Raw genomic sequence first — 46,088 nt, 5'->3', positions numbered from 1 at the left:
CCCCCGGCAGCCGCGGCCGCGCCGGCCACCAGCCTGACGGTCGAGGCGGTGCAACCGCGTCGCGAAGACTGGCCGCAGGAGCGTGTGGCCAGCGGTGCGCTCGCACCGTGGCAGGAAGCCGTGATCAGTGCCGAGACCGGAAGCTTGCGTATCGCCAGCCTGAAAGCTGATATCGGCGATCAGGTGAAGAAGGGCCAGGTTTTGGCGACCCTGGCCGATGACAGCGTGCTGGCCGAGGAAAACAAGCAGAAGTCGGCGGCCGCCCAGGCCTCTGCGCAACTGCAGGAAGCCCGCTCCAATGCCAGACGGGCGGCCTCGGTAGGGCAGAGCGGCGCCCTGTCCGAGCAGAAACTGGAAGAGTACCGGGTCAAGGTGCAGACCGCCGAAGCTGACCTGGCCTCGGCGAATGCCGATCTGCGCAGCATCCGGATCAAACTCACGCAGACGCGCATCGTCGCAGTGGATGACGGAATCATTTCCGGGCGCAAGGCCTTGCTTGGCGATGTGGTGTCGGCGGGCAGCGAAATGTTCAGAATGATCCGGGAGGGCCGCATCGAGTGGCAGGCGGAACTGGATGCCCAGCAACTGCCAGGCGTCAAGGCCGGGCAGCTCGCCCGTGTGAAGCTGCCCGGCGGTAATGAGGTCGAAGGGCACGTGCGGCTGGTCTCGCCAGTGCTTGACGGCAAGACCAGCAGGGCGCTGGTCTACGTATCCCTGCCGACAGGGTCGATGGCCCGCTCCGGCATGTACGCCAGCGGTCGCATCGAACTGCCGTCCAGCCCGGCGCTGACGGTTCCGGACACCAGCGTGATCCTGCGCGACGGGCGCTCCTATGTGTTTGTACTGGGCAAGGACATGCGCGTCAGCCAGCAAGTGGTAGAGATCGGACGACGTCGTGGGTCGGCGCTGGAAATCCTCGGCGGCCTGGCAGAGCAGGCACAGATCGTCCGCAGCGGTGGGGCCTTTCTCAATGACGGGGCCAGCGTGACGCTGGTCAACGCCGAGGCCCGCGCGCAATGAATATCTCCGCGTTGTCGATTCGTTACCCGGTTCCGGCGGTCATGCTGTTTTTATTGCTGACCCTGTTTGGTTTCCTCGGATTCGAGCGTCTCGGCATCCAGGACTTTCCCGACACCGATCTGCCTGCTGTGGTCATCAGTGCCTCGCTGGAAGGGGCCGCCCCCGAGCAACTGGAAACCGAAGTCGCGCGCAAGCTCGAAGACAAGCTGACCTCGCTGCGCCTGCTCAAGCATGTCACCACGCAAATTACCGAAGGCAGTGTCCTCATCAATGTGATCTTCGACATCGACAAGGATGGCAACGAAGCCCTCAACGAAGTGCGCAATGCGGTGGACAGCGCTGCGGCTGAATTGCCAGCCAACCTCGACACGCCATCGGTAACCCGCCTGACCACCAACACTACGGCGTTGCTGACCTATGTGGTCGATGCGCCACGCATGGACGAAGAAGCGTTGTCATGGTTTGTCGACAACGAGCTGAGTAAACAGCTGCTGACCGTGCGTGGGGTCGCGAAGATCAGCCGGGTGGGCGGCGTGGACCGCGAAGTCCAGGTTGACCTTGATCCGGCGCTGATGGCCGGTCTGGGTCTGAGTGTGACGGATATTGCAGATCGTTTGCGGGCGATGCAAAAAGACAATTCCGGAGGGCAGGGCGATCTGGGCAGCGGTCAACAGGCGCTGCGTGTCCTCGGCGGTATTGACGACCCCGCAGCGCTGGGCGCTATCCGCATTCCCGTCAGCGATGGACGGATGCTCGCTGTGCAGCAGTTGGCCACCGTGCGCGATACCCATGCCGAGCGTACTACGCTGGCGTATCGCGATGGCAAACCGGTGATTGGCTTTCAGGTCATCCGCTCCCTGGGCTTTTCCGACGTCGGCGTGACCAGGGATTTGCGCCAGGCAGTCAGTGAGTTCGCCAGGCTGCACCCTGATGTGCGTATTGAAGAGGCGAGTAATGCCGTCGAGCCGGTGATGGAAAACTATCGTGGCTCCATGGCGCTGCTCTACGAAGGGATGTTACTGGCTGTGCTGGTGGTCTGGTGGTTCCTGCGTGACTGGCGGGCGACCGTTATCGTGGCCACGGCGCTGCCCTTGTCGATCATCCCGACCTTCGGCGTGATGTATTTTGCCGGTTTTAGCCTCAATACCGTATCGCTGCTGGCGCTGGCGCTGGTGATCGGCATTCTGGTCGACGATGCCATCGTTGAGGTCGAAAACATTGCGCGACACCTGCGCATGGGCAAAACCCCACGGCAGGCGGCAATCGAAGCGTCCGACGAGATCGGCCTTGCGGTATTGGCAACCACCGTGACCCTGGTTGCGGTATTCCTGCCGACCGCTTTCATGGGCGGGATTTCCGGCAAACTGTTTCGCCAGTTCGGTGTGACCGCCAGCGCTGCGTTGATGTTTTCGTTACTGGTCGCCCGTCTTCTGACGCCGATGATGGCTGCGCACTTTCTCAAGGCGCGATCGCATGGCGAACACGACGGCGGTTTGATGAGGCGTTACCTGGGCTGGATTCATACCAGCCTGAGCCGCCGCAAGACCACCATGTCCATTGTGGGCGCTCTATTCATCGGCTCGCTGGCGCTTATACCCTTGCTGCCGACCAGCTTTCTGCCTGCACAGGATATTGCCAGCAGCATCGTCAGCCTGGAATTGCCGCCCGGCAGCAGTCTGGCGCAGACCGGCGAGATTACCTTGCAGGCTGAGAAGCGTTTGCGTGCGATCCCTGAAGTGGCCCACGTGTTCATCGCAGCGGGCAGCGGCGATGCCGGCAGTGCAGGTAATCGCAACGCGATACTGACCGTCGATCTGCTGCCGCGAGACCAGCGCGCCCTGAGACAATCCCAGGTGGAAGCGAGCATGCGTGAAAGTCTGCGCAGTTTGCCTGGTGTGCGGGTGACGGTCGGTGGTGACGCCAGCGGCGAACGGCTGGACATCGTCCTCGCTAGCGATGATGGCGATTTACTGGAGCGTACAGCCGCCGCGCTTGAACCGCAGTTGCGCCAGATAAAGGGCATCGGCAACGTCACCTCAAGTGCTGCGGTGCAACGACCGGAAATCCAGATGCGCCCGGATGTTGTCCGCGCGGCAGAGCAGGGTGTCAGCAGTCAAGACATCGCCGACACCCTGCGCATGGCCACCTATGGTGAATACAGTTCGTCTCTGGGCAAGATCAATCTGTCCCAGCGCCAGGTCAATGTACGGGTGCGCATGCAGCCGCAAGTACGTACCGACCTGCAGAGCCTCGCTCAGTTACGGGTCACGGGGCGTGATGGCCAGATCGCACTGGCGTCGCTGGGAGAGCTCAGCATGGGCAGCGGCCCCGCGCAGATTGATCGTATCGATCGCTTACGCAATATCACCCTGTCCATCGAACTCAATGGCAGCAATCTGGGCGAAGTGATGGAACAGGCCAGGCAAACGCCGGTCATGCAGAACCTGCCAGCGCAAGTAAAACTGGTGGAGCAGGGCGAGTTGCAGTTGATGAGCGAGTTGTTTGGCAACTTCAGTCTGGCGATGGCCGTTGGCGTATTCTGTATCTACGCGGTGCTGGTGTTGCTGTTCCATGACTTCATGCAGCCGCTGACCATCCTGTCGGCGCTCCCGCTATCGCTTGGTGGCGCACTGTTGGCACTGTTGATCGGCGGGATGAGTTTTTCCATGGCGTCAGTCATCGGTCTGCTGATGCTGATGGGGATCGTCACCAAGAACTCGATCCTGCTGGTGGAGTACGCAATCATGGCTCGCCGTGCGCCGACCGTAAGCCGCTACGAAGCGTTGATCGACGCCTGCCACAAACGCGCCCGGCCAATTCTCATGACCACCATTGCAATGGGCGCGGGCATGCTGCCGACCGCACTGGGATGGGGCGGCGAATCCGGTTTCCGTCAACCGATGGCGGTGGTCGTTATCGGCGGACTGTTGGCCTCGACCGTACTAAGCCTGTTGGTAGTGCCCGTTATCTTTACTTATATCGATGATGGCCATGAGACACTTATAAAGTGGTTTCGCAGGCCTGGGTAAACAGTGTAATGCTGCCTCGGGGCTGGCTCCCTGACCGGAATAAGCACCAGAGAATACTTCGCATTCCGACATACTTCCTCCCTGGGTTCCAGTGAGCGCACCCAGCGCATCAGTACCCGTTTTCATGCAGTCCTCCCTTTTTATCCAGTAACACCCCCGTGGCTATTCATAAAATCCGCTTCATGCCGATAAAGACAGGGAGCGCGAAAAGTCAAAGTGTCGTGAACAGCACTTTCCACCTCTCGCGGCCCGTAAAACTAACGGTCTTGGGCCAGATATCTACTAGGCTACGGCACGGTTAGTTTGTTGTTGGAAGCAGGTTCTGCCCTGGCACAGAGAGGGGATGGCTATTTCTGTAGTCCAACGAACCGCTTACAACAAAAGTACAAAACCACGCGTAACTACTTGCCTCTAGTGCAGTAGGGCTCTCGGACAGAAGTGACCCCTTACTTAACGATGATGGATAATCAATGAACCTGATAAATCGCACCAGTTTCGCTAAAAAACTCATGGCCGCGTTCATCGTTTGCGCCATGATCACCTTGGCTGTGGGTGGTTTGGGCATGCTCGGTATCAACCGGCTTTCCGATGCCCTTGAGCTGACGTTCTCGAATAATCTGGTTTCAGTGGCCAACACCAACGAGACGATGACCGCCCTGACCACTCATAACCGCGGGCTTTACCGTTTGCTCGATGCCAAGGACAAGGCCACGGCGGAGAAAATGCGCCAAAGTATCAATGCCGAGCTGGAGCGTGCGCAGAAAGTCTATGCCATCTACCGCGCCACCCCATTGGAGGACGATGAACGCGCAGCGGGCGACCAGTACGACGCCTTGATGTCAGCCTACATCTCTGCTTCCCAGAACATCTTTGACCTGCAGCAGGCGGGCAAACTGGAAGACGCGCGCAATCGCCTCAACGCGCTGGCGGACGGGGAGTTCAACAAGGCTCGCGGCTACCTGCAGATCATGATCGACTCCAACAAGCGCCAGATCAAAGAAGGTGCAGAGGCCGCTGACAGGCTGCAAAGCAACTCGGTATTCATGTTGACGGCGGGTATCGTCATCGCGTTTGTGGTGGCGATCATGTTGGGTATTCTGATCACTCGCATGATTACAGGACCACTGAGAAGCGCTATCGAAGTTGCACAACGTATTGCATCGGGCGACTTGACCCAGAGCGTTTCCAGCACCCGAGGCGATGAAGCGGGGCACCTGCTCAATGCGATCGGCACGATGCAGGGCAACTTGAAACGCACGATTCAGGAGATTTCCAGCGCGTCCGATCAGCTTGCCTCCGCAGCCGAAGAGCTTGGCGCGGTCACCGAAGAAAGCACACGCGGCCTTACTCGACAAAATGACGAGATTCAACAGGCTGCAACGGCGGTAAACGAAATGACGGCTGCTGTTGAAGAGGTAGCCCGCAATGCAGTGTCTACCTCGGAGGAGTCCAAAGCACTGGCAACCGACGCCGCGAACGGTCGTGGCCAGGTTGATAACACCGTCAAGGGCATCGGCACGATGGTCAGGGAGATTACCGAGTCGACGGGGTCAGTGACCACGCTTGCCGGCCACGTCCGGGATATCAGCAAAGTGCTTGAGGTCATCCGCAGCATTGCGGAACAGACCAACCTGCTTGCGCTGAACGCCGCCATCGAGGCTGCACGCGCCGGTGAACAAGGCAGAGGGTTTGCTGTGGTAGCCGACGAAGTGCGCGCTCTGGCGCACCGCACCCAGGCTTCAACGGTGGAAATCGAAGGCATGATCGGTACCGTGCAGTCCGGTGCCGACGGTGCGGTCGCTGCAATGAGCAAAAGCCTGGCGACGGCCACTAACACCCAGGAACTCGCTCAGCGTGCCGGCAGCGCCCTGGAAAAAATCACCAGCGGCGTAGGCACCATCAACGAGCGCAACATGGTGATTGCCTCGGCGTCCGAAGAACAGGCCCAGGTCGCACGCGAAGTGGATCGCAACCTGGTCAACATTCAGGAGCTGAGCGCACAGTCTGCAGCGGGCGCTAATCAGACGAGTGCATCCAGTCAGGAACTGTCACGGCTGGCGATTTCGTTCAACACGATGGTTGCGCAGTTCAAGCTTTAACGGGCTTGTGCAGGTGTATTTCCGGTCTGATCGTCTGGACCGCTTTGACCGGGAATACACACTGCTTTCTCTTGTTCTTTTCTTGTTGACGGTCGACCTTGCCAGTTTGCGGTGGGCAAAGCGCTTGAAACAGTTTGAATCCGGCTGGGACGCTGAAATAAACAGCGATCAGATATGAAATATCTTGAAACATTCGTGTCACATGAAGAGTCAATGGAATAACCCTCTTCAAGGCTTTCCGATGAAAACGCCTCGCCCGAACACACGTTTCAAATCCCTCATCAATCTGCGCAATCTAAAAATGGCGCGGTCTGCGCACGCGTTCGTTCGAGGCAATACCGCCCAGTTCTATGAGTGGCTTCACAGCCAGTCGGGTAGGCGTCTGCCCAGCGGTCCGCCGGTCTGGATCTGTGGCGATTGTCACGCCGGCAATCTGGGGCCCACAGGGGATTCGAGAGGGCGCATCGACATGCATATCCGCGATCTCGATCAGGCCGTCATCGGTAATCCTGCCCATGACCTGGTGAGGCTGGGGTTGTCGTTGGCGACGGCTGCTCGTGGCTCGGACTTGCCCGGCGTTACCACGGCAAGAATGCTGGAAGAGATGATGCAGGGCTACGAAGAAGCTTTTTTGGGCGACGACGATGAAGAGCCTGATCGCCCTGCGCAAGTGAAAGCCGGAATGCGTAGCGCGGTACAACGCACGTGGAAGCACCTTGCCAAGGAGCGCTTCGAAGGTACGCAGCCGACCATTCCGTTGGGTAAGCATTTCTGGCAACTGTCACGCGCGGAACGCGATGCAATCAAGGAGCTTTGTGAAACGCCGGAGATTCATGCGCTGGTGACATCGCTCAAAGGCAGGTCGCAGGATGACCGTGTGCGCTTACTCGACTCCGCCTATTGGGTAAAAGGATGCAGCTCGCTGGGGCTGCTTCGCTATGCGGTGCTGATGGGTGTTGGCGATGAAGAGGATGAAGAGTTCTGCCTGCTCGACGTCAAGGAAGCCGTCGCAGCGGCGGCCCCCCGTACGGCAAGGGCTCGCATGCCCAGAGACAATGGCAAACGGGTAGTGGAGGGCGCCCGGAATCTTTCGCCCGGCCTGGGCAGCCGAATGGTTGCCGTGCGAATGCTGGATCATTCGTTCTTCATACGTGAGCTGCTTCCTCAGGACATGAAGCTGGAACTGGATGAGCTCACCGAGCAAGAGGCCATGCAGGCCGCAGCGTATCTCGCAAAAGTGGTTGGTAACGCCCACGCCAGACAGATGGATCTGGCCACACGTGCGGCGTGGATCAGAGATCTGCAAAGCAATCGCTCCGAGACCCTGGACGCTCCCTCCTGGCTATGGTCAAGCGTCGTTCAACTGGTCGGCAGTCACGAGCAAGGCTACCTTGAGCACTGTCGGCGCTACGCGCTGTAGCGCCTTGTGAATTGAGCGGAACAGATTAACTGCCGATGCTGGCCGTCCTTGGCTTACATGAATCAGTTAATCAATATTCTGCTCAAACTCGCCGGGGAAGCATAAGGAAGTCAGCGCCAGGCACTTATCGGTTGTGGCGCAGAATGGAGAAGTTCAACGCCGCTGCCACCGAGAGCCAGACCAGGTAGGGAAACAAAATCAGCCCGGTGATGATGTCCAGTTGCAAGGCCATCACGATCATCGCGGCAACCACGACCCACAGCAGAACCAGAATCACCATCGCAGCAACCAGACGGTTCGCGCCAAAAAACACCGGCGTCCACAACGTGTTAAGCGCTATTTGAGCGGCCCACAAGGCCAGTACGATCTCGCTGCCGGGGATCAGCGTCAAGCGATAGCCCGCCCAGGCGAGAAGCAGATAAATCGTCGTCCACGCCACCGGAAACGCCCAGTCAGGCGGGGTAAAGCTCGGTTTCTTAAGAGATTCGTACCATGCTCCTGGCTTGAAGATGATGCCGGTTGCTCCGGCGGCGCAGCAGGCTAAAAGGAAAATGAAGAAGGTCATGGGTTGTCCTGGGTCGAGGGCTTATGAGGCTGATCGGTGGTAGCGATACCCAGGTTGGACGCCTTTGTGTTGAAAAGGTCCGTTTTTTTGATGTGAGGGTCAGAGCGAAGAAGAGAGGCGTGCCCTCTGCTTGACGCCTTGGAAAGCGCTGTTGCCGAATTGTAAAGCCTACCTCGGCGCCTCGATAAAGTCTGCCGAAGCGTGCCGCTTAAACGGTGGTTTCTACCAGGTAGCCCCGCGTTTAAGCGCTTATTGACGGCCTTATGGTGGTGTAATAAACCCTTGATGGCCAGATGCCCGTCAGACAACGGTGGTCTGCGCTTTATCGGAGGACTGGCTGGACGGGTCGGGCTTTAGCAACAGGTCACTCTTCTGAACTCACGTGGATAACCAGAACATGCCAGCACCTTTAACTCCCGTGCATACCTCTGCAGATCTGCCGGCGGAGGCCGATGTGGTTGTGATCGGCGGCGGTATCATCGGCGCGTTTACCGCCTATTACCTTGCCAAGCGCGGCATGAAGGTCGCGCTTGTTGAAAAGGGCCGCATAGGCGCCGAGCAGTCAAGCCGTAACTGGGGATGGTGCCGTCAGCAGAATCGCGATGCGCGTGAATTACCGATGGCCACCAAAAGCCTGGAACTGTGGGAGCAATTCGCCGAGCAATCCGGTGAACAGACCGGCTTTACGCGCTGCGGCTTGCTCTACCTGAGCAACAACGACCAGGAGCTGGAAGGGTGGGCGCGCTGGGGCGAGTTTGCGCGCACTGTCAACGTGCAGACCCAGATGCTCACCGCCGAGCAGGCTGCCGAACGGGGCAGGGCGACTGGCAAGCTATGGAAAGGTGGGGTGTTTGCGCCCACCGATGGCATTGCCGACCCTTCCCGCGCAGCCCCCGCAGTCGCGCGCGCGATCATGGCACTGGGCAGTAGCGTGCATCAGGACTGCGCCGTGCGGGGCGTCGAGACCGAAGGCGGTCGCTTGTCGGCAGTCGTCACCGAAAAAGGCACCATCCGCACCCGGCTCGCGGTGCTTGCCGCAGGCGCTTGGGCATCTTCGTTCTGCCGCCAGTATGGTATTCGCTTCCCGCAAGCGACGATTCGTCAGACCGTGCTTTCGGTCACCGCCCCGAGCCAGGAAATTCCCAGTGCGCTGCATACCACCGGCGCGTCCATGACCCGCCGCTTTGATGGCAGTTACACGCTGGCGATCAGTGGCCGGGGTCGAGTCGATATCACGCCGCAGTTGCTGAGGTTCTCTACGCAATTCCTGCCAATGTTTCAGCGTCGCTGGCGCAACCTTGCACCTGGGGGGCTGGAAGGCTGGCAGGCTGGCCACGAAAGCTTGAAGCGCTGGCGCCTGGACCAGCCCACGCCGATGGAGAGAATGCGCATTCTCGATCCAAGCGCTGACGCCTCCGCAGTTGCGCTGACTTACAAGCGCGCGGTGGAATTGGTGCCGGCACTGCAGGGTACGTCGATCAAGGCGTCCTGGGCCGGTTACGTGGACAGTACGCCGGACGGCGTTCCCGGTATCGGCGAAATGTCCAGCCTGCCGGGGCTGGTGATCGCGGCCGGCTTCAGCGGGCATGGCTTTGGTATTGGCCCCGGCGCGGGTCATCTTATTGCCGATATTGTCAGCGGTGTGAGCCCCATTGTAGACCCGCGTCCTTATCACCCTGACCGTTTTCAAACGTCCGCCTGGGGCAAGGTGGCGGACTTTTGAGCTGAAGCCGTTTTGTTGAAAACGTTTGGCACGGGTGAGCGGGTGGTCTATTTCGCCTTTTCAGTCTCAAGCATGAACTGCCCGAGCTCCTTGCTATAAAACTTTGCCATGCTCGTGGTGCCGTGACCACGGGTGTCGGCACTGGCGGGGATAAGTAATAGCCGTGCGTGCTTGAGTTCTTTCATCGACGCCTGCATCAGGCCTGTTTCCGGCGGGATGCGCTCATCGTCCGCTGAATTGATGGCCAGCACCGGAGCTTGAATTTTTTTCAGACCGGGGGCTGCGTTGAAGTCGGCGGAAGATTGCCATTGGTAGATGAAGTCATTGGCATCGGCGGTTTGTGCAGCGCTGAGGCGTTCATCCACCAGCTTATCGGCCTGAGCGCGGGTCGGGGCAGCCGCCTGATACGCCAGAGTACCGCCGCTGGTACCGATGCTGAACATCGCGTTGGCCAAGCGTAGGGACGGCGGTTGCGCGCTGTAGTTGCCGTTGTTCCAGGCCGGATCCTGCTTGATTGACTCGACCAGCAAGCGGCGCATCATCCAGTTGCGGGATGACATTTCGGTGGGTTGGGAAGCCATGGGCACCAGTGCGTCCATCATCTGCGGCCAGTTCTGGCCCCACATCCAGGTTTGCATGCCGCCCATGGAGTTACCGATGATCAGCCTCAGGTGCTTGATACCCAGACCTTCGGTGACCAACCGATACTGGGCTTGAACCATGTCGTTGTAGTTGTACGCCGGAAACCGAGTACGCAAGCCGTCCGATGGTTTGCTGGACTGGCCCACGCCGATGCCATCGGTGGAAATGATGTAGTACTTGCTGGCGTCCAGCGGTTGACCAGGGCCAAACAGCTCCCCGCCAAAATCCTTGCTCAGCATATCGCTGCCTGGCCGATAGGTGCCGTGCAGAAAGAGGATGGCGGGATTTTTGGGATTGCCAAGGGTGATGTAGTGCAGTTTGAGGTTGGCGAGTTTTTCACCGGTATGGAAGGTGAACTGCGGTGCAACCCAGTCGCCCTCGGTCGCAGCGGGTAACGGCGCGGCACTGACGGCAGAGCCGAGTAAGGCCATAGAAAACAACAGCCCGATCGTGGGACGTGAAATGAGTCTATGCATGGGTATGTCCTATTATTTTTGTTTTAGGAGGTCCTGCGCTTCAATGCTTGCAGGAGATTGATCAGTTGGCTAATCCTCAGAGCGAGGGCAGCATGGCGCAACGTCGCCGGATCTCAATACGGGGATCTTCGTTCCCGTCCTGCATTGTATTTTTGTCATGGCGCCATGGGTGTTGGAGAGATGATCTGCCAACGATCAGATAATGTTAAGTTAATTTTTATATAACATTATTTAACATAGCAATAGGCTGCGCGCTTTCGGAAGGCCTCAGCCGGGCAGGGGGCCGATGCAGGATCTCGTTCAATTTGCCCAACGGCTCACTGCTCTCGGCTCAATCACGATATGGGGTTACCCTGAAGACCGGGTAAAAAGGCGGGGATTTAAAACAGCTCAGGTCTTAGGTCATGCGGCCCAACTGCCATCAATATCTCGCTCAAGCATGGCTTTTGGGCCTACAGTCTTGAGTGTCGCTCACTGCAAGGAATACAAATGAACGCATTGCCTTCAAACTCTCTGCCAAAGCACGTCAGCCTGCTGGGTTATGGCGGTCTTTTGCCGTTTATTTCCTTGGCGCTGCTGATCCCGTTCTCTATCGACTATCGGCCGCTGTTTGCGATTGCCCTTGTCAACTATGGAGCTGTCATCCTGAGCTTCGTCGGCGCCTTGCACTGGGGCTTCGCCATGACCGCCCAAGACATGAAAGCCGAGCAGCGCAACGGCCGGTTCATCTGGAGTGTCATTCCTGCACTTATTGCCTGGATTGCCACGTTACTGCCAATGCCATTGGGTTGCTTGCTGCTGGTCATCGGCTTTGTTGTCCACTTTTGGCAGGACAGACTGCTCTTGCGGGTTATAAGCTTGCCCGGCTGGTACCTTCCTATGCGATTACGGCTTACCGCTGTGGTTAGCATCTGCCTGCTGCTTGCAGCGATGGTTGAGGCGCTTCATTTATGAAGCCTCTCACAATCAAATGTTGGCCGTGGAAGGTTCGCCGATGCAGCGTCAGCAAGCACAGAGGGAGGTCGAGGCATCGGGGTTCATGAAAGGGAGGTAAGGATTGGTGAAAGCGGCTACACATATACAGACATAGAAACACACATAATTTAACATAATATACATTATGCGTAACAAGATGTTACGCGATCTTGGCAGTGCCGAGCGCATTTCCGCAGGAAAAGGCTCCTGTCGACACATGCCAATTGATCTATCACGAAGCTAAAAACACTGAAGAGCGCGCTCGCTGAGCGAGCCCGGCGCTGTATCGAGTTGCTTTATCCGTGATGGCTACGCAGCGCTGTCGCGATACCTCGATGACTCGGTTGTACCCATTAACAACAATGGGGTCGAGAACCAGATCCAATCATGGGCTCCTGGACTCAAGAACTGGCTCTTCGCCGGGTCGTTCGTGCGGCTATGTGGACACTATCCTGCGATGTATTTAGGGTTACCTTTCCCACGGAACCCGACCGACGAGCGCTTTATGCCCAATACACTGAGTTTTCACCAGGTTGATGTATTCGCCAGTAAGCCCCTGGAAGGCAATGCCCTGGCAGTCGTAAGCGACGCTGATGATCTGACCACCGAACAAATGGCCGCGTTCGCACGTTGGACAAACCTTAGCGAGACGACATTTCTCATGCGTCCTACCCATCCTGATGCGGATTATCGTGTACGTATCTTTACTCCAATCCGTGAACTTCCTTTCGCTGGCCACCCTACTTTAGGCAGCTGTTACGTGTGGTTGGGGGATCATGGTTTTTCGCAAAGTAAAGAAGTCGTTCAGGAGTGTGATGCAGGTTTAGTTCACATCCGCCGCGACGGCCCTCGTTTGTCTTTCGCGGCACCACCGTTGCTACGTGGAGGCGCGGTTGAAGACGATGTTTTGCACAGCATCATCGATGGATTGGGTGTTGCACCTGACCGTATTATTGCGAGCCAATGGGCAGACAACGGCCCGGGTTGGGTTGTGGTAATGCTGCGCACGCGTGAAGAATTGTTGGCAATACATCCAGACTATGCAGCACTGAATGGGTTAAACGTAGGGGCCTTTGCGCCTTGGGTCGGGCGAGATGCAGAAGCTGATGTCGAAGTTCGAGCCTTCATTAGTAACAGGTCTGCAGAAGACCCTGTTACTGGCAGTCTTAATGCCAGCCTTGCCCAATGGCTAATACCCGCCGGGCTAATGCCAAAACGATATACCGTCAGCCAAGGTACGGCGTTGGGACGTCGCGGACGAATTCAGGTAGAACAGATCGGTGAAGGCATCTGGGTTGGTGGTGAGGTTCAAAAATGCATTACCGGCCAAGTCTATTTTTAGCAGATGATTAAAAATCAGGTTGAGTCAGCGAGCTTTTGATGACGATCTACCAATTAACGTGAGACTCATATTCGCCTGCAGAACAACCGCCCTCGCCCAACCTTAAAGTCCCTGAGATTAATAACTCAACTAAACAGTCATTTAGTTGAGTTATTAATCACCCTCCACAAGCGCCCCTCCTGCACTTGACCCGGACATAAAATAATCACCGGTTGGCGACCAACTCCGAGGCGACTTTTCTCAGCATTAAGGTCTCGCGTTGTATGGACTGCCCCATCGAAGACTCCTGACGCTGCATAACAGCCTCATTATGAGCGATGGCTTCAGTTACGCTGATCCAGGCGGGCCGCATGCCATTGGCTATTTCATGGCTTTCCATTCTAACGGGCTCTAATTGGTGCGCGACTTCGCACAGATAAAAATGTGAGGTCATGTGCATCAGATCATACTGGGGCTTCCAATAGGGCCGGTATTCTTCGATATAACCATAATGCTGGAGCACCTGAATTTCGCGAGCGCCCGTCTCTTCTTCAAGTTCACGCTTCAACCCTGTAACAACGTCCTCGTCTGCATTAAGGCCGCCTCCAGGAAAGCTGAAGTCGTTATAGCGTTCAGTGAACAGTAAAAGTATTTTCTCATCCCTCAATACGATGCCGCGTGCCGCATGGCGTCTGAATATTCTGCCCTGTGTGGACTTCAGTTCGGGATGAATGATTTCGGTAATGAGCTGCATGGGGTATTCATTTCAAGTGAGCTGGAGAATTCGAAGCAGTTGTCAGCCTAGTCGTAGCAACCTTTATCGCTCTTCAAAGCGAACCTATACGATCAAGTTCGGCCTTGAGCTGGTCGGTGCTGATGGCCTCCAGTGGCAACGCAAGAAACGCTGTCACACGCTCGCGAATTTTGGCGAGTGTGCTTTCAAACGCTGCGGTGATCTGCGCTTCCGACCCGGAGACTTCGGAAGGATCAGCCAGCCCCCAATGCGCCTTCAGGGCAGGCCCGAAGAAGATCGGGCAAGTTTCACCTGCAGCCCTGTCACAGACGGTGATCACGATATCTGGAGGCGAGCCTTCAAAAACGTCCGAAGCCTTGCTGCTAAGGCCTGCGGTGGAAATACCTGCTGCTTCCAGGGTTCGCAAAGCCTGTTGATTTACCTGGCCACTGGGAAAACTGCCCGAGCTGACTGCCTCCAGACCTGGATGCGCCAGATGGTTGAAAAGCGCCTCAGACAGAATGCTGCGGCAGCTGTTGTGGGTGCACATGAACAATACTTTCATCGTTGCATACCTTGAGTCAGAAACCGGGACGCAATGCCGAGACACCCGTCTTTCTTCTATCCCATCCTATTCCATTCGTATAACAGGAAATCAATGGCTGGGATCGCCGAGCGTGCGCAGATCCTCCAGCAACCGAACAAATTCGACAACAGCTGGGGCCATTGTGTGCTCCGTACGGGTAATGAGCCCGATTTGCCGAACAACACCCGGATGATCAACTGGCACCTTGCTCAGGTCTCCCCGCCCATCGTCCGCTGACTCCGGAAGAAGCGTAACGCCCTGCCCCTGCCTGACCAACGCCAGCACGGTAGACATGTAATTGGCTTCCAGCCCCGCAGATAAAGGCAGTTGCTCGTCAGCAAACACTCGCTCGACCAAATCGCGAACGCTGCTTTCCCTGCCGGTAAGAACGATCGGAAAAACAGCTATCTCGTCCAGTCTCACTGTCGGACACTTTGCCAGTGGATGGTCTTTTGGGGCGAACAGGCACAACCGGTCTTCCAATATCGCGTTGAACTCCAGCCCACGAGTGGGCCGAGCCTGTACGCCTAATCCGAAATCCACTTCGCGCTCCATGACAAGCGTGTCGATGCGTTGCGCGACGACATCTCGCAGTCTGACCTCGACACCGGGAAACCGCTCGCGGAACGTCTTCAACACGACAGGCAGTACACCGGAACACAGCGATGGCAAGGCGGCGATGGTGATCAAGCCGCGTCGTGAGGCTGCAATATCCCGCGCAGCAGTAACGATGTTGTCCAGATCCAACAGCAGTTTTTCCATGGGTAAACGCGCATTTTGCCCGGCGCCGGTCAAGCAGACATGACGCGGGCTTCGTTCCAGCAAGGCAACGCCAAGCCAATCTTCCAGTTGCTGGATTTGTACGGTCAGTGCAGACGGCGACAAGTTGAGAGCAGCTGCGGCCTTGGAAAAACTGCCGGTCTGAGCGACTGACAGAAAGGCGCGGATGTGCTGGATCGAATTCTTCATTTTGTTTTTCCGAACAAGACCCACTGAATATTTCAATTCACAGAGCATAGCGTCGTTGTTATTACTCTTGCAAAACAACAAGAGGGTGTCTCGTCGCTGCCGCGCACAGGGATGCCAAAGAGGATCTGCCCATGCTCGCCACACTCGGTGTGATAACCATCCTTGCCATGCTCGTCAGTATTATGAGCAAACGCATATCTCCCCTGGTTGCATTGATCGCCCTCCCGATCATCGCCGCCCTCCTCGCTGGTTTTGGTCTGCAAACCAGTGGTTTCATCATCACAGGCATCAAGAACGTTGCGCCTGTAGTCGGGATGTTTGTATTCGCCATCCTCTTCTTCGGCATCATGACGGATGCCGGCATGCTCGATCCGATCATCGATCGCATCCTCAAACGGGTCGGTACACGGCCGACCCGCATCGTCATGGGCACCGCACTGCTGGCGCTGTTGGTGCATCTGGACGGCTCCGGCGCGGTGACCTTTCTCGTGACCATTCCGGCAATGCTGCCGTTGTATACGCGGCTGGGCATGGATAAACGCATACTGGCCTGCGTCACGGCGATGGCTGCGGGTGTCAACTTCCTGCCCTGGACGGGTCCGGTGTTGCGCTCCTCCGCAGCCCTTCACGTGCCGGTTTCGGATCTGTTTCAGCCGCTCATTCCGGTGCAGATCGTCGGACTGATCTTCGTCTTCACCTGCGCGTTCTTCCTGGGACGGCGTGAAGAGCGACGCCTGGGCCTGGGTCCTGACAATCTCGATGTAAAACCCCACCAACGCGTGCTCAGTGATGCCGAGCGTGAACTGCGCAAGCCTCGGTTGTTCTGGGTCAACCTGCTGCTGACGCTGGTGGTGATGGGCGTAATGATCGCGGGGGTTGTCGATCCGGTGGTGATGTTCATGCTCGGCACGGTGATTGCCTTGTGCATCAACTATCCTGCCGTGGACGCACAACGGGCACGCATCGACGCACACGCCAAAACGGCCCTGACCATGGCCAGTATTCTGCTTGCTGCCGGGGTATTCACAGGCATCATGCAGGGCACCGGGATGCTGAAGGCCATGGCAGAAGTGGCCGTAGGCCAGATCCCGGCCGGGCACGGCAAGCTGATCCCGGTCGTCGTAGGCTTTCTATCCATGCCCTTGAGCCTGCTCTTCGATCCGGACTCCTTCTACTTTGGCATCATGCCCGTGGTCGCCGAGGTCGGCAAAGCGCTCGGCGTTGACCCGATGCAGGTCGCGCAGGCGTCGCTGCTTGGCGTGCATACCACCGGCTTCCCGGTCAGCCCGTTGACGCCAGCGACCTTTCTGCTGGTCGGCCTGTGCAAGATCGAACTGGCTGACCACCAGCGTTTCACTATCCCTTTCCTGTTTGCGGCCTCGGTCATCATGACCCTGACCGCTATGGTCATAGGGGTTTTCTGAATGAAAACAATACGGATTGGTTCAGGAGCTGGTTATTCCGGCGACCGCATCGAGCCGGCGATCGAGCTGGCCGAGCATGGGCAACTGGATTACCTGGTATTTGAATGCCTCGCAGAACGTACCATTGCACTGGCACAGCAGTCGCGTCTGGCAGACCCATCAGCAGGCTACGATCCATTGCTGAGCGAGCGCATGCGCCGGGTCTTGCCTTTTGTGGGCAACGGCGTTGACGGTACGCGCCGCCGCTTGCGAATCATCACCAACATGGGCGCTGCAAATCCGCTTGGCGCCGCTAGTGAAATACGCCGGATAGCGGCAGAACTGGGCTTGAACGGCTTGAAAGTCGCAGCCCTGACAGGCGATGACGTGCTCACAGCCCTGCTGCAACAGCCCGATCAAACCCTCGACAACGGCAGGTCTCTGCGATCCCTCGGCGACAGGCTCATCTCGGCCAATGCCTATCTGGGCGCGGAAGGAATCATCCAGGCCTTGCGCGCCGATGCTGACGTGATCGTTACCGGAAGGGTCGCTGATCCCTCACTGTTTCTCGCACCGCAAATGTTCGAGTTCGGCTGGGCCGAGGACGCATGGGCATTGCTGGGCCGCGGAACCCTGGTCGGGCATTTGCTCGAATGTGCCGGCCAGGTCAGCGGCGGCTATTTCGCGGATCCTGGTGTTAAAGACGTCCCAGACCTCGACCGTCTGGGCTTCCCGCTGGCCGAGATAGATGCGGCAGGCAACGCCGTCATCAGCAAAGTGGCAGGCTCCGGTGGCCGCATTGATACCGCCACCTGCACCGAGCAAATGTTGTACGAAGTGCATGACCCTGCCGCCTATCTGACGCCGGATGTCAGCGCGGATTTTACCGATGCGGCCTTCGAATCCGTCGCCAGAGACGAAGTGCGCGTTCAGGGGGCGGACGGACACGCACGTCCCGCGACGCTGAAGGTGTCAGTAGGTTTTCTGGATGGCTGGATCGGCGAAGGACAAATGTCCTACGGCGGCCCCGGCGCGCTGGCTCGCGGACAATTGGCGAAGGACATCGTACTCAAACGCCTGGCCCTGACAGGCGTGGTATGTGAGGACATTCGAGCCGAACTGATCGGCGTTAACGCCTTGCATGGAAGTCACCTGGGAGCGCGCGCCGAGGGCGAGCCCTGGGAAGTACGCCTCCGGGTGGCCGCGCGTTGCGTGGACAAAAACGATGCAATACGCGTCGGCAATGAGGTGGAAACCCTCTACACCAACGGCCCGTACGGCGGCGGCGGTGCGAGCAAGTCAGTCCGCCAGGTAGTCGCGGTGGCGTCTTTGTTTGTGCCGAGAGACCAGGTCAACCTGCACGTGCATCTGGAGGATCTGGCATGAACACCACCAAATTGCGGGACATCGCTCATACACGTACCGGTGACAAGGGTGACGTCTCCAATATCTCCATCGTTGCCTTTCGCATCGACGATTATCCACGTCTGGCTGAGCTGCTGACGGTGGAACGGGTCACTGAACACTTTGCCGAACTGCTGGATGCAAATGGACCACCCGTACGGCGCTACGAACTGCCACGTGTTGGTGCGCTCAACTTCGTCCTGCCCGGCATCCTGCGTGGCGGGGTCACGCGGTCACTGGCGCTCGATGCCCACGGCAAGGCTCTGGGGGCCGCACTGCTCGATCTGGCCCTGGAATGACGAGCGGCTTAGCGCGAGGCGGCACATCGGTCGCGCACCTAGCGGTGCACTTTGGCGCACCCTGCACGCATTGATGCAGCAAATCCGTACCCGCTGAAAAATTGGTTCACTCAACGGCGAACCAATCCCCTTGCCATGCCGCGGACCAACCCGGCGGACCTTTGAACATTGGCCCGCCAGGCTTGATCCGCGATAGTGGCTGGCCATCTTGCCCGGCAAAATTGACCGAACCAATTTTCATTGGCATCGCTCTTGCACCAGCCCTTATGCCTGGAACCCCTGCCTGCGGGCAGCTCAGGGCATCTTTTTTCGGTCTGGCGCGAGTACCACGATGCAAAGGTTCGACCCTGACATCCCCATCGACAACTCTTCGAAACTGGCGCTGGACGCGTTGCGCCAGATCGTTGCCCAGCATGCGGCCTTCCCCCAGCGGGCATTGCCTACCGAGCGGGATCTGGCGGCCGATTTCGGGGTCAGCCGACGCGCAGTTCGTCGCGCCCTGTCGGTGCTGGAAGCCGAAGGCCAGGTCTGGCGCCGGCAAGGTAAAGGGACATTTGTCGGACCGACGCCACCCAGTGCCGCCATGAGCTTCGCGCGGCTTTCCGGCCGGACCAATTTCACCGAGGTCATGGAAGCGCGCCTGCACCTGGAGCCAGCGCTTGCCTCACTGGCGGCGGTACGGGCCAATGGTGAACAGATGGCGATTCTGCGCCGCCTTGCCGAGCGCACCACTCGCCAGCAGGTCGCCGAGCAGACCGATGCCGAAGGCATCGAGCTGTGGGACAGCGCCCTGCACCGTGCCATTGCCGAAGCCGCGGGTAATCGGCTGATGCTGGACATCTTCGAAATGCTCGATGCGATTCGTCTGGACCCCGCCTGGCGAGACTTGCGTCACCGGGCGCGCAATGCCGACCGCCTCGACACTTACAGCCACGATCACGACGACATTGTCAGCGCCATTGAAAGCCGCGATCCGATCAAAGCCGCCACCGCCATGCGCGGCCATTTACGTGCGCTGCAACAGGCCCTGAACACAGTCATCAACCAAGACCTGGAGGCCAGCCTATGAGCGCCACTGCCCACCTCACAGAAAACGGCGACGGCACGGTGCTCAGCATCAGCGACCTGACCGTCCGCTTTGCCGGTGCGCCCGCCAATGTTGTCGACGGCGTGTCGTTTTCCGTCAAGCGCGGCAAGACCCTGGCCATCGTCGGCGAGTCCGGCTGCGGCAAGAGCGTGACCTCAATGGGCCTGATGGGCCTGTTGCCGACGACGGCCAAGGTAGACGCCAGCGACTCGCTGCTGATCGATGAAGCCTTGTTGGGCATGTCCGAAGAGCGCCTGCTGGACGTGCGCGGCAACCGCATGGCGATGATCTTCCAGGAGCCGATGACCTCCCTCAATCCGGTCTTCACCATCGGTGAGCAGATCGCTGAAAGCGTGATGCGTCATCAGGGCCTTTCAGACAAGGCTGCCCGCCAGCGGGCTCTGGACATGCTGGAAAAGGTCCGCGTGCCGGACGCTCGCCAGCGGCTGGACGCCTACCCACATGAACTCTCGGGTGGCATGCGGCAGCGGGCCATGATTGCCATGGCGCTGGCCAATGACCCGGCGCTGATCATCGCGGATGAACCGACGACTGCGCTGGACGTGACCATTCAAGCACAAATCCTCTCGCTGATCGCCAACCTGCAGACCGAGACCGGCACAGCGATGATTCTGATCACCCACGATCTGGGTGTAGTCGCCGAAGTCGCCGATGACGTCATGGTCATGTACGCCGGGCGTGTCGTGGAAAGCGGCCCGGTGAAAACCCTGTTCGACGATCCGCAGCATCCGTACACCATCGGCCTGATGGGCTCGATGCCCTCGATCGGCCCTCGTGAAGGTCGTTTGGCGACCATTAACGGCCGGGTGCCGACGCCGGCAGAAATGCCGGGCGGTTGCCGTTTCGCCGGGCGTTGCCCGTTCGTGATCCAGCGATGCCGAGACGAACGCCCGCCGCTGCTTGAGTTGTCTCCCGGACACTTCGCCGCGTGCATCCGTGCGCCTTTGGAACAGCATGTGGGAGTCAGTGCGTGAACCTTTCCAGACCAGACATCGCCGGGCGCGTCAGCCCCGACAGCAACGCGCAGAAACCCATTCTGGAAGGCATCGGCCTGAGCAAGCACTTTACCGTGCAAAGCGGCCTTTTGCAGCCGAAGAAGCCGCCGGTACAGGCTGTCAATGAGGTCAACCTGTCAGTCCGCAAGGGCGAGACGCTGGCATTGGTAGGCGAGTCCGGCTCGGGTAAATCCACCCTTGGCCGCTTGCTGCTCAACCTGCTGCAACCGACTGCGGGCGACGTGATTTACGAGGGCCGCAACCTGGCCAACCTGACGCCGGAAAAACTGCGTCAGGTACGCCGTGACTTACAGATCATCTTTCAGGACCCGTTCGCCTCGCTGAATCCACGCATGACCGTGGAATCCATCGTTGGCGAACCGATCTGGCTGCACAGCCAGGCCAGCCGTAGCGACCGTCAGGCTAAAGTCGCCGAGTTGTTGCGCACGGTAGGTCTGGCTCCGGAACACGGCGGTCGGCATCCCCATGAATTCTCCGGCGGTCAGCGCCAGCGCATCGGCATTGCCCGCGCCCTGGCTTCCGAGCCGCGCTTGATCCTCGGTGACGAGCCGGTCTCGGCGCTGGACGTTTCAGTGCAGGCGCAAGTGGTCAACCTGCTCGAAGACCTCAAGCATCAATTCGGCCTGACCCTGGTGATTGTTGCCCATGGCCTGGCCGTGATTCGCCATATGAGCGACCGCGTGGCGGTGATGTACCTGGGTGAAATCGTCGAACTGGCGCCGGTCGACGCGCTGTTCGAAAACCCTTTGCACCCTTATACCCAGGCGCTGATGGCCGCTGTGCCGGTCAGCCACCCTGACCTGCGCCAGCCGCGTCCGCTCCTCGGCGGCGATATGCCCAGCCCCAGCCGCCCGCCTTCGGGTTGCCGCTTTCATACCCGTTGCCCGCACGCCCGTGCGCTGTGCAAGGACGCTGCGCCGGTCATGGAAACAGTCGAGGCCGAACGCCAGGTCGCCTGCCACTTCTGGCGTGAAATCGCCAACGCAGGCAGCGCCACGCTGATCCTTCCGACACCCAGCGCTGCCTACACCCAGCGCCTGAATCTGTTCAAGCATCATCAATCCCTTGCAGTGGAGAGCCAGCCATGAAAATCGCACGCGTCGTGACAGGAACATTGTTATTGCTGGCCGCCAACGCTGCCTTTGCCGAATCGACGTTGCGCATCGGCATTCAGGACGATCCCGATGTGCTTGATCCGCATCGTTCGCGCACCTACTCCGGCCGCCTGGTCTACACCGCGCTGTGCGACAAACTGGTGGACGTCAACCCGGACCTGACCTACTCGCCGCAACTGGCCACCGCCTGGAACTGGAGCGAAGACGGTAAAACCCTGACCATGACGTTGCGCGAAGGCGTGACGTACCACGATGGCGAACCTTTTGATGCCGCCTCGGTGAAGTTCAACCTCGACCGCGCCCGCACCCTCCCCGACTCGCTGCGCAAAAGCGAGCTGGCCTCGGTGGACAGCGTCGAGGTGATAGACGCAAAAACCGTCGCCATCAAGCTCAAGCAGGCCGATGCCACGCTGGTTTCACAGCTGTCTGACCGCGCCGGAATGATGCTCGCGCCGAAAGCTGCGCAAGGCGAATTCGCCGCCAACCCGGTCTGCTCCGGCCCTTACAAATTCGTGCAGCGCGTGCAGCAGGATCGAATCGTGCTGGAGCGTTTTGACAAGTACTGGAATAAACAGGCTTATCACTTCGACAAAGTGGTGTTCCTGCCGATTCCGGATACATCGGTGCGCCTGGCCAACCTGCGCTCCGGCGACCTGGACATCATCGAGCGTGTTGCACCAACCGATGTGAAAACGGTCAAGGGTGACAGCAAGCTGGCGATCTACAACACACCCGGCCTGGGCTACATGCAACTGATGTTCAACATCGGCAACGGTGAAAAAGCCAACTCGCCGATGGGTAAGGACAAGCGCGTACGCAAAGCCTTTGAGCTGTCCATCGACCGCGATGCTATCAACCAGGTGGTGTTCGAGGGTCTGTACGCGCCAAGCGCTCAGCCGTTCCCGAAAAACAGCCCGTATTACGACAAGGACCTGCCGATCCCGGCTCGCGATATCGAGAAAAGCAAGGCGCTGCTGGCTCAGGCCGGTGTGAAGCTACCATTGGCGGTGGACCTGAAAGTGGCCAACAACCCCATCGCACAGCAGGTCGGGCAGATCATTCAGGCCATGGCTGAAGAAGCAGGCTTCAAGGTCAACCTGATTGCCACTGAATACGCGACGATGCTCAGCGAACAGGCGAGCGGCAACTTCCAGATCGGCATGAGCGCCTGGTCAGGCCGCCCCGATCCGGACGGCGATATCCATCAGTTCGTGACCTGCAAAGGCGGCCAGAACGACGGTAAATACTGTAACGCCAGGCTCGACGAACTGCTCAACAAGGCGCGCACCGTGAACGACGTTGCACAACGCCAGGCGCTGTACAACGAAGCGCTGCGTTTGTTGACCGATGAAGTACCGACCGTCTACCTGTATTTCGACCCGCGAATCATTGCCATGCGTAACAACGTGACCGGTTTCGTCCCTAACCCGGACGGTCTGATTCGTCTGAACAATGTCGCGTTCAAGCCATGACTGACGGGCGCACCTGCGAGGTTCCGGTATGCTGATGTTCATCCTGCGACGCCTGCTCAGCTCGATACCGACGCTGATTCTGGTTTCGCTGTTCGTCTTCACCCTGCAGAAGCTGCTGCCGGGTGACCCGGTGCTGGCCATGGCCGGGGAAGAACGCGATCCAGCGGTCATGGAATACCTGCGCGACAAATACCGGCTCGATGACCCGATCCCGTTGCAGTACCTCAACTGGGTCGGCAACGTGCTGACCGGCGACCTGGGAACATCGCTGCGCACCGAGCAACCGGTGACCACGCTGCTGGCGTCGAAACTGCCGGTGACTATCGAACTGGCCGTGCTGGCCCTGCTGATTGCGCTGTTTATCGGCATTCCCACCGGAATCATTTCGGCGGTGCGCAAAGGCACTGCGGTGGATTACGGGGCCAACGTGGTGGCGCTGTCGGGGATTTCCATCCCGCACTTCTGGCTGGGCATTCTGCTGATCATGATCTTTGCAGTGAAACTGCAGTGGCTACCCGCCTCCGGCTTTGTGCCGATGGGTGAGGACTTCGGGCAAAACCTGAAGACCCTGATCCTGCCAGCGTTCGTACTGGGTGCCGGGCTTTCCGGGATTCTCATGCGCCACACCCGCAGCGCCATGCTGGAAGTCCTGCGTGCTGACTACGTCCGCACCGCACGGGCCAAGGGATTGTTCCCGCGCACGGTGATTCTCAAGCATGCGTTGCGCAACGCATTGATGCCGATCATCACCCTCACGACACTGCTGTTCGGTGAGTTGCTCGGCGGTGCGGTGTTGACCGAGCAGGTATTCAGCATTCCGGGGTTCGGCAAGATGATTGTCGACGCCGTATTCAACCGTGACTACGCCGTGGTGCAAGGCGTGGTGTTATGTGTCGCGATTGGCTTCCTGATGTTGAACTTGCTGGCAGACGTGCTTTATCGCCTGATCAACCCACGCCTGAGGACTGCCTGATGACCGCTATCGCCAGCCTGTCGCACAGCGCGATCCTGCCCCGCAGTCGCTCGCCTTTTCTGAAAAAATTCCTGGCCAACAAAGGCGCAGTGATTGGCGCGGCAGTGTTGTTGCTGTTTGTCCTGGCCGCCGTTCTGGCGCCCTGGATTGCGCCTCATGACCCGCTCAAAGCCAACTTCCTCGCGGTACGCAAGGCACCTTCATTGATCTACTGGATGGGCACCGACGAACTGGGGCGCGATTTATTCTCGCGTTTGCTGTATGGCGCACGCAGTTCGCTGCTGGCCGGTGGTGTTTCGGTGGCCATCGCCATGGTCATCGGCGTGCCGCTGGGCCTGCTGGCTGGGTACTTCGGTGGCAAGCTGGACATGATCATCTCGCAGGTCATGGAAGCGCTGTTGTCCTGTCCGTTTCTGGTGCTGGCCATCGCTTTGGGCGCCTTTCTCGGCCCCAGCCTGACCAACGCGATGATCGCCATCGGCCTGTCCGCGATGCCGATCTTTGCCCGCCTGACCCGTGGCCAGGTGCTGTCGATCAAACACGAGGATTACCTCGAAGGTGCCCGCGCCATCGGTCTGCCGGATCGCTGGATCATCCTGCGTTACGTGCTGCCCAACGTGATGTCGCCGCTGGTGGTACAGGCCACATTGACCATCGCCTCGGCGATTCTGGCCGAAGCCAGCCTGTCGTTTCTCGGCCTGGGCCAGCAACCGCCGTCGCCGTCCTGGGGCTCGATGCTCAATACTGCGAAAAATTTCATGGAGCAGGCTCCGTGGATGTCGATTGCGCCAGGTGTGGCGATCTACATCACGGTCCTGTGTTTCAACCTGCTGGGTGACGGCCTGCGCGATGCGCTGGACCCCAAGGGCTAAACCTTTCGTCTTCTGCCAAAGAGAAACGCTTATGTTCGATGATCTGGATTACAACCAACCGTACGCGTCGGCCCGCTCGCCGGTGATGGGCAACAATATGGTCGCCTGCTCTCAACCATTGGCCGCTCAGGCCGGGCTGGACATGCTGCGCCGTGGCGGCAATGCGGTCGACGCCGCCATCGCCGCGGCCATGGTGCTGACTGTGGTAGAGCCCACCGGCTGCGGCATCGGCAGCGATGCCTTTGCCATCGTCTGGGACGGCAGCAAGCTGCAAGGCTTGAACGCTTCCGGCCGCGCGCCACAGGCCTGGACACCGGAATACTTCGAAGGCCAGAGCCAGATGCCGCAACGCGGCTGGCCTGCGGTCAGCGTGCCGGGTGCAGTGTCGGCCTGGGTGGAGCTTTCGGCACGCTACGGCAAACTGCCCTTCGCGACCCTGGCCGAACCGGCGATCGGCTACGCCCGCGATGGCTATCAGGTCACACCGATTATCGCCGAGCTGTGGAAACGCGGCGCGCATCTGCTCAAGGACCAACCGGGCTTTGCCGAGTGTTTCATGCCGGATGGCAAGGCCCCCATGGCCGGAGAGAAAATCCGGCTCAAGGACCATGCCCGCACGCTGGAACTGATCGCGCAGACCAAAGGCGAAGCGTTCTATCGCGGCGAACTGGCGCAAACAATCATCGCCCATGCCAACGCCAATGGCAGCGTGATGAGTCTCGACGACCTGGCGACGCACACTGTGGACTGGATCGACACCCTGTCAGTGCCATACGCAGGCGCTGTGGTGCATGAACTGCCGCCCAATGGCCAGGGCATTGCCACCCTTGCCGGCCTGACCATGCTCGAAGCACTGGGCGTCGGTAAACACCCGGTGGACAGCCTCGAGACGGTTCATCCGGTGCTGGAAGCAATGAAACTGGCCCTGGCCGACCTCGACGAACATGTCGCCGACAGCGAGCACATGCGCGTGCCCTCAGCCGATTTGCTGGGCCAGGCTTACCTGACGGAACGCGCACGGCTGATCACCGATCAGGCCGCCAATCCCGGGCACGGCTCGCCAAAACCGGGTGGCACGGTGTACCTGTCGGCAGCGGATGAAAGCGGCATGATGATCTCGTTCATCCAGTCCAACTATATGGGCTTCGGTTCGGGTGTGGTGGTACCCGGTACGGGCATCAGCATGCAGAACCGCGGCGCGGGCTTCTCGCTGGACCCGCAGCACGTCAATTACGTCGCGCCGCGCAAACGCCCGTTCCACACCATCATCCCCGGTTTTGTCATGAATGCCGACGGCACGCCGCTGATGTCCTTCGGTTTGATGGGCGGCCCGATGCAGGCGCAGGGTCACTTGCAGATGATGATGCGCATCCTGCGCTACAAACAGAACCCGCAAGCCGCTGCCGACGCACCGCGCTGGAGGATCGAATCCGGCCTGAAAGTCGCCGTGGAGCGTGCGTTTGACCCCGAGGTGGTGAAAGCACTGCGCGCCAAGGGTCACGACATCGATGTCGAAGAGCCGAGCGGCGTGTTTGCCTTCGGCGGTGCGCAGATTATCCAGCGCACCGCGCATGGATACGTGGGCGGGACCGATCCGAGGAAGGACGGAACGGTCGCAGCGTATTGAGCGACCGCGATATCCGCTACTGACAAGCCATCGAGCAGACGGCCCTGGTCGGGAAACAGTTGCTCGATGCGCTTGGTAATCCGCGCAACTAAGGGTTACACCTTGCCGTCGACCAAGGGTCTTGCGGCTCGCCGGTAGCCCAGCAGCGCGTCCAGGACGATAAAGCCCAGCAGACTCACGCCCAATACGGGCAGGGCAAAGCCAGTCAACACTGCGACCAGGATCAACGCCCATTGCGCGCCCGGATTCAATGAGCGCCAGAGACTCAAGAGCGTTGCCTGCTGATTGCGTGGTTGAGAAAGCGTTGGACGACGTCGCCACCACATCACATAACCCATGACGACCATGGCCGCCAGGCCACTGGCGAACACCACCAGCACCAATTGATTGGCCAGACCGAACAACACGCCCATGTGCGCATCAATGCCCCAGCGGGTCAGCTTGGCGGGCAGCGAATAGTCTGCAAACCTGACGTGATCGACCACTTCCAGTGTTTGCGGGTTGATCGACACGGCATCCACTTGCGTCGGCCAACTGCGATCTATCTCGCTGACCACCCACGCCTTGTCGCTGCTCGCGGATGGCCTGATCTCAACTTTGGCTGCATCGATATGCTCGGCACGCGCGCTGGCCAGAACGCTGTCAAACAAGGCAGGGTCCAACACGGATGCCTGTGTCGTCGGCGCCATGTGCATATGGTGCTCGGCGTGCTCGTCCATGGGCATAGACATTGGCATCGCCGCCGACTTGCCCAGTGCGGTGGCCACACTGGGCGTTGACCAGCCATAGTAGGCACGCAGTACGCCAATGTTATCGCCAGCGTACTGTGACCACGTCAAACCGGTGGCCGAGAAGAACAGCAGCCCCAGCAACAGCCATACGCCCGTGGTTGCATGCCAGCGGCGCATGTTGCCGCGTTCACGACTCTGCCGACGACGGCGAACCGTCCACAGCACCAGACCGCCGAGCGCAGCCACCCACAGCCATGAGGCGGCCAGCTCGCTGTAGATCCTGCCGACATCGCCCAGTAGAAGGCCCCGATGAAACTGATCGATCCAGGTGCGTAGGGGTAGTACGCCACTGGTACCGTAGACCTTCATGTCGCCGCGAATTTCGCCACTCACCGGGTCCACGAACAGCGCTCGATGCTCTGATGGGCCAAAGCCCGGATCGCTGAACATGACCCGAGTGGTATCCCCTTCCCGGGGTGCCGGGCGCACTGCGGCAACGCTCAGGCCTGGACCTGCCGATGCCTGCGCGCGCTGGATCTGCGCCTGCAAGCTCATGGCAGGACCACGGCTGTCTGTGTGCAGCGCACGCGCATAGAGCGAATCTTCGATCTGCGGGGTCAGCGCATAGACGATGCCACTCAAGGCCGCGACCAGCATGAACGGACCGACGAATACGCCGATGTAAAAATGGAGCCTTTTCAGAAAGGCGACAAACGCCCCGGAAGGCCGTAGCTCCGGGCTTGAACAGGATGCAGACATAAGGACTCACCAACGTATAAACGCGCCCCGCCGGAATGACCTTCCGGCAGGCTGTAAAGACAATATCGGTTGTTCGTGCGAGCGATAATCACACGTCCACGATGGGCGCTACGGGGCCTGTGGATTGAGTCGCGGGAGGGAGTACCTTGGCAGGTTGCCGAGCCAGAGGTCGGGCAACACGAAACGAGAACGGCGGATACGGGTCAGCCAGCCCAGCGCCACGAAGAAAATCATCGCCAGCGTCAGCGTGCCGGCAAACGAACAGTCTCCCGACTGCGCCTTCATGCCGCCTGACATGTCCGTCTTTTTGGACGAGCCGTCCATGGACATGTGCATCGTGTGATGCCCACCGTGCATATCCGACATCCCATGGTCTGCATGGGAGACCGACGCCACTGCAGTGCCTGCAAAGGCGGCCATCATCTGGCCGTGACCGATGCTGCACGCAAGACCATTGAACAGGACAACTGCGTACAGTATCCAGGCAATGGGCGAGCAATGGGTTCGGAAGAAGTTCATGGCGGCTAATTTAACATCTCCAGCCGGAACTAGACAGAATGGGGTGTACAGATCGGCAGCCTTCGCAGGAGCGATAATCGCGGTGAAGCGGGTTATACGAGCCCGCCATGTGCTGGTGGACGCCAGGGCGCACCGCGTGGTTTCTTGCTTCGCTGCATCGAATGAACCTGGCAATTGCAGTCGAGCAGACAGTCGTTTTTAAATCCGTCGTTAAATACTTCGCCTGTACCCGCCACCTACAGGATCGTGCCAATGGACATAAGAGAACATGAAGTAAACCTTGAACACCTTGCAACAACCAGCACGCGTGCACTGAACCGTCTCGAACTTATAACGCCCACAATCACACCTCGATGATGACCCGTACCAACCTGGCCCTTATACACGTACTTTTCCATACCACACTGCCCGACTCTATCGCTTGGTTATATATATCACTTGATGGCGACACTGTTTTCTACACCCGAGCGAATTCCTCTTGACCCGGGTTTATCCGGACGCGCAGTCTGCTTTTCAAAAAACCGAGAAAAAAGCTGCCTCCCCCCCAATGAAACCGGGCCAATAGCAACCTGTTCGATTCAGGTTCGACCCTGTTAAAAAACGCGAAACCCATTTCGCGGTCATGAAACCTTCATTAAAAAATCCTGCAACTGCAACACACTTCATCCGCTTTAACTTTCCATGATTATCATGAACAAGCTGAACTAAAGCTGTCTGTTCATGACGAGCTCGATGAAACCTGAACGCCAGATTAATAATTCTACATGGACGCATAACGACATTGTCGGCCGTTTGAGTTTCCCCCTACTCTATGCTTCGAAAGCCTGCCAGGCGATACAAAAAAGCAACGGCATCTGGACATTATTTTTACAATTGAACGCCTAAGTTCACGGCACTCACGCACCCTGTATTTGCGCACTCGTCGTGTGACTTTTTTATGTTCGGCCCTGCTGCGTCAATCGGAGAGTCTCTGTAAATGAGTCAAACTTTTCTTGCCTTTTCACGGCCGTCCATTGGCGATGAAGAAATTGCTGCGGTAACGCGCGTGCTGCGTTCCGGATGGATCACCACCGGCCCGGAATGTCAGAAGCTGGAGGAAGAGTTCGCCGAACGGGTCGGCGCGCAACATGCAGTTGCACTGTCTTCGGCCACCGGAGCGATGCACATTGCGCTGCTGGCGCTGGGTGTAGGGCCTGGCGATGAAGTGATTACACCATCGCAAACCTGGGTGTCGACAGCCAACATGATCTGCCTGCTGGGGGCCACTCCGGTGTTTGTCGATGTTGACCGTGACACCCTGATGACCAGCGCCGCGCTGATAGAGCAAGCCATCACCCCCCGGACCAAAGCGATCGTGCCGGTGCATTACGCAGGCGCCGCATTCGATCTCGATCCGCTGTATGCGCTCGCCGAACGGCACGGCATCACCGTGATCGAGGATGCTGCACATGCCGTTGGCACCGGTTACCAGGGACGTCCGGTCGGCCAGCAAGGCACTGCGATCTTCTCTTTTCACGCAATCAAGAACATGACCTGTGCCGAAGGCGCGATGCTGGTCACCGACAATGCACGGCTGGCTGATCGGGTGCGTCAGCTTAAATTCCATGGTCTGGGTGTCGATGCCTACGACCGCCTGACCCTGGGTCGCAAGCCTCAGGCCGAGGTCATGGAGCCTGGCTTCAAATACAACCTGGCCGACATGAATGCGAGCATTGCGCGGGTGCAGTTGCAGCGTCTTGACGCCATCAATGCACAGCGCCAGACACTCGCCAGCCATTACCTCGATCGACTGGCCAACAGCCCCGTTCTGCCTCTCGCCCTGCCCCGGCATGCCCAGCAACATGCCTGGCACCTGTTCATTCTGCGCATCGACCCCGAGCGCTGCGGGCTGAATCGCGACGCCTTCATGAAGGCCTTGCAAGCGCAAAACATCGGCACCGGCATCCACTTCATCGCGACTCACCTGCACAGCTATTACCGCAAGCGTTTCCCGAACGTCCGTCTGCCGGACACTGAATGGAATTCATCAAGGCTGTGCTCCATCCCCCTGTTCCCCGACATGACCCTCGATGATGTCGAGCGGGTGGTCGGTGCCATTGAATCGACCGTGGAATCCAGCCATTGAAACCGTATCCCATCAAGTTCGTGTCGATCGTCATCCCGGTCTACAACGAACAACAAAGCCTGCCAGAGTTGTTGCGCCGTACTGAAGCGGCCTGCGAACAGCTCAACCACCGATTCGAAATCGTGCTGGTCGACGATGGCAGCCGCGACGACTCGACAGACATCCTCCAGCGGGCTGCCGGACGCGCCGACAGCCCGTTCGTCGCGGTGATCCTGAATCGAAACTACGGTCAGCACGCCGCCATTATGGCCGGATTCGAGCAGTGCCAGGGCGACGTGGTCATCACCCTCGATGCCGATCTGCAGAATCCTCCCGAGGAAATCCCTCGCCTGGTGAAGCTCGCTGAACAAGGGTACGACGTAGTCGGCACGGTGCGTGGCAATCGTCAGGACTCCGCCTGGCGACGCTGGCCATCGAAACTCATCAACCTGGCCGTGCAGCGTTCCACCGGCGTGGCCATGAACGATTACGGCTGCATGCTGCGCGCATACCGACGCACGATTGTCGATGCCATGCTCGCCTGCCGGGAGCGCAGCACGTTCATTCCTATTCTGGCGAACAGCTTCGCGCGACACACCACCGAGGTGCTGGTCGACCACGCCGAACGCGAGCACGGCGACTCCAAATACAGCCCGATGCGCCTGATCAACCTCATGTTCGACCTGATCACCTGCATGACCACCACGCCCCTGCGCCTGCTCAGCATCATCGGTTTCAGCATGGCGTTGCTCGGTGTCTTGTTCGCGGCGCTGCTGATCGTTCTGCGCCTGATCTTCGGCGCGTCATGGGCCGGGGACGGCATGTTCGTCCTGTTTGCCGTGTTGTTCGTGTTCACCGGAGGGCAGTTCATCGGTATGGGACTGCTGGGTGAGTACCTGGGCCGGATGTACAGCGACGTGCGTGCGCGTCCGCGCTTCTTCATCGAGAAAGTCGTGCGCAGCTCGTCCCGAGTGGCCACCGACAGCGTTGATTCCCCTGTAACTCCCTATATGAACAAGGTCGCGCCATGAGCATTAAAGCTGTCGTTTTCGCGTATCACGATATTGGCTGTGTCGGTCTGCAAGCGTTGCTGGATGCAGGCTATGAGATTGCCGCAGTGTTCACCCATGCCGACGACCCCAGGGAAAAAACCTTTTTTGGTTCTGTGGCCCAGATGTGCGCCCGGCACGGCATTACGGTGCATGCCCCCGAGGACCCGAATCACCCGCTGTGGGTGGAGCGCATCGGCAAACTGGCCCCGGACTTCATTTTCTCCTTTTACTATCGCCAGCTCCTCGGCGATTCGTTGCTGGCCTGCGCGAAAAAGGCCGCGCTGAACCTGCACGGCTCGCTGCTCCCGCGTTATCGCGGCCGCGCGCCGGCCAACTGGGTGCTGGTCAACGGCGAAAGTGAAACCGGCGTGACCCTGCATCAGATGGTCAAACGCGCGGATGCCGGGCCGATAGTCGCCCAGCAGCGGGTTTCGATCAGTGCCACCGATACCGCCTTGACGCTGCATGGCAAATTGCGTGATGCCGCCGCTGACCTGCTTTGCGAAACACTGCCCCTGCTGGCGGCAGAAGGGCAACTGCCAGCTACGCCTCAGGATGAATCCCGTGCAACGTATTTCGGTCGGCGTACCCCGGCTGACGGTTTGATCGACTGGTCGCTGCCAGCCACCCAGCTCTACAACCTGATCCGCGCAGTCACGCAGCCCTACCCTGGCGCATTCTGCCCGGTAGGCGAGAACAAGTTGATTGTCTGGGCTGCCAATGCCGAGGCAGGCAATAACGCCGAAGCACCCGGCACGGTCATCAGCCACGACCCGTTACGTATTGCCTGTGGCGAGGGTTCGCTGGTCATCACCGCAGGGCAGCGCGGCGACAGCGGCTTGTACCTCAGTGGTGCACAACTGGCGCGCGAATTCGGGCTTGTAGCAGGCTCGCAACTGCTCGATAAGGCACAGCGCCGGTCGATCCGTCGTACCCGTGTGCTGATCCTCGGCGTCAACGGTTTCATCGGCAACCACCTGTCCGAGCGTCTGCTGCAGGATGACCGTTACGAAATCTACGGCATGGATATCGGCTCGGACGCCATCGAGCGCCTGCGCGCCAAGCCGAACTTTCATTTCATCGAAGGTGACATCAGCATCCACACCGAGTGGATCGAATACCACATCAAGAAATGCGACGTTGTGCTGCCACTGGTGGCCATCGCCACGCCGATTGAATACACGCGCAATCCACTGCGGGTTTTCGAGCTGGATTTCGAAGAGAACCTGAAGATCGTCCGCTACTGCGTGAAGTACAACAAGCGCGTGATTTTTCCGTCCACCTCCGAAGTCTATGGCATGTGCCAGGACGCAAACTTCAACGAAGACACTTCCAACCTGATCGTTGGCCCGATCAACAAGCAGCGCTGGATCTACTCGGTGTCCAAGCAGCTACTGGACCGGGTGATCTGGGCCTATGGCCAGAAAGGCCTGCAATTCACTCTGTTTCGTCCGTTCAACTGGATGGGACCGCGTCTGGACCGCCTGGATTCGGCGCGCATCGGCAGCTCGCGGGCCATCACTCAGTTGATCCTGCACCTGGTCGAAGGCACGCCCATTCGCCTGGTGGACGGCGGCGCCCAGAAGCGCTGCTTCACGGATGTCGTCGACGGCATCGAGGCGCTGGCGCGGATCATCGAAAACCGCGATGAGCGCTGTAACGGACAAATCATCAACATCGGCAACCCCGATAACGAAGCCAGCATCCGTCAGTTGGGTGAAGAGTTGCTTCGCCAGTTCGAAGCCCATCCGTTGCGCGGCCATTTTCCGCCTTTCGCGGGCTTCCGCGAAGTCGAAAGCCAGTCCTTCTATGGCAAGGGCTATCAGGACGTCAGCCACCGCACGCCGAGCATCGACAACGCTAAAAAACTGATTGGCTGGACACCGGGTATCGAGCTGAGCGAAACCATCGGCAAAACACTGGATTTCTTCCTGCGCGAAGCCATGGCTGAAAAAGCGGACCAGTGCTGATGCAGGCAGGCCTGAGAATCGATGTCGACACTTACCGAGGCACCCGTGAGGGCGTGCCAAGGCTGCTGGACATACTCGACGAAGCGCAGGTCAAGGCGACCTTCTTTTTCAGTGTCGGCCCCGACAACATGGGACGCCACCTGTGGCGCTTGGTAAGGCCCACGTTCTTCTGGAAGATGCTGCGCTCCAGGGCGGCGAGCCTGTATGGCTGGGATATTCTGCTGGCCGGTACCGCATGGCCGGGCAAACCGATTGGCCGGGACCTTGGCCCACTGATGCGCCGCGCGCTGGATGCAGGCCACGAAATAGGCCTGCATGCGTGGGATCACCATGGCTGGCAAGCGAATGCCGGACACTGGAGCGACCGACAGTTGACCGCCCAGATACACCGTGGGGTCGATTGCCTGAGCGACATCCTCGGCCAGCCGGTGGTGTGCTCTGCGGCAGCAGGCTGGCGCGCCGACCAGCGCGTCGTGCAGGCCAAAGAAGCGTTTGGCTTTCGTTACAACAGTGATTGCCGTGGCGTCAGTCTGTTTCGCCCGTTGCTGGCGGATGGAAGTGTCGGTACCGCTCAGGTTCCGGTGGACTTGCCGACCTTCGATGAAGTCGTCGGCCCGCACCTGCAGCCGGATGCGTTCAACGACTACATTCTCGGCCGTTTTGCCGCACGCAGACTCAATGTCTACACCCTCCACGCCGAAGTGGAAGGAATCATCATGGCCGACGGTTTCAGGCAGCTGTTAAAGCGCGCCAATACCCAGGGCATCCACTTCGCACCGTTGGGCGATCTGCTGCCAGGTGCCATTGAACGGCTGCCTTCCGGGCATATCGTTCGCGGTCACCTGCCCGGCCGCGATGGCTGGCTGGGGGTGCAGCAGTGATGCACGTCAGGCACCGTCATCTTGCGCTGCTGTTATTGGCGTTCGTGCTGGCTTATCTGCTGCCCCTGGGCTTTCACGGCCTGTGGATTCCCGATGAAACCCGCTATGCGCAGATCAGCCAGGAAATGCTCCACAGTGGCAACTGGGTCGTACCGCACTTCATGGGATTGCGTTACTTCGAAAAACCGGTTGCCGGTTACTGGCTGATTGCACTGGGGCAGCAGGTTTTTGGCGAAAACCTGTTCGGCGTGCGCATTGTGTCGGCACTGGCCAGCGGCTTGAGCGTGCTGTTGGCCTATTTGCTGGCCGGCAAGATCTGGAACGACCCGCGCAAGCAGTTCGCCAGCGCCTTGCTGTTCATGAGCTTCGGCTTTGTCGCGGGCCAGGCCGGTTACGCCAATCTCGATCCGCAATTCACCTTCTGGACCAACGTGACACTGCTGGCATTCTGGTACGCCGTGCACAGCGTCGGTCGAGCGCGTCTGGCGGCATGGGCGGTAGTCGGCGTGGCCTGCGGGATGGGGTTCATGACCAAGGGCTTTCTCGCCTGGGCACTGCCCGTCATCATCACCCTGCCTTATATGCTGTGGCAGCGGCGCCTGGCCGAGCTGCTCAGATTCGGCCCGCTCGCGGTACTGATTGCCGTCGCCGTCTGCCTGCCGTGGGCGCTGGCGATCCACCAGCAAGCGCCCGACTACTGGCGTTACTTCTTCTGGCACGAGCATATTCACCGCTTTGCCGGGGACAATGCGCAGCATGCCCAGCCCTGGTGGTTCTATGTGCCCCTGCTCGTGGCGGCCTGTTTGCCGTGGGCACTGCTGCTGCCGGTAACACTGAAGCAGGCATGGCAACAAAAAAGCCGCCCTGACATTGCCTTTTTGCTGCTGTGGCTGCTGCTGCCGCTGGCGTTTTTGAGCCTGAGCAAAGGCAAACTGCCGACCTACATACTGCCGTGCCTGCTGCCGTTGGCACTGCTGATGGCCAATGCTCTGGTCGACCGCCTTGATAAAGGTCACAGCACTGCGTTGCGCACGAATGGATTAGTCAACGCGACCGTCAGCTTTGTCGGGCTTGTGGCGTTGATCTACCTGCAACTCAAGCAGCCCGTCTACGAAAACGAACCGATGCATCTGTCACTGGCGGTCATCGTGCTTCTCGGATGGACATTTGCCAACGCGCTGCAAGGCTTGCGTCCACTGACGTTCTGGACCATGCCGGCGCTGGGCAGTTGGCTGCTGATCGCATTGCTACCCGCTGCGCTGCCAAACGATGTGATCAATAACAAGACTCCCGACCCGTTCGTGGTCAGGCACCAGGTCGAACTGGCGGACTGCACGCATCTGCTGAGCAACGATCTGGGCGCGGCCTCGGCACTGGCGTGGCGCCTGAAACGGCCTGATGTTGCGCTGTTCAACACCTGGGGCGAGCTGGAATACGGGCTGGGCTATCCCGATGTGCAGGGTCGCGAAGTCCGCCTGCAGGACATCGATGCCTGGATGAAGAACGCCCGCAGCCAAGGCCGGGTCGGCGTCATCATGCGCGGCAAGAGCGATGAGGAGCTGAAAGAGCTCGAAAGTCTTCCCAAGGATGGTCAGCGCTATGACGAAGGCAACCTGGCCATCCTCATTTACGAGAAATCGGCATCGTGACCTGGCTGATGCTGGCGTGTGCATGCCTGCTGACCTGTCTGGGCCAGATCGCTCAGAAGTACGCAGTACAAGACTGGCGTGGCGCATTTCCCGGCGCGTTTACAGCGCTGCGTTCGATATGGCTGTGGCTGGCGGTGGCCTGCCTTGGAGCGGGCCTGCTTATATGGCTGCTGGTGTTGCAACGCCTGGACGTTGGCATCGCCTATCCGATGCTGGGTATTAATTTCGTGCTGATCACGCTGGCAGGTCGCTATCTGTTCGATGAGCCGGTTGACGCACAGCACTGGCTGGGTATTGCGCTGATTCTTGTCGGGGTATTTCAGCTGGGGCGTCAGGCGTGACGCGCTGCCGGGCAACCCTGTGCGCCATGGCCAGTGTGGCACTGGTCAGCGCAGCGCAACTGGGCATGCGTTGGAGCATGAGCCGCCTGCCCTCGCCCGCTCAATGGCTCGAACTGCACAATCCGACGCAGCTCGATCTCCGTGCACTGATGGTCGTTTGCGCCTCGATCACCGCTTATGCGCTCTCCATGTTTTTCTGGCTACTGGCCCTGCGGGGCTTGCCCCTGAGCCGTGCCTATTCGCTGCTCAGTATCAGCTACGCGCTGGTTTATATGCTCGCCGCAGCGCTGCCGTTTTTCCACGAGACGTTCACGGTATCGAAAACTGTGGGTGTCACCCTGATCGTGGCAGGTGTCTTGACCATCAACCTCCGGCGCATGTGCGACCCATCACCTCAGGATCTTTCCCATGAAAATCAGCGTTTTCGGTAGCGGATATGTCGGCCTGGTACAAGCGACCGTGCTCGCCGAAGTCGGCCACGATGTGGTCTGCATGGACATTGATCAGGCCAAGATCGATCAGTTGCGCCTGGGCCAGGTGCATATCTACGAGCCTGGCCTGGCCAACCTGGTGCGTGAAAATCTGGATCAGCAGCGTCTGAACTTCACTACCGACGGGCAACTGGCGGTGGAGCATGCCGAGGTCCTGTTCATCGCGGTCGGCACGCCCTCTCGAGACGATGGTTCAGCTGACCTGAGCGGCTTTTTCGCGGTGGGCGAAGCTATCGCCCGGCATCGACGCGAACCACTGATCATCGTCGAGAAATCCACCGTACCGGTCGGCAGTGGCGACGCCTTGCGCAGCCACATCGACAAGGCGCTGCGTCAGGCGGGCCGGCTGTTGCAGTTCGATATCGTCTCCAACCCGGAATTTCTCAAGGAGGGCTCGGCGGTCAACGATTGCCGGCGCCCGGACCGTATCGTCATCGGCTGCGAAAATGAAGCGGTGCGCAACGTCATGCGCGAGCTGTATGCGCCGTTCAACCGCAATCATGAGCGGATCATGTTCATGGACCTGCGCAGCGCCGAACTGACCAAGTACGCCGCCAACTGCATGCTGGCGACCAAAATCAGCTTTATCAACCAGATCGCCGAGCTGGCAGAACATCTGGGCGCAGACGTCGAGTCCGTGCGGCTGGGCATCGGTGCCGACTCACGTATTGGTTACGACTTCATCTACCCCGGTTGCGGCTATGGCGGCTCATGCTTCGGCAAGGACATCCGTGCGTTGATACACAGCGCCAGAGAGGCGCATTGCTCCAACGACCTGCTGTCGGTGGTCGAGGCCATCAACGAACGACAGAAGAACAAACTGTTCGAGCGGGTCAACGCGTTCTATCAGGGCGACCTGCGCGGCAAGACCTTTGCCCTGTGGGGCCTGGCATTCAAGCCCAACACCGACGACATGCGCGATGCCCCCAGCCGCGTGCTCATGGAAGCGCTGTGGGACGCGGGGGCCAGCGTGCGCGCGTTCGACCCCGAAGCCATGCAGGAAACCCAGCGCCTCTATGGTCATCGCAAGGATCTGATTCTCATGGGGACGCCAGAATCAGCGCTCAACGAGGCTGATGCATTGATCGTCTGCACCGAATGGCAGCAGTTCAAAGCTCCGGATTTCGAGTTGATCCAGCAGCGCCTGAACGCCCCGGTCATCTTCGACGGACGCAATCTTTATGACACCGAACGACTGGCAAAACGCGGCTTTCACTACTTCCCCATCGGTCGCGGTGAGTCGTGCGATCTGCCGATCCCGCAGAAGCAGTGGATACCGCATGATCAAGTGGCGAGCAGTCAGGCCGTATAACAAACCTGCGACGCTCGCCGTGCAGAGTGGCTGTCAGTAACTGACAGCCACTCTCAGCGGTGCCTGACTGACGAAATAGTAGATACGATCCCCGACCTTTACGCTGTCAACAATCCGCAGAGGCGGTTCGGGTGGCTGCATGCTTTCCATCACAGCGACATTGCCGTCAGCGCTGGTAAGAAAACCAGTCAATTCAGCGTTGCTAGCGAGTGTTTTCAGCAGGCTCTGACTATAGAACACGCTGGCCCCCGCCAGCCGTTCGCTGGGCTGGAATAAGGCAACCTGCCGTCCCTGCACCTGCAGGTTATGGACTTTGTCGGTCAATGGCAGAAATGACAACTGCCTGTCGGCGTATGGCGCGAGCCATAGGGCTGCACTTAGATAGCTCGCTACAACCAGCACAACGCCTGCGGCCATGAGCGCCTTTCCATTTCTCATGATAGACGCCGCAAAAAATGAGCGCCCCGACCGAGCCTGCAATCGCTCACCCAGAACAAAAGCATATTCCGCAGCAATCACTGCCGCCGCAGGTGCCAGCGACATCAGATAAACCATGCGTTTACTGGAGGCCAGCGACAACAACAGGAACTGCGCGCCCAGCCACAGGGCGAAGAACAGCAGATAACGATTGGCCATTAACTGCTTTCGAAAATGCCACAGCCCCAGATAAACCAGGATATTCCACGGCAAGAATGCCTCAGGCAGTTTTGTCAGGTAATAATAGGCAGGTTCGTAATGACCCGCCTCTTCGAACGAACCACTGAAGCGTCCAACGCTGTTGGTCCACAGCACGTCCTTCACTGATTGCGTGCCACCCTGTCCGTACAGGAAACACAGCCACACGAGCAGCGGAATCAGGGCCACAAGGGTGAGCATTGCCGGGCGCAACCAGTGAGCAATAACAATGCGTTTGTTCTGCACTGACTCGCAAACAAGCCAGGCGAAAATCACCACGCCCGGCATTGCCAGCCCCAGCACGCCCTTGCTCAGGGTCGCCAGTGTGATACCCAGCATGAACAGCAACCAGGGCCCGGTAGAGAGCCCATCACTACGCAGGCGATTACTGGCATGGAAGAATGCCAACAAAGCGGTGGTTACCCCCAACGCCAGCAAGGCATCCTCGCCCACTTGCCGCGAATTGCTCCAGAAGCTGGCCTGGGTCGCCAGCATGAAAGCAGCCACCCAGGCCACGGATGCCGGCCGCCCGAAACGTCGCAGCATGCTGTAAAGCAGCAACACGCTGAGCAGACCCGCGCAGGCAGAAGCCAGTCTTACCGCCCATGGGGCAGGACCGAACACCTGAATAGCCGCCGCATCCAGCCAGACACTCATCGGCGGCTTTTCCAGAAAAGGCTGGTCGTTCAGTTTCGGCGTAATCCAATTGCCACTCAGGTGCATTTCCATGGCAATGCCAGCCACGCGTGGCTCCGTCGAATTTTGCAACTGGTGATTTCCCAGTGCGAGAAAAAACAGCAAGACACCCAGCAGTAACAGCAACGGCGAACGCACACGAGAAGTCATCAAGGGAGATACCGGTTTGACGAGAAAGAGGATACCGACAGGCAACAGGACGACAAATTATAAACAGTGAGTTGTTGAATAATTGTTGAACAGCTCTTAAACATTTTTTTCACGCCTGCGCAACCAAATACTCACCCTTGTGTATAAATAATTGGCTAACACTCATTAATAGAGCGTGCAGGATGCACTGTCTTTCCGCGTGTGTTTATGATTACAGAAATTTGACAACGCGAAAAACTCTTCTACTTTCATGACGCAGCAGTAGACGCTGATGCTCAACATATTTCACCCTGAAATTTCAGATTTTTCCCGTCCAAGGAATTGACAAATGCGGATTTATTCAACAGCCCCAGCCCGATTCTTGCTGCTGGCGACTGGTACATGGCTGATCATTTTCTTTCTGACACGCCTTTTTTTATTTTCGACTCATATGGATCAAGCAGGAACGCAGTTTTCGCGACTTTCGCAACAGGACTTCTCTACGACCTTGCCTTCCTGAGCTACGCTGCAGTCCCTCTGGGCATTTACGTCTTCCTCTGCCCGCCGGTGTTGTGGCGTGCCCGCGGGCACCGCTGGTTCCTTCAAGGGGTCATGACGATAAGTATATTCGTCATGCTGTTTGTATCGGTCGCCGAATGGCTGTTCTGGGATGAGTTCGGGGTGAGGTTCAACTTTATCGCGGTGGACTACCTGGTCTATTCCGATGAAGTACTCAATAACATTCTCGAATCCTACCCTGTTGGTAAACTGCTCGGCATTCTGGCGCTGGTTGCTATCGTCGTTAGCCTGCTGATCAGTCGAGCAGTAGCCGCAGCAGTGAAAGCGGCCCTGCCGTCCTATCGTGGTCGTCTTGCCGCCAGTGCATTATTGCTATTGTTCGCGGGTATCAGCCTGCAATGGGTCGATCAGGACACACCACGCGGTATGGGTGGCAATGCCTATCAGCGGGAACTCGCCAGTAACGGGCCTTATCAGTTTTTTGCCGCGTTCCGCAACAATGAACTGGACTATCAACAGTTCTACGCCACCCTCCCCGATGCTCAGGTCGCCGGTCAAATGCGCCAGGAGCTTGCCGAGCCCGACAGCCAGTTCACTGGCAACGACCCTCTGGATATTCGACGGTCGATCAACAACCCGGGAACGCCACGCACGCCTAACATCGTACTGGTCACCATCGAAAGTCTCAGTGCCAAATACCTGGGCAGCAATGGAGACACACGCAACCTGACGCCCAACCTCGATGCGCTACGCAAACAGGGTCTTTACTTCAACAACTTCTACGCCACAGGTACACGCACCGACCGTGGTCTGGAGGCCATAACCCTTTCCATTCCGCCCACGCCAGGGCGCTCGGTGGTCAAGCGCGTGGGTCGCGAAAGTGGTTTTGCCAGCCTGGGTCAGCAGTTGGCCCATGTGGGCTATGACAGCGTTTTCGTTTATGGCGGGCGTGGTTACTTCGACAACATGAATGCTTTTTTCAGCGGCAACGGTTATCGCGTCGTTGATCAGAGCAGCGTCAAGGAAGAGGACATTCACTTCAAGAATGCCTGGGGCATGGCTGACGAAGACCTTTATCGTCAGGCGCTGAACCTGGCGGATGCCGATTTTGCGGCAAAAAAACCGTTCCTGCTGCAACTCATGACGACGTCCAACCATCGCCCTTATACGTATCCCGAAGGACGTATCGACATCCCGTCGGGTAACGGCCGTGATGGCGCAGTGAAATATACCGATTACGCCATTGGCAAGTTCCTGGCGGACGCGCGCCAGAAACCATGGTTCGACAACACAATATTCGTCTTCGTCGCTGACCACACCGCGGGCAGCGCCGGAAAGGAAGACCTGCCTATCGATAACTATGCTATCCCGCTGTTCATCTACGCCCCCAAGCTGATCCAGCCGGCAGAAATATCCCGTCTGGCCAGTCAGATCGACTTGGCGCCCACCTTGCTGGGTTTGTTGAACCTGGACTATCAATCGACGTTCTTCGGCCGCAACCTGTTTCTGGACACCTCGTTGCCACCTCGCGTGGTAGTCGGCAATTACCAGCACCTGGGCCTGTTTGACGGCAACAACCTTGCGATCCTCAGCCCCCGCCAGGGTCTGCGTCGTCACGACAATGCGCCGGGAGAAAGTGTCGAAAGCAAGGCGACCAGCGATGATCCATTGATCGCTCGTGCCATCGCCTATTACCAGGTTGCCAGTTACGGGTTCAAACACAAGTTGCTCGGCTGGAAGCCTGAAAACGCCAAGCCATAGCCGTAACGCAACATCGCCGCCTATAGAGGGCAAGCCACGACTTGCCCTCTATCCGAGCAGACCCTCTTCGATGCGCCGCCCTCAGTCACTACTAAGTTTCACTGCGTACCTGGCAACTCAGCGGCTTTTCTGCTGCGCCAGTTGCGTCCAGTCCTCCGGGTTTATAATTCCCCGGATAACGGGTTTACCCTGGCTGTCGAGCGAAATGAAAAGCGCACTGTCGTACTCGCTGGTGGCTGCATGAGGATACCCATGCAGGCTTTCCAACTGACCAATACAACCGCTGTGCGTCACCAGAATCAGATTTCGATTCAGAGACTTGTGCGCCATGACTTCATTCAGCATCTTCTCATCACAGTTGTACAACCATTCCTGGGCCTCCATCGGATGGCCAAACATGGCTTGTGCGGTCTGGGCGGTGCGGGTCAAAGGGCTGGTTATTACATCGGTGTGTGCAAGCCCGAGTTCGCTGAACGACCGGCCGACATCTGTCGAAACGGAACTGCCGTAGCGAGTGATGCCGTCGTTTGCACCAAGGCACTCGTTGCTGGAGCGGTCGCAGCGTTCGCCGTGGCGAACCAGTACCATCACATCACCTTTCTTCCAGCTGGCATACAAACCGGACATGGCCAGATTCTCGCCCTGAACAAGCCGAACTGGCGAGCGCGGCCAATAGGTGTAACCCGTCAACACAAGCAAAGAAATCACAATGGCGGCCGCCATCAGAACAACATTTACCCTGCCGCCCAGAAGCGAAGATGCCCTGAACGCGGATTTACCATAACTTTTCATCAAGTTGCCCCGCATGCCTGCCTGTTCAATGGACAACCGAACACGCTGACTCTGTCCTTTAAGGCCGCCAGCTTGATCAAGGACAGGTCATCGTCGGGTCAATGACATGTGAAAAAAATGCCAAAGCTGAATGAAACGGTTTTCATGAAAGTCCTGCTAGGAATTGAACAGGCCGCTACGTATATTCTGCCTCGCAGAAGACTTGGGCACATCGACCTGAACTCTCAAGCCACGCAAATGACTATGGAATAAAAAAGAGTGCAAAGCGAAAAATCAAGATTCTATGCTTGGAACTTCGGCGTGCCGGTGGCAATAGCGCTGCTGACCTTTTTCGTTTTTGATCTTACTTCGCTCGACGAAGCGATCAGCAACTGGCTTTACTACCCGCTTCAGGTATTTCCGTTTGAGCATGACCGCCTATTTGAAAATTTGACCCACCGCTGGCCCAGGATCATTCCCGACTGGACGGGAGAAGCCGCAGTGATCGGGCTGTTGCTTTCCTTTATATGGCCACTGCTGAAGCCCGGGCGCAATGACCGAATGATTGGCTTGCTGGAAACTGCTCGGGTAGCCCCATTGTTACGCTTCACTGCTCGTCACCGTCGCGACCTGCTATTTATCGTGGTCTCTTTCGCGGTGATCACCGGCATGATCCACTTTTTCAAAAGTCACACGAGCATTTACTGCCCTGTGGAAACCACTCTGTATGGCGGCACAATGGAGAAAAAGGAGTGGTTCGAAAACTTCAGCCTGTTCCATGAAGCAGGTGCAGGTCGTTGCTGGCCAGGAGGCCATGCTTCGGGGGGATTTACCATGGTGGCACTGTATTTCGTTGCACGCCGTTACTGCTGGCGCCATGCCAAGGCAATCCTCTACGCATCGACCGTACTGGGTGCAATCTACGGCACCACACGAGTTGTTCAGGGCTGGCATTTCATGTCCCACACATTCTGGGCTGGTGTGATTGTCTGGCTCAGTGCGCTGCTTACCGCGCTCGCCTTTTATGGCTGGCGGCAGTTGGCGCAACCGATTGAAACCACCCCGCATAAACCACTCAACTGACTCTGACGGGCTCGCTGTCCGCATCCTGCGGTTGCAGTTCCACACGGAAGCTGCAACCGCCAGGCAGGTTGCTTGATGTCACCTGCCATCGCTGATAGGCACAGATCCGATTAACCAGTGACAGCCCTACTCCCAGCCCTTCACCACGTTGTTCCTCACCCCGTACGAAGGGTCGGGACAACGCATTCTGCGTGTCGTCGGAAATACCCGAGCCGCTGTCCTCTACACAAAACCCGGTCTTGAACAGCGACAGCTTGATATACCCCGTATCGGTGTAATGCCAGGCATTACGCAGCAGATTCCCCATTACCGAATGCAACAGGGTCGCGTTGTAAGACGCACCTGCGTTCGCGCCAGGACTGAACATCAACTCCAGCCCTTTTTTTTCTATCGGCGTTCGCCATACCTCAATCAGCTCGCACGCCACTTCATGTACGGTTGCCCGGAGACCATTGCGCGCATGGGCTCCATTGTCCCTGGCCAGCATGAGAAATGTTTCAACGAGCTGGCGCATGTCGGACGTCGCCTGCGTGATACGCAAGACTTTCGCTCGCCCCAACTCATCCAGGCAGGGGCTCTCAAGCAGTAACTCACTGGACGAGGCAAGTACCATCAAAGGGGTACGCAACTCGTGACTGACATCACTGGTAAACAACTTCTCTCGGCCCAGTGCCGCTCGCAATTGCCCGAGCGTATGGTCAAAAGAAACAGCCAGCTCACCCACTTCATCATCGGCATAGTCCGGAGACAACGGCGGCGCAATAGACAACAGTTGATCACGGTGTCGAACCTGACGCGACAAACGCGCGACCGGAGCGATGACGCGTGTGGCGAGCACACGCCCAAGCAACACGGCAAGCAGCACGCTGAGCACAAAACCGACAAATACAATGGCCAGCAACATCCTTTCGCGCTTTTCGAAACCACTTTGATCTCGCAACAACACATAGCGACGGTCGGCGACGGTACTCACCAGCGCATAATACTCCTTGCCCTGACGGGTGATTTCCTGAAACCCCGGATGCAGATATTCCAGATCCTGCGGAACAGCCAAATCGCCTGCGCCTTCTTCGACGTAGAACAATTCCTCGCGCTCAGGCCGATGACTCCACTCATTGGTACTTTGCGCATTCAAGAGACGGTGCAGATCGTTTTCAAGATCAATGGTAATGAGCCTGGATTCAACGAAGTGCTCGGTCATGTAAATACCGATGCCAAACATGGCCGCCACAAATGCGCTCATCAGCGCAAACACCACCACAATGCGGCGTCTTAGGTTGGTTTTTATATTCATGGCTTACCAAAACGATACGTTTGTGCGTCACGCACAGGCGGGATATCGCGACGCTGGACACTTTACGCAACCGGTTCAAATCGACGATAGCTTATCGGTATAGCACGCAGGATCAGAATCTGCGACAGCGCCTGCCCACGTGCGGCGAGCGTATTGAGCGGCAACGCCAGAACACGCAAGCAGGGCATACGTCAGTCAACAAGACAATTGGCACGCTTGTTCTGTGCTTTATCAATGAGATTGTTTATTGTATGCGTATGATTCTCTATAACTTCGGAACGACTGCTTTCTCATGACCTGCTCAAGCGCTCCTGATCAGACCCGCATCGACGACCTTTATGCACAGCACTCCGGCTGGCTACGTCATTGGCTGACCCGGCGCTTTGGCAACTCGTTCAACACTGCCGACGTAGCGGACCTGACTCACGATACCTTCCTGCGCCTGTTGCTCAAGCCACGAGTATTCATGCTGCCCGGTGAAGCGCGGTCGTTCCTATGTACCGT

Annotated in this window: 38 protein-coding genes and 3 pseudogenes (1 of these 41 only partly in view); 30 read left to right on the top strand and 11 right to left on the bottom strand. The window is 58.4% G+C overall.

Translation table 11 applies throughout. From position 1 onward, the window contains the following. From AO388_RS12020 to AO388_RS30295, 4 genes and pseudogenes are all read left to right on the top strand, one after another. A partial coding sequence (locus AO388_RS12020; RefSeq protein WP_058416514.1) for an efflux RND transporter periplasmic adaptor subunit occupies positions 1-1,020 on the top strand: 1,020 nt, incomplete at its 5' end. Beyond that, positions 1,017-4,049, top strand: coding sequence for an efflux RND transporter permease subunit (locus AO388_RS12015; RefSeq protein ID WP_058416513.1), 3,033 nt, complete (start codon positions 1,017-1,019; stop codon positions 4,047-4,049). The genes AO388_RS12020 and AO388_RS12015, both read left to right, overlap by 4 nt. A gap of 470 nt (positions 4,050-4,519) precedes the next feature. Beyond that, positions 4,520-5,290, top strand: a pseudogene (locus AO388_RS30300) (MCP four helix bundle domain-containing protein); the annotation flags it as partial. Further along, on the top strand, positions 5,285-6,148 hold the full coding sequence (locus AO388_RS30295; protein ID WP_374271030.1) for a methyl-accepting chemotaxis protein: 864 nt from the start codon (positions 5,285-5,287) through the stop codon (positions 6,146-6,148). The pseudogene AO388_RS30300 and the gene AO388_RS30295, both read left to right, overlap by 6 nt. Here the strand turns inward: AO388_RS30295 and AO388_RS12005 are convergent. After that, entirely contained in the window at positions 6,138-6,341 is a 204-nt protein-coding gene (locus tag AO388_RS12005) for a hypothetical protein (protein ID WP_032609569.1), read from the bottom strand. The genes AO388_RS30295 and AO388_RS12005 overlap by 11 nt on opposite strands. A 48-nt stretch (positions 6,342-6,389) precedes the next feature. Between AO388_RS12005 and AO388_RS12000 the strand changes: the two genes are divergently transcribed. Further along, positions 6,390-7,568 (top strand): DUF2252 domain-containing protein, encoded by a 1,179-nt coding sequence (locus AO388_RS12000; protein ID WP_058416512.1) that lies wholly within the window; start codon positions 6,390-6,392, stop codon positions 7,566-7,568. Between the two features lie 124 nt (positions 7,569-7,692). On the opposite strand, the gene tspO is transcribed toward AO388_RS12000, so the two are convergent. Further along, on the bottom strand, positions 7,693-8,133 hold the full coding sequence (gene tspO, locus AO388_RS11995) for a tryptophan-rich sensory protein TspO (protein WP_003371008.1): 441 nt from the start codon (positions 8,131-8,133) through the stop codon (positions 7,693-7,695). 397 nt (positions 8,134-8,530) lie between these two features. Between tspO and AO388_RS11990 the strand changes: the two genes are divergently transcribed. Continuing rightward, a complete protein-coding gene (locus tag AO388_RS11990) occupies positions 8,531-9,856 on the top strand; it encodes an NAD(P)/FAD-dependent oxidoreductase (RefSeq protein ID WP_054080912.1) in 1,326 nt (441 codons plus the stop codon). Positions 9,857-9,903: 47 nt separating this feature from the next. Here AO388_RS11990 and AO388_RS11985 read toward each other — a convergent pair whose 3' ends face one another. Then, positions 9,904-10,974, bottom strand: coding sequence for an alpha/beta fold hydrolase (locus AO388_RS11985; RefSeq protein WP_058416511.1), 1,071 nt, complete (start codon positions 10,972-10,974; stop codon positions 9,904-9,906). A gap of 489 nt (positions 10,975-11,463) precedes the next feature. Between AO388_RS11985 and AO388_RS11980 the strand changes: the two genes are divergently transcribed. The 3 genes and pseudogenes from AO388_RS11980 to AO388_RS11975 all read left to right on the top strand — a co-directional run bounded on the left by AO388_RS11980 (position 11,464) and on the right by AO388_RS11975 (position 13,291). After that, a complete protein-coding gene (locus AO388_RS11980) occupies positions 11,464-11,928 on the top strand; it encodes a DUF3429 domain-containing protein (protein WP_058416510.1) in 465 nt (154 codons plus the stop codon). 337 nt (positions 11,929-12,265) lie between these two features. Further along, a pseudogene (locus tag AO388_RS28645) lies at positions 12,266-12,376 on the top strand (IS66 family transposase); the annotation flags it as partial. Between the two features lie 78 nt (positions 12,377-12,454). After that, entirely contained in the window at positions 12,455-13,291 is an 837-nt protein-coding gene (locus tag AO388_RS11975; protein WP_058416509.1) for a PhzF family phenazine biosynthesis protein, read from the top strand. Between the two features lie 205 nt (positions 13,292-13,496). Here the strand turns inward: AO388_RS11975 and AO388_RS11970 are convergent, their stop codons facing one another. The 3 genes from AO388_RS11970 to AO388_RS11960 form a co-directional block, all read right to left on the bottom strand. Continuing rightward, on the bottom strand, positions 13,497-14,024 hold the full coding sequence (locus AO388_RS11970) for an NUDIX hydrolase (protein WP_058416508.1): 528 nt from the start codon (positions 14,022-14,024) through the stop codon (positions 13,497-13,499). Positions 14,025-14,097: 73 nt separating this feature from the next. Further along, entirely contained in the window at positions 14,098-14,568 is a 471-nt protein-coding gene (locus tag AO388_RS11965; protein ID WP_003370975.1) for an arsenate reductase ArsC, read from the bottom strand. A gap of 90 nt (positions 14,569-14,658) precedes the next feature. Next, positions 14,659-15,558, bottom strand: a complete 900-nt coding sequence (locus tag AO388_RS11960; protein WP_058416515.1) for a LysR family transcriptional regulator — start codon at positions 15,556-15,558, stop codon at positions 14,659-14,661. Positions 15,559-15,689: 131 nt separating this feature from the next. Here AO388_RS11960 and AO388_RS11955 point away from each other — a divergent pair, with 131 nt between their 5' ends. The 10 genes from AO388_RS11955 to AO388_RS11910 all read left to right on the top strand — a co-directional run bounded on the left by AO388_RS11955 (position 15,690) and on the right by AO388_RS11910 (position 26,847). After that, positions 15,690-16,982, top strand: coding sequence for a CitMHS family transporter (locus AO388_RS11955; protein WP_003314918.1), 1,293 nt, complete (start codon positions 15,690-15,692; stop codon positions 16,980-16,982). Continuing rightward, entirely contained in the window at positions 16,983-18,347 is a 1,365-nt protein-coding gene (locus AO388_RS11950) for an acyclic terpene utilization AtuA family protein (protein WP_058416507.1), read from the top strand. Next, positions 18,344-18,664, top strand: coding sequence for an AtuA-related protein (locus AO388_RS11945; RefSeq protein ID WP_003370969.1), 321 nt, complete (start codon positions 18,344-18,346; stop codon positions 18,662-18,664). Before AO388_RS11950 ends, AO388_RS11945 begins: the two co-directional genes overlap by 4 nt. Positions 18,665-18,995: 331 nt before the next feature. Beyond that, complete coding sequence (locus AO388_RS11940) at positions 18,996-19,733, top strand: FadR/GntR family transcriptional regulator (RefSeq protein WP_003401136.1); 738 nt, start codon at positions 18,996-18,998, stop codon at positions 19,731-19,733. After that, on the top strand, positions 19,730-20,746 hold the full coding sequence (locus tag AO388_RS11935) for an ABC transporter ATP-binding protein (RefSeq protein WP_003370963.1): 1,017 nt from the start codon (positions 19,730-19,732) through the stop codon (positions 20,744-20,746). Before AO388_RS11940 ends, AO388_RS11935 begins: the two co-directional genes overlap by 4 nt. Next, positions 20,743-21,876: an ABC transporter ATP-binding protein gene (locus AO388_RS11930; protein ID WP_003435279.1), complete on the top strand. Its 1,134-nt coding sequence runs from the start codon at positions 20,743-20,745 to the stop codon at positions 21,874-21,876. The genes AO388_RS11935 and AO388_RS11930 overlap by 4 nt, the downstream gene beginning before the upstream one ends. Further along, positions 21,873-23,375 carry an ABC transporter substrate-binding protein gene (locus AO388_RS11925; protein WP_003435281.1) on the top strand — a complete coding sequence of 501 codons (1,503 nt, stop codon included), beginning with the start codon at positions 21,873-21,875 and terminating at the stop codon, positions 23,373-23,375. The genes AO388_RS11930 and AO388_RS11925 overlap by 4 nt, the downstream gene beginning before the upstream one ends. Before the next feature lie 28 nt (positions 23,376-23,403). After that, positions 23,404-24,348, top strand: coding sequence for an ABC transporter permease (locus AO388_RS11920; RefSeq protein WP_003435284.1), 945 nt, complete (start codon positions 23,404-23,406; stop codon positions 24,346-24,348). Next, a complete protein-coding gene (locus AO388_RS11915; protein ID WP_003370958.1) occupies positions 24,348-25,220 on the top strand; it encodes an ABC transporter permease in 873 nt (290 codons plus the stop codon). Before AO388_RS11920 ends, AO388_RS11915 begins: the two co-directional genes overlap by 1 nt. Positions 25,221-25,251: 31 nt before the next feature. Continuing rightward, a complete protein-coding gene (locus AO388_RS11910; RefSeq protein WP_054080928.1) occupies positions 25,252-26,847 on the top strand; it encodes a gamma-glutamyltransferase family protein in 1,596 nt (531 codons plus the stop codon). A gap of 95 nt (positions 26,848-26,942) precedes the next feature. Here the strand turns inward: AO388_RS11910 and AO388_RS11905 are convergent, their stop codons facing one another. Together AO388_RS11905 and AO388_RS11900 are read right to left on the bottom strand one after the other, a co-directional pair. Continuing rightward, the gene (locus tag AO388_RS11905) at positions 26,943-28,337 is read right to left on the bottom strand and encodes a PepSY-associated TM helix domain-containing protein (RefSeq protein ID WP_054080929.1); all 1,395 of its coding nucleotides are present in this window, start codon (positions 28,335-28,337) and stop codon (positions 26,943-26,945) included. A 108-nt stretch (positions 28,338-28,445) separates the two neighbouring features. Continuing rightward, positions 28,446-28,856, bottom strand: a complete 411-nt coding sequence (locus AO388_RS11900) for a DUF2946 family protein (protein WP_054080930.1) — start codon at positions 28,854-28,856, stop codon at positions 28,446-28,448. Positions 28,857-29,832: 976 nt separating this feature from the next. On the opposite strand from AO388_RS11900, the gene arnB reads away from it, so the two are divergent. Genes arnB through AO388_RS11860 form a run of 8 tightly spaced genes read left to right on the top strand, consistent with a single transcriptional unit; the run spans position 29,833 to position 38,656 of the window. Beyond that, positions 29,833-30,981: a UDP-4-amino-4-deoxy-L-arabinose aminotransferase gene (gene arnB, locus AO388_RS11895; RefSeq protein ID WP_058396909.1), complete on the top strand. Its 1,149-nt coding sequence runs from the start codon at positions 29,833-29,835 to the stop codon at positions 30,979-30,981. Next, positions 30,978-31,991: an undecaprenyl-phosphate 4-deoxy-4-formamido-L-arabinose transferase gene (arnC, locus tag AO388_RS11890; protein WP_058416506.1), complete on the top strand. Its 1,014-nt coding sequence runs from the start codon at positions 30,978-30,980 to the stop codon at positions 31,989-31,991. The genes arnB and arnC overlap by 4 nt, the downstream gene beginning before the upstream one ends. Continuing rightward, positions 31,988-33,982: a bifunctional UDP-4-amino-4-deoxy-L-arabinose formyltransferase/UDP-glucuronic acid oxidase ArnA gene (gene arnA / locus AO388_RS11885; RefSeq protein WP_058416505.1), complete on the top strand. Its 1,995-nt coding sequence runs from the start codon at positions 31,988-31,990 to the stop codon at positions 33,980-33,982. The genes arnC and arnA overlap by 4 nt, the downstream gene beginning before the upstream one ends. Beyond that, positions 33,982-34,863: a 4-deoxy-4-formamido-L-arabinose-phosphoundecaprenol deformylase gene (gene arnD, locus AO388_RS11880; protein ID WP_054081100.1), complete on the top strand. Its 882-nt coding sequence runs from the start codon at positions 33,982-33,984 to the stop codon at positions 34,861-34,863. Before arnA ends, arnD begins: the two co-directional genes overlap by 1 nt. Further along, positions 34,863-36,512 (top strand): lipid IV(A) 4-amino-4-deoxy-L-arabinosyltransferase, encoded by a 1,650-nt coding sequence (gene arnT, locus AO388_RS11875; protein ID WP_058416504.1) that lies wholly within the window; start codon positions 34,863-34,865, stop codon positions 36,510-36,512. The genes arnD and arnT overlap by 1 nt, the downstream gene beginning before the upstream one ends. Continuing rightward, complete coding sequence (arnE, locus tag AO388_RS11870) at positions 36,509-36,853, top strand: 4-amino-4-deoxy-L-arabinose-phosphoundecaprenol flippase subunit ArnE (RefSeq protein ID WP_058416503.1); 345 nt, start codon at positions 36,509-36,511, stop codon at positions 36,851-36,853. Before arnT ends, arnE begins: the two co-directional genes overlap by 4 nt. Before the next feature lie 26 nt (positions 36,854-36,879). Continuing rightward, entirely contained in the window at positions 36,880-37,284 is a 405-nt protein-coding gene (gene arnF / locus AO388_RS11865) for a 4-amino-4-deoxy-L-arabinose-phosphoundecaprenol flippase subunit ArnF (RefSeq protein WP_003435329.1), read from the top strand. After that, positions 37,262-38,656 carry a UDP-glucose dehydrogenase family protein gene (locus AO388_RS11860; protein WP_003435331.1) on the top strand — a complete coding sequence of 465 codons (1,395 nt, stop codon included), beginning with the start codon at positions 37,262-37,264 and terminating at the stop codon, positions 38,654-38,656. The genes arnF and AO388_RS11860 overlap by 23 nt, the downstream gene beginning before the upstream one ends. A gap of 33 nt (positions 38,657-38,689) precedes the next feature. On the opposite strand, the gene AO388_RS11855 is transcribed toward AO388_RS11860, so the two are convergent. Continuing rightward, entirely contained in the window at positions 38,690-40,177 is a 1,488-nt protein-coding gene (locus tag AO388_RS11855) for an ArnT family glycosyltransferase (protein WP_058416502.1), read from the bottom strand. Positions 40,178-40,505: 328 nt separating this feature from the next. On the opposite strand from AO388_RS11855, the pseudogene AO388_RS11850 reads away from it, so the two are divergent. Next, positions 40,506-42,436 (top strand): annotated as a pseudogene (locus AO388_RS11850) (LTA synthase family protein). Between the two features lie 117 nt (positions 42,437-42,553). On the opposite strand, the gene AO388_RS11845 reads toward AO388_RS11850, so the two are convergent. Further along, complete coding sequence (locus tag AO388_RS11845; RefSeq protein ID WP_223272540.1) at positions 42,554-43,228, bottom strand: histidine phosphatase family protein; 675 nt, start codon at positions 43,226-43,228, stop codon at positions 42,554-42,556. A 258-nt stretch (positions 43,229-43,486) separates the two neighbouring features. On the opposite strand from AO388_RS11845, the gene AO388_RS11840 reads away from it, so the two are divergent. After that, positions 43,487-44,290, top strand: a complete 804-nt coding sequence (locus AO388_RS11840; protein ID WP_003370920.1) for a phosphatase PAP2 family protein — start codon at positions 43,487-43,489, stop codon at positions 44,288-44,290. On the opposite strand, the gene AO388_RS11835 is transcribed toward AO388_RS11840, so the two are convergent. Beyond that, positions 44,283-45,584, bottom strand: coding sequence for a sensor histidine kinase (locus AO388_RS11835; RefSeq protein WP_054080937.1), 1,302 nt, complete (start codon positions 45,582-45,584; stop codon positions 44,283-44,285). The genes AO388_RS11840 and AO388_RS11835 overlap by 8 nt on opposite strands. Positions 45,585-45,876: 292 nt before the next feature. Here AO388_RS11835 and AO388_RS11830 point away from each other — a divergent pair, with 292 nt between their 5' ends. Continuing rightward, positions 45,877-46,088 carry the 5' portion of a sigma-70 family RNA polymerase sigma factor gene (locus AO388_RS11830; protein ID WP_003370913.1) on the top strand. 328 nt of this gene lie beyond the right edge of the window, so the window shows 212 of its 540 coding nt (coding positions 1-212); it begins with the start codon at positions 45,877-45,879; its stop codon lies off the right edge, out of view.

Source organism: Pseudomonas sp. ICMP 10191 (assembly GCF_001467335.1).
GTDB classification, from domain to species: Bacteria; Pseudomonadota; Gammaproteobacteria; order Pseudomonadales; family Pseudomonadaceae; genus Aquipseudomonas; species Aquipseudomonas cerasi.
This window is presented reverse-complemented; position numbering and strand designations above follow the sequence as displayed.

Excerpts from the sequence above, each read along its gene's own strand:
- AO388_RS12015 (WP_058416513.1), top strand. The coding sequence starts at position 1,017 with ATGAATATCTCCGCGTTGTCGATTCGTTACCCGGTTCCGGCGGTCATG.
- AO388_RS30295 (WP_374271030.1), top strand. The coding sequence starts at position 5,285 with ATGCAGGGCAACTTGAAACGCACGATTCAGGAGATTTCCAGCGCGTCC.
- AO388_RS12005 (WP_032609569.1), bottom strand. The coding sequence starts at position 6,341 with ATGTTTCAAGATATTTCATATCTGATCGCTGTTTATTTCAGCGTCCCA.
- AO388_RS12000 (WP_058416512.1), top strand. The coding sequence starts at position 6,390 with ATGAAAACGCCTCGCCCGAACACACGTTTCAAATCCCTCATCAATCTG.
- tspO (WP_003371008.1), bottom strand. The coding sequence starts at position 8,133 with ATGACCTTCTTCATTTTCCTTTTAGCCTGCTGCGCCGCCGGAGCAACC.
- AO388_RS11990 (WP_054080912.1), top strand. The coding sequence starts at position 8,531 with ATGCCAGCACCTTTAACTCCCGTGCATACCTCTGCAGATCTGCCGGCG.
- AO388_RS11985 (WP_058416511.1), bottom strand. The coding sequence starts at position 10,974 with ATGCATAGACTCATTTCACGTCCCACGATCGGGCTGTTGTTTTCTATG.
- AO388_RS11980 (WP_058416510.1), top strand. The coding sequence starts at position 11,464 with ATGAACGCATTGCCTTCAAACTCTCTGCCAAAGCACGTCAGCCTGCTG.
- AO388_RS11975 (WP_058416509.1), top strand. The coding sequence starts at position 12,455 with ATGCCCAATACACTGAGTTTTCACCAGGTTGATGTATTCGCCAGTAAG.
- AO388_RS11970 (WP_058416508.1), bottom strand. The coding sequence starts at position 14,024 with ATGCAGCTCATTACCGAAATCATTCATCCCGAACTGAAGTCCACACAG.
- AO388_RS11965 (WP_003370975.1), bottom strand. The coding sequence starts at position 14,568 with ATGAAAGTATTGTTCATGTGCACCCACAACAGCTGCCGCAGCATTCTG.
- AO388_RS11960 (WP_058416515.1), bottom strand. The coding sequence starts at position 15,558 with ATGAAGAATTCGATCCAGCACATCCGCGCCTTTCTGTCAGTCGCTCAG.
- AO388_RS11955 (WP_003314918.1), top strand. The coding sequence starts at position 15,690 with ATGCTCGCCACACTCGGTGTGATAACCATCCTTGCCATGCTCGTCAGT.
- AO388_RS11950 (WP_058416507.1), top strand. The coding sequence starts at position 16,983 with ATGAAAACAATACGGATTGGTTCAGGAGCTGGTTATTCCGGCGACCGC.
- AO388_RS11945 (WP_003370969.1), top strand. The coding sequence starts at position 18,344 with ATGAACACCACCAAATTGCGGGACATCGCTCATACACGTACCGGTGAC.
- AO388_RS11940 (WP_003401136.1), top strand. The coding sequence starts at position 18,996 with ATGCAAAGGTTCGACCCTGACATCCCCATCGACAACTCTTCGAAACTG.
- AO388_RS11935 (WP_003370963.1), top strand. The coding sequence starts at position 19,730 with ATGAGCGCCACTGCCCACCTCACAGAAAACGGCGACGGCACGGTGCTC.
- AO388_RS11925 (WP_003435281.1), top strand. The coding sequence starts at position 21,873 with ATGAAAATCGCACGCGTCGTGACAGGAACATTGTTATTGCTGGCCGCC.
- AO388_RS11920 (WP_003435284.1), top strand. The coding sequence starts at position 23,404 with ATGCTGATGTTCATCCTGCGACGCCTGCTCAGCTCGATACCGACGCTG.
- AO388_RS11915 (WP_003370958.1), top strand. The coding sequence starts at position 24,348 with ATGACCGCTATCGCCAGCCTGTCGCACAGCGCGATCCTGCCCCGCAGT.
- AO388_RS11910 (WP_054080928.1), top strand. The coding sequence starts at position 25,252 with ATGTTCGATGATCTGGATTACAACCAACCGTACGCGTCGGCCCGCTCG.
- AO388_RS11905 (WP_054080929.1), bottom strand. The coding sequence starts at position 28,337 with ATGTCTGCATCCTGTTCAAGCCCGGAGCTACGGCCTTCCGGGGCGTTT.
- AO388_RS11900 (WP_054080930.1), bottom strand. The coding sequence starts at position 28,856 with ATGAACTTCTTCCGAACCCATTGCTCGCCCATTGCCTGGATACTGTAC.
- arnB (WP_058396909.1), top strand. The coding sequence starts at position 29,833 with ATGAGTCAAACTTTTCTTGCCTTTTCACGGCCGTCCATTGGCGATGAA.
- arnA (WP_058416505.1), top strand. The coding sequence starts at position 31,988 with ATGAGCATTAAAGCTGTCGTTTTCGCGTATCACGATATTGGCTGTGTC.
- arnD (WP_054081100.1), top strand. The coding sequence starts at position 33,982 with ATGCAGGCAGGCCTGAGAATCGATGTCGACACTTACCGAGGCACCCGT.
- arnT (WP_058416504.1), top strand. The coding sequence starts at position 34,863 with ATGCACGTCAGGCACCGTCATCTTGCGCTGCTGTTATTGGCGTTCGTG.
- arnF (WP_003435329.1), top strand. The coding sequence starts at position 36,880 with ATGGCCAGTGTGGCACTGGTCAGCGCAGCGCAACTGGGCATGCGTTGG.
- AO388_RS11860 (WP_003435331.1), top strand. The coding sequence starts at position 37,262 with ATGAAAATCAGCGTTTTCGGTAGCGGATATGTCGGCCTGGTACAAGCG.
- AO388_RS11855 (WP_058416502.1), bottom strand. The coding sequence starts at position 40,177 with ATGACTTCTCGTGTGCGTTCGCCGTTGCTGTTACTGCTGGGTGTCTTG.
- AO388_RS11845 (WP_223272540.1), bottom strand. The coding sequence starts at position 43,228 with ATGAAAAGTTATGGTAAATCCGCGTTCAGGGCATCTTCGCTTCTGGGC.
- AO388_RS11835 (WP_054080937.1), bottom strand. The coding sequence starts at position 45,584 with ATGAATATAAAAACCAACCTAAGACGCCGCATTGTGGTGGTGTTTGCG.